We start from the raw sequence: 47,694 nt of genomic DNA, 5'->3' as shown, positions 1-47,694 counted from the left end.
TGATCAGCGCCCGGGTCTGGGTCTCGTCGGCGGCCAGGTGCAGGTAGGTAAAGACGATCTGGCCGTCCCGGATCAGGTCGTACTCCGGCGGCAAGGGCTCTTTGACATGCATGACCATGTCGGCCGCATCGAAGATCTCCTTGGGCGTGCCGATCATCTTGGCCCCGGCCTTGACGTAGGCCTCGTCGGCAAAGCCGCTGCCGGCGCCGGCGCTTTTTTCCACCAGCACCGTGTGGCCGTTGTGGATCATCACCTCCACGCCCGCCGGGGTCATGCACACGCGGTTCTCTTCCGTCTTGATCTCTTTTAAAATGCCGACAATCATGGCTCCTCCCGATCGATTCAGTTTAAGGTCAGTTTAAGGAAAAAGTGGGATGCAAAAACCTTCCACCAAGAGCGACCAGTTGTATTTTGACCCTCCCTGCCGCAAGCGACAGGGAAGTTACTCGCCATCACGGTTCAAAACAATATCAAACCAACAATCCGATAAATGGTGGTTAACGGTTCAGTCTCCGGTGATGTATCGCCACACGTCATCGAACATTTTCTGGGAAGCCCGGTAGGCGGCTTCGGAATCTTTGCGGGAAATACCATCGACAATGGCCACATGAAAAGGCAACGATTCCTTTTGGATATCGATATCATTGATGTCATGTTCACGGGCCTGGTGAACTGCCTCACGCATGGTACTGCTGATTTGGTACAGCAGGTCGTTGTGACACGCCTTAAGTATGGAATTGTGAAAAGCAATATCGATATCCAGATACTTCTCGTAGACATAGTTGGCGTCATCGCTTAGAATGTTTACCATCTGTTCCATCAACCGCTTCATGCTTGATATTTCCGCCTGGCTGGCACGGGATGCCGCCAATCGTGCCGCTTCCGATTCGATGATCCGACGCACTTCGGTAACCGTTTTCAAAAAAGCGAACTTATCTTCCACCTGCAGGCGCCAGAGGAGTACATCCGCGTCAAACAGATTCCAGGAGTCACGTGGCAGCACCTGGGTACCCACCCGGGGGCGGGTCTGAATAAGGCCTTTTTGGGTCAATACCTTGGTGGCTTCGCGCAGCACCCCTCGGCTGACGCTCAATTCCTCGCACAACTGGTCTTCTGTAGGCAGCACGTCCGGGGCTCGGTATCGCCCCTGGACGATGCGTTGGCCAAGTTCCTCGACGATATATTGGTAGAGTTTGCGATGGTAGGGCTTGCTTTTCACAAAGGCCTTTCATGGATGGTAAATGTACAAACATCAAATTATTGAATCATATTATGTGAAACCACACCATCAAGTCAATCAGAAGATTGACCCCTTTCTGCCGCAGACCACTGAAAATGTGCCGCCATGCCAGTTCAGTACAGGTGGCGAGGCGGGTCAAAAAATATCGTTGACAAAAAAATATCTAATCAATATATCATCATATGATTGTATGTTAAATGATTTTCCTTTCATCTTTTCGATCCAGCAACCGGTCTCATAGGTAATTTTCTGCTCACCGTCCAACGGATACAGGCATGCGCGAACCGTTAAGCAACCGATCTTTCCAGCTGGCAGGATCGGACGAACGCCATCAAGGAGACCACCCACTTTCAGGAGGTATCAGGAATGAACGATCGAATCGAAAATGTCATCATCATGGGCGCTGCCGGTCGCGATTTTCATAACTTCAATGTCTACTTCAGGGACAACCGCCGATATCTGGTGGTGGCATTCACCGCGACCCAGATTCCCGACATCGATGGTCGTCGATATCCGGCAGAACTGGCCGGCAGTCTTTATCCGGAGGGGATTCCGATTCATTCAGACAAAAAATTGCGCGAGCTGATCGACGCTCACCGGGTGGACCTGGTGGCCTTTTCCTACAGCGATGTAACCCATGCGGAAGTGATGCACAAAGCCTCCATTGTCACGGCCGCCGGTGCCGATTTTATCATCGTCGGCGCCCCCTACACCATGCTCGAATCCACCAAACCGGTCGTGTCGGTCTGCGCGGTTCGCACCGGTTGCGGAAAATCCCAGACCAGTCGCAAGGTGATCGAAATCCTAAAAAAAATGGGCAAAACCGTCGTGGCGGTCCGTCACCCCATGCCATATGGCGACTTGACCCAACAGGTGGTGCAACGATTCTCTTCATACGACGACCTGGACACCCACCATTGCACGATCGAAGAGCGCGAGGAGTATGAACCCCACATCCGCATGGGCGTCGTGGCCTATGCCGGTGTCGACTACGAAAAAATACTGAGACAGGCGGAAACCGAAGCCGAGGTGATCGTCTGGGATGGCGGAAACAACGATACGCCCTTTTTCAGGCCCGACCTTCACATCGTCCTGCTGGACCCACACCGTCCGGGTCATGAGACCGCTTACCATCCGGGGGAAACCAATCTGTTGATGGCCGATGTGGCCATCATCAACAAGGTAGACAGCGCCACTGCCGAAAATATCGAAGCCGTTCGCAAGGCCATTGAATCCCATAACCCGTCGGCCCAAATCGTTCTGGCCGATTCTGAACTGATTCCCGACGATGCCGACATGATCCGGGGCAAACGAGTGCTTGTGGTCGAAGATGGCCCGACCCTCACCCATGGCAACATGGCCTATGGCGCCGGCGTGATCGCCGCCAAGCGTTTTGGTGCAGCAGAACTGGTGGACCCGCGGCCATTTCTCAAGGGTCGCCTGAAAGAGACCTTCGAGAACTATCCTGAAATTGGCCACCTGCTACCCGCCATGGGTTATGGCGAACAGCAGATGAAAGACCTGGAAGCCACCATCAACGCCACCGAATGCGATCTGGTGGTCGTGGCCACCCCCGTGGATCTCTCCCGGCTGCTGAAAATAAACCGCCCACATACCCGCATCCGGTATGAATACAGGGATCATGGCGAGCCCACCCTGGAAGCCATCATCACAGCACGCCTGGGTTGATCGAACCCGCTCGCTGATATCGGACGCCGTACCCTTACACCCAACGGCACACGGAGGATTCTACAAAGAAAGGAGTCATTCATGATCGATTTCCAAAAGATCCTATTTCCCGTATCCCTGACCGACATCTCCCCGGTCGTCGTACCCTATGTGGTCACCATGGCCAATCGGTTCGGCGCAAAGATCCACCTGCTGCATGTACTCAGACGCTTCGACTGGTTTGTCGACACCTACGTGTCTCAGCCGTCGGAGACGGATTTCAAGAGCATCGCCTCCGATTTCGAAGATCAACTCCTCTCCCGCGCACAACAAACGCTGGAGGTTTTCAAGGGCAAATATTTAAAGGACCTTGACATCGTCAAGTCGACGGTGGTGGCCGGCACCCACTACAAGGAAATCCTGGGTTATGTCGAGTCCGAAAAGATCGATCTGATCATCATGGGCAGCGGGAGCCCGCTTCAGAAAGCGGTCTTTGGATCGGTGGCGGATAAAGTGGCCAAGCTGTCATCGGTACCGGTCATGCTCGTTAAAAGCAATTAGAACGATTGGAAAAGGAGAACAACCATGGCAGGACCAAGAGAGAAAAGAGATCCCTACCTGTGGGAAGCATTGGTATCCATCCTGGCCTTAGTCACAATGATCAGCCTGGCCATCGTTCGCTACGAGTCGGACGCCCACGTGCCTATTCTATTGGGCGTCCTGGTGGCTGCCCTGGTGGGTCTGCGCGCCGGATATAGCTGGAAAGATATCGAAACCGGCATGCTCAACGGCATCACCAACTCGCTGCAAGCCATCGTCATCCTGGGCATTATCGGCATCCTTATCGGTGTTTGGATTATGAGCGGCGTGGTACCGACGCTGCTCTACTACGGTTTGAAGATCCTGCACCCCAAGATCTTTTTACCGGCGACCTTGATCATCTGTTCAATCACCTCACTGGCCACAGGCACCTCTTGGGGTACATCGGGAACCATCGGCATCGCGCTGATCGGCATTGGATCGGGACTGGGCTTTCCGCTGCCCATTGTGGCCGGTGCGGTGCTCTCGGGGGCCTATTTCGGAGACAAGATGTCACCCCTGTCCGACACGACCAACCTGGCCCCGGCCATGGTCGGCACCGATCTGTACACCCATATCAAGCACATGACCTACACCACCGGCCTCAGTTACGCCATCACCCTTGCTGTTGAGATCATCCTGGGATTTTTCTATGGCGGCGGAGAAGCCAACCTGGAGAGCGTCAATCAGATTCTTTCCGGCATCGAGGCCCAGTTTGCCGTCAACCCCCTGCTCCTGTTGCCGCCCCTTGTTGTCATGGTCCTGGCGTTTCGTAAAATCCCGGCGGTTCCGGGAATCACTATCGGCATCATCGTCGCCGCCGTCCTGGGCATGATTTTCCAAAAAAACGCCTTCGGTGATCTCCTCTCTGCAGCCTACGGCGGCTATACCAGCAATTCCGGCGTGGAAGCGGTGGACAACCTGCTCACCAAAGGCGGTTTCGAATCCATGATGTACACCGTGAGCCTGGTGATTTGCGCCATGATGTTCGGCGGTATCATGGAAAAAACCAACCAACTGCGGGTGGTGGTCATGGTCATTCTCAAAAAAGCCCAGTCCACCGGTTCCCTGATTACGGCCACGGTGTTGACCGCCATCGGGGCCAACCTGATCCTGTGCGATCAGTACATGTCCATCGTCATGACCGGCAAGATGTACGCCCAGGCCTTTAACGACAAGGGACTCCATCCAAAAAACCTGTCGCGTGCCATCGAAGACAGCGCCACCGTTACCGCCAACCTGGTTCCCTGGAACTCGGGCGGCGCCTACCAGGCAGCCACCCTGGGCGTACCGACCATCGCCTATCTGCCCTTCAACTTCTTTTGCTGGATATCGCCGATTGTGTCCATGCTCTATGGCTGGTTCAACATCACCATCGATCCCATAGCGGCAGATGACGCCGAGGCAGATACCGAGGAGGCCGGCGCAACCAGCCCTGCCTGACAGCAACGCATCCCTGCCGGCGGGTAGCCGGCAGGGATGCCATGGAGGGAGCTATGCAAATGCTAAAACAATTCAATTTACGACTGATCATAATTTTGCTTGTGGCGGGGTTGTGGGGCATACCGGCCTTGGCTGCCGATGTTGCGTACTCCAAGGATTCCACCTTGGCGGGCATCATCCAACGCGGCGAACTGCGGATCGGCCTGGAAGTGGGCTATATGCCTTTTGAGATGATCGACACACGCAGCGGTCTGCGCCAAAAAGAGATTCGGCACGGCGGGTTGCGGCAAAAAGGGGGGCGTCAGTTGAGCCTAATGGGTTTTGACATTGACGTGGGCATTGAAATGGCCAAGGCGTTGGGGGTCAAGCCGGTCTTCGTCGACACCCTGTGGCCCAGCATCATTCCGGCGCTGAAGCTGGGCCGCTTCGACATCATCTTCGGCGGCATGTCGGTTACCGAAGCCCGCCAAACCCAAGTCGATTTCGCCGATCCGTTCATGACCGTGGGACAAACGGTGCTGCTCAATGCCAAGCACACGAAAACCGTTCAATCTTACAAGGACCTGAATGATTCCAAGTTTATTGTGGTATCCAAACCCGGCACGACCGGTGAAGAAGCCGTGCAGCGTCTGATTCCCAAAGCCACCTATGAAACTGCGGATACGGAAATCGAGGGTGCCACGCGGGTACTCGAAGGCACGGCGGACGCCTTTGTCTATGACTTTCCTTTTAACGCTGTATTTCGTGCCTTGAACCCGTCGAACGAGCTGGTCTTTCTGGATGAACCCTTTACCGAAGAGCCCATTGCCTGGGCGATACGCAAGAACGACCCGGATTTCATGAAGTTTTTAAATGAGTTTTTAGCCCGGTTGAAAGCTGATGGCCGCTTCGATAAGATTTATTTCAAGTGGTTTCTCAGCTCGGATTGGCATCGATTTGTGCGCTAGCGACCGCATCGCGATGATTATCAAGGCAAACAAAAAGCCCGGCGTCTGTGTGGTAGAGACGCCGGGCTTTTGTGTTTGTTTAATTGTCTATCGTTATGCCGTGGCCAACTCGTAACCGGCCTCTAGTGATCCCATCAGCTCTTCGACGGAAACAATCCGGTCCACGCGGAAGGCATTGGCGCCGGCAAAGGCAAACCCGTTTTTCAGTTTGCCGCGCCGGGCAGAGGCCAAGGCCATGCCTATGCAATAGGGGCTCTTTTCCGGATCACAGGTTTTGATGCAGTGATACGGGCAGCGGAAGGGACGCCGAACCCCGTCGGCCACATCCAATAAAAACTGGTTTTTCAGCGCTCTGCCGGGAAGCCCCACCGGGCTTTTGATCACCATCAGGTCCTCCTCCGTTGCATCCACATAGGATTGTTTGAAGGCCTGGTCCGCATCGCATTCATGGGTGGCCACAAACCGGGTGCCCATCTGGACCCCGCTGGCGCCCAATTCCAGAAAACGCCGGATATCATCGCCGTCATACACGCCGCCGGCGGCAATCACGGGGATGCGGACACCATGTTCCGCCTCCACCTTTTTCATTTCGGCAACGACGTCTGCGATCAGGTTTTCGAGGGTAAAATGGGGATCGTCCAACTGGTCGGCCTTGAATCCCAGGTGCCCGCCGGCTTTGGGGCCCTCCACCACGAATGCATCCGGAAGGTAGCCGTAGCGCTGATGCCACCGCTTGCAAATCAGGGCCGCGGCGCGGCCCGAGGAAACGATGGGGACCAGGCGCGTCTGGTCGCCTTTTTTCAGAAAACCGGGCAAGTCAAGCGGCAGACCGGCCCCGGCAAAAATGATGTCAATTTTTTCAGCGATGGCGGTTTTAACCAATTCCGCAAAATGGGTCAGGGCCACCATGATGTTGACCCCGATGATTCCTCGGGTCTTCTCCCGGGCCTTACGAATTTCCCGGGAAAGGGCGCGGCAGTTGGCCTCGATGCCGTTGGTGGAGATATCTTTCTCGGTGATACCGGCCATGGCACCGGCAATCACGCCGATCCCCCCGGCATTGGCAACGGCCGAAGCCAATCCGGACATGGAAATCCCCACGCCCATTCCGCCCTGGATGATGGGAAGCCGACTGATAAGATGGCCAATTTTCAACTCAGGCATTTTCATGAATAGCACCGTCCTGGAACTTGTTGATTCGATACACGCAAATCGTTATAAGCGCTGTATCCATATCCGGGACCGGGACGGTCTACAAGCAAGAAAAGCGATATGACAAAAGTTTTACATGTATTTGTTGCGCAAGGCGGTCAGCCGGGTGAGGTAGCGTTCCCTATAGGTCAGTCCTTTTTGGTTGGAGATGTCATAGAACAGGTAGTCGATATAGGGGCGGACATCGATTCCGTAACGGTTAAATTTCTCATCGTTCGCCCGATCGACAATCAAAATGGCGTAATAACTCACCAGCATGCGCATCTTGGATTCCCGCCGCAGCAGATAGCTTCGCCCCCCCAGGGTATTCAGAAAATAACCGGCATAATCGTAAATCCGATCGACGGACAAGGGCTTGTCGTCCCCGGCCAGCGGCTTGCCGCATTCCGCGATGGCGGCATAGAAAACCGCCATGGCCGGTTCGAGTACGCGTTCTTCAGAGACCAGGATCTCCTTGGCCTGCATCAGGCGTGCTTTTCCCAGCACGCGGTAGAAATGGGTCACATTTTTCACCAGTCGAAACAGCTCCTGCATCTCCCCGATGTTAACCGGCGGATCGGCCAGGAGCAGCGCCGCACATTCGCGGAAGAAACCGGCACTGCCGCCGTCGGCCTCCCGGACCGACAGGTTGGGCCGGCTGTCCAGGTAATTGAAAAAGGAGAGCATCTGCGCGTCCGCCTTATCGCAGTCGGCGGGCATGGCATCGGTGCTCCGATCGGGCGCCGGCGTGCCGAACACCGTCGGAAAAACCTCATCTCCCGGACGCGCCTGGCGCTCGGTTTCCAACTGAGCGCGCATCTCTTCCATGTCCGCCTCCATTTTTTGGATCACTTCCAGGCACTCCTTCTGAGCTTGCTGACGGTCGGCGGCCATGCGGTTCTGGTGCCATTTATTGACCATAAAGTAGGTCACCAGGCCGACGACAATCAGGGCAAAAACAACGGCTACGGTCGCGAGGGTCCTGTTCATGGAATTCACATCACTCTCCTTATCTCCTGGTCATCATTCCGGGGTGGCGTTGCGATTCGAGACAGTGCCTGGATGCCGGTGCCCGGCGGCTGGCCATCCAGGATATCGGCCACGATACGAAACGCTTTTTCGGCTTCGTCAAGACGGGCGGTGAGACGCTCCGGGTTAAGCCGATCCAGGTCGGCCGCACGGGTTGCTTCCACCAAATGCCGGCCGCCGATGGCACGCTTGCCCACGTGGGTGACCAGCATGCTCGACACATGCATGGCATAGCGGTGTTGCGGATCGCCTAAAACCGCACCGGTAATAGGGCGGCAAAGAAACTCATAACAGACCGGCGGGCGTCCCGCAACCAGCGTGCAACCCGTTGAGGACAGCCAACCGTTGGACGGGCTGAACACTGAGTGACTGGAAAAACGCCGAACCACCCGCGTCAAAAAGCTGCTTTCCCGGGTTTCTGCACAAAACCCGGCTTGGCAGCAGACGCGTCGGCAGGCCGAACAAAATGGCCGGCACCATCGTTCCGTGTGTTGCCGGACACGCTGCTCAAATTGTCCGTATCGGTCTACCAGCAGGGCAATGGCCGACTTCATACTGGTGATCAAATCCATATGTGGGATCGAAAAAAAGGAACCGGGGCAGCAGTTGCCCTCAACAGGGGGCCTTTACCTTCAGGCTACCTTTTAGTAGTCCACATCGCCCCGCTTTTCAACACCTAAGGTGCAGGATGACTCAAACCGGCGTCGACCCCGCAGCCACAATCGACCACGCCAGCAAAAGGGCGAAGGCCGTCTGCAGCAGCCGCATACCGCGCCGCCGCAGCCGCCAGGGAGGCAGGGCGAACGCAACGACGAAGCAGTTGGCCGCATACAAAGGGCTGAGAGCAGCAAGGCTGCCGGGATGCCAGGCCACCACCAGGGCCGCCAGGTAGAGGTATCCGGTCCATGCCACGCTGACCGCCTTGAGGCGCCGCGGCCCCCGAAACAGGGCGTAAATCATCGACGGCGCCACCAGCAGCAGGGCAAAGGGGCCGAAGCCCACATCTCCGCTGCCGGAAAACATCAGGGTGAACGGCCCTGTCTCCCCGGCATGGCCAAACACCGGCACCACCAGGCTTGTATATATCCCCGTCACCAGCCCGCTGATGTCCAGTCCAACCAGCCACATCAACCCCTGCTGCACCGGTTCGGTAGGATCGAAGCTGACGAACAGGTAGCGGACCAGGTTGGCGGCGGCACCGAGGATCCCGTCGTTGTCGAATGCGATGGCCGTCCCGAGAATCGGTTGGCCATGGACCCAGTTCATCACGAAGACGGGAATCTGGGCCAACCCCAAGGCCGGCAACAGGATCAGCAGGGTCAAAAGCGGTTTGTCCGCAAGCAGTTCGCGCCACAGGAGCCATCCGTGCCGGCGAATCATGATGACCACCAGCAGGAGTCCCATGACCGGAACCAGGGCAATGCTCATCGGGTTCGCATAGATGGAAAACAGGATGCAGAGGAAGAAAAAGCGAAGGTCCCCGGACTGGTGTTGCTCCAAGAGTCGATAGATCAGCACCATGGAAAAGGCAATGGCTGCAGTGGAAACCAATTCCGCCGAAGGCCGTAACCCCATGAATACCATTCGCGGCATGCTCAAGACCATCAGGGTGACGGTTAACGCCATGGGCGGCCAGGTATACCGGCGGGCCAGGGCGTAAGTGGAAAAGCCAACGACCAGGTAAGCCAACAAACCGAATCCGCAGGCGTTTGGCCCCAGGCCAAACCGGGCCGTGTGGTAGAACAGGGCCACGGCATTGAGCGGAGGAATCGCATCCATATCCGCCATTCCATGGGGGCCGCCCAGGAAGGAACCGGACGTCAGGCCGTCCCATGGATGGGTGATCGACGAGGAATCCGTTGAGAACCAACCCTGCACCATAAGGCCCGCCATCACCGTCCATGCGACAGCGAGGATCCACCCTGAAAAAATCTCCTGGCGAAACAGGCGAACCGGCAGCGCCAGCTTCCGGAACAGGTGCGGCGACCGGCGTGAACCGACGATCAAGAGTACTGCCAAGGCGGTTGATTCCAGGAAGAAACCGGGCAACGGCGATCCAACGAAAAAGAAGAGCTGGTGGATCAACGAAAGCGCCATGAATATCAAGACGACGGCGCCGGCGCCGGCTTCGGCAAAGGTATATCCCCGGGACAGGAACCATGCGATGCCCGACAGCAGAAATACCGCCGTCTCAGCCGTCAGACCCAGGGCCACCCAGAACATCACCGGAAGCCGCCCGTGTCGAGAAACGGCAATGCCTGTCGCGGGGCAGTCATGATGGTTCCCCGCTTTCAGCAGCCGCCTGCTGGGCCTTCAGGTGATCGACGATCTCGACCATGAAGTCGCGCATGTTGCGGGCCAGCCGTTCGCATTCCGGGCAGTAGACTTTTCGAAACATCTTGCCGTGGACATCGTTCTGGTGCCAATACCATTCGATGTACGGTGATCCTTTGCAGAACTTTTTTCCGGTATACCGGGCAATGGGGCACCCGACACAGACAAGCACGTAAAAGATACGGCAGGGGGGGCAATCGAGGACGCCGCCGTCTGAGCCTTTGCCGGCAATGATGCGATTCCATTTACGGACAGATGCTTCCATAATGCTGATCCTGTTCATGTGCCCCCCTGCCTGATGAAATCGGGTGGTAACCGGTTCTGCATGGGTTTACGGAGTGCTCCTGCAGTTATGCGATCGTCAATGTCAGGACAACTGCCCGTCCAGTTCCTTCAAGAACCACCGGTGGGAATGGATGCATCGATCCGCGATGGTGTTCAGCCGGCCCGTATCGGCGGTTGCCGCCATGGCATCCACGTCTGTGGACGTCCGGCCGGTGAGTTCATCGATCACGGCCATGGCCGAATCGGCCAGGGCGTCAGCGTGGTATCCCCCCTCCAGACAGAAAACCACCCGGCCGGCGCAGGTCTGCCGGGCGATGTCAAGGATCAGCCGGGTCAGGCCGGCAAACCCTGCCGGAGTGACCTTCATTTGTCCCAGCGGGTCGTCGGCGTGGATATCGAACCCGGCGGAAACCAGGATCAATTGCGGTTCGAACACGCGCGCCACGGGTATGAGCAGCCGTCGGTAGATGGCGGCAAATTCACCGTCCCCGCAGCCGCGACTCAAGGGAACGTTCATGGTGGTGCCCTCCCCCGGCCCCTGGCCGGTTTCGGTGAAGTGGCCGGTGCCGGGATAGTGGGGAAACTGGTGAGAAGAAAAGAAAAATACCGAGGGATCCCGCTCGAAGATGTGCTGGGTGCCGTTGCCGTGATGAAGGTCCCAGTCCACCACCATCACGCGATTCAGCCCCATGGCGGTTCGCGCCGCCATGCATCCGATGGCCACATTGTTGAAAAGACAATAGCCCATGGCCCGGGTCCGCTCGGCATGGTGGCCGGGCGGGCGGGCCAGCACCAGGGCGTGGGCCAGTGTCCCGGCAACGACTCGCCGGATCGCCTCGATGGTGCCGCCCGCGGCCATGGCCGCCACCGTAAAGGAACGGTCACAGGTCAGGGTATCGGCGCTGAGCGCCGACGCTGGCGAGGCCGCGGTTGCCTTGACCTGGTTCAGATAGGACGGGCTGTGCACCAGCATGATCTCTCCGTCCGTGGCCGCCCGCGGCACAATGGTGGTGAACCGGCAGTTCACCAGCGGGTCCCTCAGGCGCCGATAAAGGGGTTCGAGCCGGCGGGGATGATCCGGGTGGCCGTCATCGGTCACATGATCGAGATAGACAGGGTCCCAAACCACGCCTGTGCCCGTCATCGACGTCGGTCTCCGGCCGTTACAGGTTCCAGCGGCTCGGGCACCGTCAACACACTGCAGGGGGAGCGACGCAGCAAGGCTTCGGTCGTGGAACCGGATATCCAGCGGCTGACCCTGCCGGAACAGCGCACACCGACGACGATGATATCCGACGCCTGGTCACTGGCGATCTGAAGCACCATCTCCTGGGGAACACCGGGAGCGATCGTTACGGCAAGCTGATCGGCATGGGAAAACATCTGCCGCCCCTGTTCGTTCAACTGACGGTTCAGGCGATCCTGAAGGGCCTGCTGAACCTGGCCATAAGATGCGGCATCGGAATCCCTGATTCCTTTTTCCATGGGCCCTTCCAGGGCGTGAACCATGTGGATTCGTGAAGCGGTATCAAACTGAAGCAAAGGCAGCAGCGGGGCCGTCCGCTGCCAGTAGCCGTGACTATCACAGCTGACCACCGCTGAACGAAAACCGTCGAACCGGTCAGGGTCTTCACCACCACCCGGCTTGACCACCAGCATGGGACGTTTCAGTGCGCGCGTCAGGCGTTCCACGACCGTGCCGATGAAAAGACGCCGAAAGCCGGATACCCCGTGACTGGCGGAGACCACGAGACACGGTGGAAGGTGGTTGACGAAGGCGGCGGTCTGCTCCACCGGATCTCCGAAGCGCACCACGGCCTCCCACTCCACTTCGGCATCGGTCATCAGTGCCTGAATTCGCTGCCTGGCATCTTCGGTACGATGGGCCAGATCACCTCCTCGCTCGAATACTGCTGTGGGGTGTGCGCCGTCCTGGGGATCGTGCACGGCATGGATCAGGTAAAGTCGCACACCCGCCCGCCGGGCAAGGGTCGCTCCGTGACGGACCACCAGCGGGCTGAAGGGTGAGAAATCAACCGCACAGACGATGGCTTGGATGGTCATCGGCATGATGGGATTCCTTTTTGTGCAGCGCGGGCGCCGGATGGTGGGACGGAAGGCAAAATGGCCCGCTTCGCGCTTTTCAGTTAGCAGTGTAGGAAAAAGCGGGTATTCATGTCAATCTGAATATGGGCAGCCCGATGCCCCGCGGATATTTGATTTGTACTGGCGGTCGAATGGGTTTAGAATAGGTTTACCACCGTAAGGCACCCCCCGACTGGCTCACTTTCTTCAGAAAGGAGAGATGCCGTGATCAAAGCCATTGCCGACCTGCTGAAGGTACTCAATTCGGAAACCGAGCCGGGTCAGATCTCCCTGGCCCTGTGCCTGTCCATGATTGCCGGCTTCACACCGGCGTTCTCCTTCCACAATCTCCTGGTACTCCTTCTGGTGCTGGTGCTGCGGGTCAACCTTTCCGCCTTCGGGTTGGGATGGGCCTTCTTCTCAGCTGCGGCCTACCTTCTTGACCCGCTGTTCCACCGGATCGGTCTGGCAGTCCTCACCGCACCGGCCCTCACGGGAGCCTGGACCGGTTTGTACAACACCACCTGGTTTCGCCTGGACCGGTTGAACAACACCATCGTCATGGGCAGCCTGCTCTTCGCATTGGCATGCTTCATCCCCGGGTTGATTCTTTTCAACCTGCTCATTCGACGTTACCGCGAGCATATCCTGGCCTGGGTGAGAAAAACGCGCCTCATGCAGGCATTCAAGGCCACCCGGCTCTTCGAGGTGTATCAATCCGTGTCGGGCTGGAGAGGGGGTGCCGCATGAAACGCTGGATTCGATGGAAGGGCCTTGTCGCCTTCGCTGCAACGGTGGCGGCTATCCTTCTGGTATGGGTGCTCGTGGTGGACACCCTGGTGCGGCGAACCGTCGAATCGGTCGGCACCCGGGCAGTCGGTGCCCGGGTGAATCTGGCCACGGCCGACCTCTCTCTTTTTCCAGCCGGCCTGACTCTTGGCGGCCTGGCCGTCACCAACCCGGATTCACCGATGCAAAACGCCGTCGAAATCGATCATATGAAAATGGACCTGGACACCAGTTACCTGATCAAGCGCAAGGTGATCGTCAACAACATGGTGGTCGAGGGGCTCCGGTTCAATACGCCCCGCAAAACATCAGGTGAAGTACCCGAACTTGCCGACATGCGCGAAACGCGCAAGCAATCCGATCTGGCAGGTGCTTCCAAGGCAGTCGCAGAGAAAGTGTGCGGCACATTCAGCATGCCGTCTCTGTCGCAACCGGACGTCAAGGCCATTTTGGCCAACGAGCATCTGGCGTCCATCGAGCTTGCCACCGGCCTGGAGAAAACCCTCAAGGCCGAACAGGCGCGCTGGGAAAAGGAACTGGGTCGTCTGCCGGACGAAAAAGCACTCAATGCGTATCGGGAGCGGGTGGACAAGCTTAAGGGCAGCGGCGGCTCGTTCGGCGCCATTTTGGCGGCTAGCGAAGATGCCAAGCAGCTCCAGGCCGATATCCGGAAAGACCTGGCCCTGTTGAAACAGGCCCGAACCGCCTTCACGACGGACTTCAAGGCGTATCAACAACAGGTGAACGATCTGTCCAAAGCGCCGCTCAAGGACATCGACCGGCTCATGGACAAGTACAGTCTCTCGCCCAAAGGGCTGGCCAACCTGAGCCAGCTGATTTTCGGCGAACGGTTGTGTGGCTGGGTTCAGACGGCATCGGACTGGTATCGCAAAATCGCGCCCTATATCGGCCAGGTGTCCGGGGGTGCAGGGAGTGCAGGGGGTGCACCGGAGCTGCACAAGCCGCTGCGGGGCAAAGGCAAAAACATCCGTTTTGCCGAAACGCCCCCCATGCCTGATTTCCTTATCCGCAACCTGAAAGTCAACGCGGCGGTGGACGTGGGGAATCTCACCGGCAAGGCTGAAAACATCACCCTCGATCAGCACATCCTGGGCAGGCCGATGACCTTCGCCTTCCTGGGCAAAGAGATGAAGCAATTTAACGCGTTGAGCCTGATCGGCAGCGCCGACCATGTAACGCCCGGGGATCCCAAGAACAGCGCCCGGCTGACCGTAAAAGGCCTTGCCGTGGCGAACCTTTCCCTGCTCCGGGAAGCGTCCTTTCCCCTGACCCTGAAACAGGCCACCAGCGATCTGAACCTGAACCTGGAATCGGCGCGAAAGGGCCTGGACGTTGTCCTTGAAGCGGATTTCCGTTCGGTCCGGTTTCTTGCCGACTCCGGCAAGCCGCAGACCGCCATCGCCAGGACGATCGGTTCGGCTGTTGCCGGGGTCGACCGGTTTTCCCTGAAGGCCGACATCGCCGGTACGCCGGCGGCTTATACGGTGGATGTCTCCTCGGACCTGGACAAGGTGCTGGGGTCCGCGGTTGGCGGCTTGGTGAGAGCTGAATCCGCCAAGTTGCGGTCCGCCCTGAGCGATCAGATCACCAATCGGCTGCAAGGTCCCATGGCTGAGACCCAGGGCAGTCTGGCCGGCCTGGGCGCTATCGGGGCCGAGCTTTCCAAACGGCTGGACCTGGGCGACGACTTGCTCAAAGGGTTGAAGCTACCGTTTTAAACAAACCTTCCGGGTCGATCCACTTTCTGGCGTGGTATGAAAACCCGCTTGCTTATAGCTGGGGTGTCCGCTCAAACGCGTGCCAAATCCTTCAACCGGGTGAGCACCTCCCAGGAAAACCGTTCGCTGCGGCAGGGAAAGATGGCGTTGTTGGTGAAGATGGGATCGGCCTCCAGATCGTAGCGCGAGGCGGCCACGGCCTGCGGCCACATGGGTGTACCGGGAATCGGGGTGTAGTGGGCGATGACAGGGGTGACGCCGGCCTGTTTCACCAGGGCAATGGACGCCTCCACGCCCGTAAAATCCTGACCGGGAAGCCCGGCCAGCAGGTAGGCGCCCACCTGGCGGGCATTGAACCCGGCTGCCTTGAGATGCCCTACCGTGCGAACGAACTGTGCTCCAGTCACTTTGCGATCCATGCTCTGCCGCCCTTCGAATGCCGTGGTTTCCAAACCCAGTCGAACGGTGTGGAATCCGGCGCGGAACATCAGCCTTGCAAGGGGGCGGGTAATCTCCCGAATATGAAGGGCATTGGGGGTGTGAAAGCGCACGTCAACGCCCGCTGCGACGATCCCCTCCAGCAGGGGCATGATGTGCCGCTGGGCATCGACCAGCAGGGCGTCATCATAAAAGGCGAAATCGTCGACCCCGTGGTTTTCATGCCAGTGGACGATTTCATCTACGACAGATACAGGGCTGCGGCGCATCCTGCTGGGCTGAAGCCGGTGGGAGGCGCAATAGGCGCATTGGAACGGGCAGCCGCGCGAGGTCAGCACCGGCGCATGCGCCAGGCGGTGTTCGAGGTCCAGGACCGGGCGCGGCAACGCATCCAGGTCCTGCGGGTCGAACCGCGGGGCGGGGGACCACCCGGTCAGTTCGGCCACCAGCGGAAGGATGGCGCTTTCTCCCGGGCCGCTGACCACCCGGTCCGCACCGCAGGTAAGTCTCGCGTGATCTTCACACAGGCTGGCATAAACACCGCCCAGCACCACCGGCACATCCGCAAAAACCGATTTGACGACGCCTATCGTTTCACGAACGCCCGGGTACCAGTAGGTCATCAGGGAGGTGACCATCACCAGATCCGGCGGATCCAGCAACTCCAGGTCATTTCGGAACCAATCGACGGGAATGCCGTAGCGGCAGTAATTGCGCGGGATGTCATCGAGTCCCTTGGGTTTGGCGATAACCGTCTTCAGGTACGGACCGCGCCCGCATCGCGCAGGCGGCAACGGCCCTGCGGCCGCCAGGGGGTGAAACCGGTCCAGGCAATCCAGGTAGGAAATCCGGGCCCCGCAGTCGCGCAACATTCCCCCCAGGGTCAGCAGTCCCAATGGTTTGGCCCAGAAATCGTAGGCGGCGAAATCGTGAATCCAGGGATTGACCAGCAGGATGTGGGGTGCGTGGGAGGGTTTCATTTAGCCACTACGTGAAAACGCGGAGCCGGAGTTCAAGATGCCGTTTCTGAATAGTTACGCTATTTGGCATCCGGGAAATACGTCATCGAAATCTTTTTCAGCTCCTGGCGGCTGAACAGCAGCTGGTAGGTTTGCACCCCTGATTTTTCGGACATTTTCCGCGCCGTGTTCCGGCAGTCCGCCTCGCTCTTGCCGTGGATCATGGTGTACAGATTGTAAGGCCAGCCGTCGGCCGGATCGCGGCGATAGCAGTGGGAAACGGCCCGAAACGAGGCCATGATTTTACCCACGGCCTCGATACGATCCTCCTCCACCTGCCAGGCAGTCATGGCATTGGCCTGGAACCCGGACTTCTGATGACGCAAGGTGGCCCCGAAACGGCGGATCACGCCCCGGTCGGTGAGATCTTCAAGCGTCTGGATGAGGGTCTCCTCGGAGACACCGATCTCCTCGGCCAGCACCTGGTAGGGGCGCGATACGATGGGGATGTCCCCCTGAATGGATGCGATGACTTTTTTCTCAAGGTCGGTAAGCATGGGCGGTTTTATGATTGGTTATCAGCGGGTTGTCAAGGACTTAGTGGGCCGGTCAGACGGCATCGCTCGCGCCGGCAATCGTGGCAGCGGCTAGTGCTCGGGAAACAAACCATGGACCTCCGCTTGGCTGGCGCCGCAAATGCCTCTTTCGGTAATAAAGCCGGTGACCAGCCGCGCCGGGGTGACGTCAAAGGCGAAGTCCGCTGCCGGGCTGAAATCGGGGGGCACCAGCACCCGGGTGATCCGGCCGTCGGCCAGTCCCTGGATGTAACGGACCTCGTCGGGGTTGCGCTCTTCGATGGGGATCTCTTTGACCCCGTCGCGCATGGTCCAGTCGAACGTGGAAGACGGCAGGGCCACGTAAAAAGGGATGTTGTTGTCCCGGGCCGCCAGCGCCTTGAGGTAGGTGCCGATCTTGTTGGCCACGTCACCGGTGTGGGTAGAGCGGTCGGTGCCCACGATCACCATGTCCACGCGGCCGTGCTGCATCAGATGACCGCCGGCGTTGTCCGTAATCACCGTGTGGGGCACCCCGTGTTTGCCCAGTTCCCAGGCGGTCAGCCGGGCGCCCTGGTTCAGCGGACGGGTTTCATCCACCCATACGTGCAGATCCACCCCGCGGTTGAATGCCTCGTAAATCGGGGCGGTGGCTGTGCCGTATTCGATGCATGCCAGCCAGCCGGCATTGCAATGGGTCAGCAGGTTGACCGTCGATCCGTTTTTGCTGCGGCTGAGGGCCTCGATGAGCCCGGCACCATGGACACCGATACGGCGGCAGTTCTCCGCCTCCTCCTCGGCAATCACGGCCGCCTCGGCGCGGGCGGCGTCGATGCGATCGGCCGGTGACCCGGCGGCAAGCACCTTTGCAAGCACCCGATCGACTCCCCAGGCCAGGTTTACGGCCGTGGGCCGGGCAGCCTTGATCCGTGCGCATTGCTCACCGATGAATTCCACATGGTCGGACGCCGACGTTCCGTTTATGGCCGCAATCATCACCCCGTAGGCGCCGGTCACGCCGATCAGCGGTGCACCCCGGACGAACATCTCACGGATAGCGTGGATCAACCGGTCCACCGTAGTCAGATCGGCCACGACAAACCGGTGCGGCAGCTGGCGCTGGTCGATCACCTTCACGGTGATCCGGTCTTCGTCCAGCCATATGGGCCGGATCTGTTTTCCGTCGACGATCATATCGCTGTCCTCTGAGTCCGCTTTTTTAACAATCGTAAACCTGGCCGCGATGGTCAAGGCACGTGTTTAGCACAAATCGCCGCCATTGGAAAGACAAGGGGCCGGTAAACGTGCCGAAAGAGCTGCCGATGCCGAAGGCCACCGGATTGCCCGGCCGAGAATATATCTTGACATCAAGATATATTCCCTTATCTTGGTCATATGGAAACCGGTTCGGAGTAAAACCACTACTGAGCAGCGGTTCCATGACAACCGCCGTCACTCGGCTGGAAAAAGCCGGTCACATACAGCAAAAGACCATGGGCGGCTGATTGTTCTAATCTTTTATATTGATATCAAGGCAAATGAGGAGGTGTCGGGATGAAACCATCCGATGACAATCTATCCATCAGCGGCATTCACCATATCACCGCCGTGGCCGCCTCGGCCGCAGACAATTACCGTTTCTACACCCGCGTGCTGGGGTTGAGGCTAGTAAAAAAGACCGTCAACTTCGACGATCCGTACACCTATCATCTCTATTACGGGGACGAAACGGGACGCCCCGGTACCCTTCTCACCTTCTTCCCATGGACGGGCCTTCCCCAGGGGAAACCCGGGACCGGCATGGTCTCTGCCATCGCCTTTTCCGTACCCCGCTTCTCAGTCGATTATTGGACGCAGCGCCTGGAAGCATTCGGCGTCGCCCTGGCGACAGAAAGTCGTTTCGGAGAACCGGTGGTCCGGTTTACCGATCCCCACGGCCTCGCCCTCGAACTCGTCGGGACACCTCCTAGTGACGACCCGCGTGAGCGAGCAGCCGTTTCCCATACGGCCATCCTCGGGTTTCATTCAGCGACACTGCAGCTGGAGCGGATCGATAACACGCAAAAAATCATCGCTGACGGCATGGGCATGACACCCGTCCAGCAGGAGGGCCGCCGCTACCGGTTCGCCATGCAGGACGAGGGTTCACCCGGCCACCTGCTGGATGTGATCGTCGATCCGTCTGCCGGCAGGGGTCGGCCCGGCGGCGGCACGGTCCATCACATTGCCTTTCGTACCCGTAACAGCCGGGAACAGCAGGCCTGGCAGCAGCGGCTGCGGCATTTCGGCCTCTCCGTCACCGGGGTACGCGACCGCACCTACTTTAAGTCGATCTATTTCAATGAACCGGGCGGCATTCTCTTCGAAATCGCCACTGATCCGCCTGGATTTACCGTGGACGAAGATCCCGGCGATCTGGGCACGGGTCTGATGCTGCCGGATCGATACGAACCCCTGCGCGGGCAAATCGAGGGGCAGTTGCCGCCTTTGGAGCCACCCGATTTCCGGCATGTCTACGTGCCCCCCGAACCCGGTGCGGCCGACGGAAAAACCATCGTAGCTCTTCACGGCACCGGCGGCAACGAACACGACCTGATTTCCGTGGTTCGACAAATCAGCCCGGCGGCGATCATCAGCCCCCGGGGCAAGGTGCTCGAAAACGGGATGCCCCGCTTTTTCAAGCGACTGGCGGAGGGCGTATTCGATGAGAACGACGTGCGCCGCAACGCCCACGATCTCGGCGATTTCCTGACCGCTGCCGCGCGTCGTTACGCACTCCAGGGAAACCATCTTATCGCCCTGGGGTATTCCAACGGAGCCAACATGGCCGCCGCCATCATGTTGCTGCGAGCGGAGATCTTCTCCGGTGCCATCCTCTTTCGCCCGATGATGCCGCTGGACATGACGCAGTTGCCGGATTTGAGGTGTCGATCGATCCTGATCACCAGGGGCCGATTCGACCGGGTGATCCCATCGGCCGAGACGCAGCGGCTGGTCCGGACGTTGAAAAAGGCAGGCGCCTCGGTGAAGGTGGTCGACATGAATGCCGGCCATGAACTGACGGCGGCAGACATCGAAGCGGCGCGAGCATGGCTGGCCGACGATCTTAGGAGGGCGTGCCCGGCGGCCCCCGTGCGCGAAAAAGATGCGGCTTGACAACGGTTTGGCCGCCTGTCCCGAATCCGTTTTAAAGCAAGGGTGATAAAAAAACGACGAACACGGCACCGCTGCATTGCCTATTCACAGGAACAATGCCGCCGGCGGCCGCCCAACGATACATAGGAGAATGAATATGGCAACGACCCACACTGAAAGCATTTCACCGCAAACGGTTAAGCGCTGGGTTGATGAAGAGAAGCCCTTGATCCTGGTCCACACCCTTACCCATGACCATTTCAAGGCGATCCATCTGCCCGGCGCAAGCCCAGCCTGCGTATTTGAAGTGACGTTCCTGGATCAGATCGCGGCCGTCACCACCGACAAACATGCCCGCCTCGTCCTTTATGGGTCCAGTGGGGAAAGCATGGATGCGGCAGTCGCCGCGGAAAAGCTGGCGCGGGAAGGATTCGATAACCTGTTCATTCTCGACGGCGGCATCAGGGGGTGGCTGGCGGCGGGATATCCGGCCGAAGGGGAATCCGTCGGCACCCCTCCCCGGCCTGACCGGATGTTGGCATTACAGGACGGCACCTACCGGGTGGATACCAGTCGGAGCGTGATTGAATGGGCCGGTCACAATCCCCATACCAAACATGACGGCACGGTGCGCATCAAAATGGGAGAGATCGGGGTGAAAGACGGCAAGCCCGTCGGCACCTTCGAGATCGACATGAATGCCATCGAAAACAAAAGCCTGGCGGGCGACGAATTGCAGCCTGTGTTGATCGCCCACCTCAAGTCGGACGACTTCTTTTTTACCCGGCTGTTCCCCACGGCGACCTTCACGATCAAATCGGGCACGCCCATCAACGAGGCGTATGTCAGTGCTCCCAACATCGATGTGCAAGGTGATCTGACCCTGAGAGGGGTCAAGGCGGGGCTGTCATTCCCCGCCACGGCCTACCAGGGCCCGGACGGCACGATCACCGCCAAGGCCCGGTTCGATCTGGATCGGACGCGCTGGCGCATCATCTATGGATCCACCCGTTTTTTCGAACATCTGGGCATGCACCTGGTGTTCGATATCATCCATGTCGAGGTGAAGATCGTGGCGCAGAAAATCGCCTGACGTGCGGCAGCACCGATTACCCCTTCTTCATGGCCGCCGCGGCAACCGTCGTGTCCAGCATCCGGTTGGCAAATCCCCACTCGTTGTCGCACCAGGTTAGCAGCCTGGCCAGACGACCACCGCTCACGCGTGTCTGGGTGCCGTCGACAATGCTCGAATGGGGATCGTGATTGAAATCGACCGACGCCAGGGGGATGTCGCAATAGTCCATAACTCCGTGAAACCGGCCCTGCGCGGCTTGCCTTATCGCATGGTTGATCTCAACCATCGACGCCTCCCTTTTCAGGTACACGTTCACATCCATGGCCGTCACGTTCTGGGTGGGCACCCGCACGGCCGTCGTCTGGAAGCAGCCTTCAAATCGAGGCAGAATCCGCTCTATCCCCCTGGCCAGCTGGGTGTCGACCGGAACGATGGACGGCCCCGCCGCCCGGCACAGGCGCAGGTCGCGATCGCAGGTGTCGATCACGGGTTGGTCATTCATCGCCGAATGAATGGTGGTAATGTTGCCGCAGACAATACCGAAGGCCTGGTCCAGGGCCGCGATAACCGGGATGATACAGTTGGATGTACAGGATGCATTGGAGATGATCTTTTCCTTGCCGGTCAATTCAAGGTGATTGACGCCGTACACGACGGTGGCATCCACCAGGGAATCGGCGGGGTTGGAAATCAGGACCTTTTCGGCGCCAGCATCGATGTGAATCTGGGCGTCGGCCCGGCTTATTATCCGGCCGGTGCACTCCAACACCACTTCCACGGCCAATTCGGCCCAAAGCAGGCGCGACGGTTCCGTCTGCCGCAGCAACGGTATCGCGTCGGCCGCCACGTGCAGTCGGTTTTCTACCAGTTCGACCGGAACCTGAAACCGGCCGTGAGTGGAATCGAAACGGGTCAGATGTGCAATTGCTTCGGGTCCGGCCAGGTCATTGATGGCAACGATCTCTATGGGCCAGCGACGGTACTCGTACAGCGCCCGCAGGATACTCCGGCCGATGCGGCCATAACCATTGATTGCACAGCGAACAGGTGGAGCGGGTATGGACATGGAAAGGGGTTCCCGTAAAGTTGAAATTTGAATTGGACCGAATGTATCTACAGGCCGCACCGTTTCGACGTTCAGCCGCAGTGCCGGTCTTGTATAGGACAAAAGCGCGATCGACGCATATGCCCTGTTGCGCGGATCGTGATACCGCTTCGTTTGCATGCATGGGAGAACCGATGGCAGGCGCGCTGAATATCGGTGGCAAGGTCACTAACGACACAAGGTAAGCCGACCGCAGGGAAGGCCGCACCGTATCAGTCGGGTGAGTCCAGAATGGAACGAATCTTATTGGAAAGCTCCTGGAGGGTAAAAGGCTTCTGGATAAAGCCGCTGCAGCCTTTTTTCAGCACCGCTTCCGCCTGTCCGTCCAGCGCATAACCACTGGACAACAGGACCCGCAGCGTCGGGTCGATGGTGCGGATCCGGTCGAAGGTCTTGCCGCCGTCCAATCCGGGCATGATCAGGTCGAGAATCACCAGATCCACCTTCGCCCTCATGCCGGATAGAATGCTGATGGCGTCTTCGCCGTTGCCGGCCGGAATCACTCGATAACCCAGCTTTTCCAGCATGGATCTGCCCACGTCGAGAATCAACGCCTCGTCATCCACGACAAGAATGGTCTCCGATCCCTTTTGCAGCGTCTGCACAATGGGTGCACCGCGACTCACTTTTTTGGTGGAAGCCCGCAAGTAGAAAGTGAATGTCGCCCCGCAGCCTTTCCGGCTGTCGGCGGTAATGATGCCGCCGTGATTCTTGATAATCCCGAACGCCGAGGCCAACCCCAGGCCGGTCCCCCGGCTTTTCTCCTTGGTGGTAAAAAACGGGTCGAAAATCCGGTTCCGCACGGTCTCGTCCATACCTACGCCGGTGTCGGTAATCGAGACACTCACGTAAGCCCCCGGTGCAACCTGGTGGGACATGCAGAAGGCCTCATCCAGGACAATGCGTCGGGTTTCGATATGCAACTCACCGCCATCGGGCATGGCCTGCCAGGCATTGACAAAAATGTTCAGCAGGACCTGTTCAATCTGTCGTTGATCGGCTTCGACAGAAGGCAGCTTCTCTTCGAGGACGGTGTGGATGCGGATCTCTTTTTTCGTGCGGCCGAACATCTCGGCGCTGGACAGAACCAGTTCGTTCAGATTCAAGGGCCTGACTTCGTATTTTCCTCCCCGCGCGAACCCCAGCAGTTGCTTGGTTAAATCACCGGCGCTTTTCACGTGCTGCTCGATTCCGCGGACATGTTCATATAAGGGGTGGCCGGGTTCCAGGTCCACGGCCATCAGCGAGGCCCGGCCCTGAATACCCATGAGCAAATTATTGAAGTCATGGGCGATTCCTCCGGCAAGCGTACCCAGCGATTCCATTCTCTGGGCCTGCTCGTATTGGGCCTGAAGCGATTTGCGTTCACTGATGTCGGTCAGGTTGACGGTCATTCCCTGCGCCCCACCATCCGACCCTCTGATCACCGCCGCACTGACGATGACATCCAGCGTACGGCCGTCTTTGGTATAGCGTCGGGTCTCAAATCGGGTGGTGGTCCCGGACGCATATATTTTCTCGATTTCTGCGGCGGTCTTGTCCACTTGGTCTTCGGGTACGAAGGGGATGCGTTTGCCCTTCAATTCGTCAAGCGACCAGCCGAACACATCCGTAAAGGCCGGGTTCACGTACTGCGGGATCCCGCCGCTATCGTACATCACCATGGGGTCCGGGCTGGCCAGGAGAATGGTCCGAAGTTTCTCCTCACGCTCGCGCAGGTCCGCTTCCGCCTGATTCCGGGCAGTGATGTCCGTATGGGTGCCCACCAGGCCGATCACATGGCCGTGTTTATCCTTGATGGCAAAGGCGCGCAACAGAATATCCAGGATGCGGCCCGACTTACCGACCATCTTTACTTCGCCGGTCCACTTGCCCCCGGCCATGATCGTATCGAAAACCTGCCTGCCGATCTTTTCGTCCACATACAAGCTTGCCGGCGGATCCTGGCCGATCTCGCCGAAAAGCCGGTCGAAGGCCTCATTCTGGTACCAGTGCCGGCCTTCCGGGGTGGACATGCCGATGGCGTCGGAGGAGTGCTCCACGGCCGTTCTGAACTGGTCCTCGCGTGCCTCAATTCGCCTGTATCCTTCGATCACTTTTTCCAGCTCTGCGAGGCGCTGTACCAATTGTTCATATGTGGGTTCGGCGGACATGGTCACCTGCAATAAAGAGTGCTCGGCACTAGCGAGAGACGACGAACAGTATCGATCGCAGTGTCGCCGTCTTCAATCCGATGGGGATAGGTCAATCGTAGCCGCAAAACAGGAAAAATGCAAATATCGCTTACGGTTGAAGCCTCATGCACCTGCCATGAGCCCGAATCGACGATCTTATGGTGGACAACGCAGGGATGAAGCGCGCCTGTGGCCTTGCCCGGAGAGTTGAAATTTTGGCAGGTAAAAAAAATGGCGGGGAGGCCCCCCGCCATTTCGGATGCGTTCGATGTCGGCCGTGCGATCAGCCGTGAACCTCTTCCTTCACACCCACGGCCATCTTGTAGAGAACGGTCAGCACAAGGGCACCGATGGCATAGACACCTAATGTGATCCCGATCTCCGGCATGGTGGGAACGTATTCGTTGACTTCGTGCATGGGGTTCGGCACGAAACCGCCGGAGATCATTCCCAACCCCTTGTCGATCCAGGTGCCCATGATGATCACGATGCAGGCAATGGCCAGGGAGGTTTCGTTCTTGCGGGTGGCCGGGGTAACGGTCAGCACGATACCTGCAGCCATGAGGATCATGGAGGCCCACATCCAGGGAACCAGGGCGCCGTGGCCGTGCAACCCCACGAACAGGTACTTGATGTGGGTCATGTGGCCGGGAATCTGGCTGTAAAAGGCCACGAAGACTTCACACAGGAAGAAAAAGACGTTGATGCAGATGGCGTAGGCCACGGTCTTGGCCAGGGCCTGAATCTGCTGCTTACCCGGGTCGAAATTGGTGAAGCGCCGGATGAACAGGCACAGCAGGATCAGAAGGGCCGGGCCGGCGGCGAAGGCCGACGCCAGGAACCGCGGCGCCAGAACGGCCGTGAGCCAGAAGTGACGTCCCGGCAGGCCGCAGTACAGGTAGGCGGTCACCGTGTGAATGCTCACCGCCCAGGGGATGGAGATGTAGATCAGCGGTTTGAGCCAGTTCTGGTAATGCACGCCGTTGCGCTCGGCCTCGAGCACATTCCACCCGATCACCAGGTTCAGGAACAGGTAGCCGTTGAGCACGATGGCATCGTAGAACAGCACGCTGTTGGGGGTCGGGTACAACAGGACGTTGAGCGCCCGCATGGGCTGCCCCAGGTCGACCAGGATGAAAAGCAGGCACATGACGATGGAAGCGATAGCCAGGAATTCACCCAGGATGGTGATCTTGCCATAGGCCTTGTAGTCATGCAGATAGTAGGGCAGCACCACCATCACCCCACCGGCGGCCACGCCGACCAGGTAGGTGAAATTGGCGATGTAAAAGCCCCAGGAGACATCCCGGCTCATGCCGGTGATACCCAGGCCGAACTTGAGCTGCATCAAATAGAGCCCGAAGCCGGCACCGATCACACCCAGCAGGACGACCATCCATCCCCAGTACCATTTATTTCCTTTTACGGCTAATTCAAGCATGCTCACCTCACACGATGTAGTAGACGGACGGCTCTGTTCCCAGGGTCTGTTTCCGCCTGATGGTGTAGTTTTCCTTCAACAGTTCCCGGACATCCGAATGCTCGTCGTAAAGATCGCCGAAGGCGATGGCGCCGTTGGAGGCTTCCACGCAGGCGGGCATCTGTCCGACCGCCAAGCGTTCCGCGCAGAAGTTGCATTTCTCGACCACGCCCTTCATGCGCCGGGGGAATTTCTTGTTGATCTCTTTGATGAACGGCTGCGGATCCCTGAAGTTGAAACTGCGGGCGCCGAAGGGGCAGGCCGCCATGCAGAACCGGCAGCCGATGCAGCGGTGAAAGTCCATCAGGACGATGCCGTCGCTCTCGCGCTTGAAGGTCGCTTGGGTGGGACAGGCCCGCACGCAGGGCGGATTTTCGCAGTGGTTGCAAAGCAGCAGAAACGGCCTGTGCTCCACCTCTTCATTGAGGAAATTGTTGGTTTTATCGGTAAACGCGTTGTGGTAGTGCGCCTCCCAGATCCATTTGATCTCATGGTTCTTGTTCACGATGGTCGTGGGGACGTTGTGAACCTTGTGGCAGGCCTCGATAATCGGCTCCAGATCGGCGGAAGAATGCAACTTGCGCGTGTCGATGACCATGGCCCATTGTTTGGCCGCCAGGGCATCTTCTCCCTTGGCCACATGATAGCCGGGCCCCTCGCCTCCGCCGGCAGCGAAGGCATCGAGCACGGGTGTTGCCCCAAGACCCAGCGCGGAAACGCCAGCTATCTGAAGAAAGCGTCTTCTGCTGTTATTCATACCTTATTCTCCTTTTGGATTATCGATGTGGCAATCCCAGCAATAGGGCCTTACGGACGCGTAGTTGTGGCAGCGGTCACAGAACTCCACCTTGTTGGAATGGCAGTCCAGACAGGTGTTGGATAGGCTCATGTCAAAGAGCTTGCCTTCGGCGTTGACGAACGCACGCTCACCGTTTCTGACCACGTTGTGACGCCATACGTCCAGCAGCTGCATATGCTCCGCTTTCATGTACGCGGTAGGCATGACGCAGACCTTGGCGGCTTTGGCTTTGGCGGTCAGCTCCAGTTCCGGTGCGGGGGCGGCCTTTCCCATATTGAACCAGAACGGAAAGGTAATGGCGGCGATAAAAACAGCCAGTCCCGCGAGAATCTTATTTTTGTCCTTCATCGGCTACTCCTCCATTCCCGGCAGCGGTTCGCCGCGCAGATCGGTTTCTCGTTCCTTTTCACCGGGCATAATCAGGGCATTGGCCACCAGTTCGTGAAGCCCCGTCACCTCGACCTCCGGCACCCAGTATCCCATGGATGCGGGCAACGCCGCGCGGTCAATGGCGCAGACGCAGGCGAGCATGTTCACCCCGAAGGTTTCGTGGACATGCTTGACCGCGTTGGCCCGCGGGAACCCGCCGGCCATTCTCAGTTCCATGTTCTCCCCGGCATTGAGACCGGCACCGCTGCCGCAGCAGAAGGTTTGCTCGCGGATGGTGTTGGCCGGCATCTCGTAAAAGTGGTTGGCCACATTCTGGATCACATAGCGGGGTTCGTCAAACATGCCCATACCCCGTGAGGGGTTGCAGGAATCGTGGAAGGTGATGATCTTGTTGTCGTTGCGGCTCGGATCCAGTTCCAGCTTGCCGTGCTTGATCAGGTCGGCGGTGAACTCGGCGATATGAACCATCTTGGTTGACTTGGCATTTTCAAACCGGGTGCCGGTGATGGGGTTCACCGGTTCTTCCAGAAAATCCGCCGGGCCGTTCATGGTATCCATGTACTGGGAGATGACCCGCCACATGTGCCCGCACTCGCCGCCCAGGATCCATTTGACCCCCAGGCGCTTGGCCTCGGCGTACATCTTGGAGTTGAGCCGCTTCATGGTTTCGTGGGAGGTGAAAAAGCCGAAATTGCCTCCCTCCGAGGCGTAGGTGCTCCAGGTGATCTTCAGGCCGTATTTCTCTCTCAGGTAGTGAAACAGGAGCATGTACCCCATGCAGGTGTAGGTGCCCGGATCGGCGAACACGTCGCCCGACGGGGTGATGAAGAGGATGTCGGCGCCCTTTTCCATGTAGGCGGGTTTAACCTGCACGCCGGTGATCTCCTCGATGTCTTCGACGAAGAAGTCGAGCATGTCCTTGAAGGCGTGAGGCTGGATGCCCAGATGGTTGCCGGTGCGATAGCAGTTGGCCACCGGCGTGGCGACCCAGTCGATGTTCAGGCCCAGCAGGTTCAGTATCTCCCGGCCCATGATGGTGATTTCGGCCGTATCGATGCCGTAGGGGCAGTAAACCGAGCAGCGCCGGCACTCCGTGCACTGGAACAGGTAGTACCACCACTCTTTGAGCACATCCAGGGTCATGGGCCGGGCACCGCCCAGGCGGCCTAGAATTTTGCCGGCCTTGGTGAAATCGTTGCGGTAAACGCTGCGCAGCAACTCCGCACGCAGCACCGGCATGTTCTTGGGGTCGCCGGTGCCGATGAAAAAGTGGCACTTGTCGGCGCATGCGCCGCAGCGCACACAGATGTCCATGAACACCTTGAAGGAGCGAAATTTGTCCAGGCGCTCCCGGAAGCCCTCGTAGACGATCTGCTGCCAGTTGTCCGGCAGTTTCCAGTCGTCTTCCAGCGGGTTCCAGGGTCGTGCATTGGGCAGCCCCAGGGTTTCGACGCTCTTGGGGTTGGAGGCGTAGCAATACATCCCCTTGCGGATATCTACCGGCGTGTCCATCCAGCCGGCGCCGGAGGGACGATGATCTATCTGTGACAATAGTTCATCGGGTTTGATCAACTCATCTGCCATTATCTGCTCCTTTTTGCTTAAGCCTGTTCTTCTGGCATTTTAACGACCGGCAGGCCGGCTTCGATCATTTTCTCTCTGAAATCGTCTTCGTACTCTTCATACGTGTGAACCTTGACCGGGTGGTTCCAGGGGTTCACATGCCGGACCTGCCGGGTGTTGCCGGTCATGTTCCGGGTGGGACTCAAAAATACGCCTCCCAGGTGCATCAGCTTGCTGAACGGGAAGTATGCCAGAAGGACGCTCACCAGGAACATGTGGGCATAGAACAAGGCGCTGACGCCTTCGGGAATGCTGGGCCGGAAGGTCACCAGCCCCATGGTCAGTGCTTTAATGGCAACGATGTCCACTTTGGCCACATAGCGCATGAAAATGCCCGAAAGGGCGATCCCCATGATCAGGAACAGGGGGAAGTAATCGGCAGCCAGGGAGATGTAACGGACGTTGGGGATGACCACCCGCCGTACGAAGAGATACAGGGCCGCCGCAAAGAGAACCAGACCTGACATGTACACCCCGGGCAGACCGGCCTGAATGGCGTCGTAGAGCACTTCGATGCGCATGAAGCCGTCCACCTGCTCTAAAAGCGTGACGAAAAAGGGAACCGGTTCAGTGAAAAACCGCAGGTGCCGGACAACCACCGTGAAGAAGGCATAGTGGAAAGCCAGGGCGCCGATCCACAGGAAGAGTTCCAGCTGGTAGGTCAGCCGGGTGCCGCCGTTCAACTTCATGCGCGTGTTGCGAAACAGCGACCGAAAGCAGACGATTTCCAGGACCATCCGCACGATGACGCCGAACGTGGACGAGGGGTTGTCGATTTTGGCCTGTTTGATCCAGGGCATGGATGGCTGCTGGCCACAGGTGGTGGTGATCCGAAAGGGAACCGCCGACCGTGCCCAGCCCATCACGCGGCGGGCAAAGCCGACAACGAACAGGATCACCGCCAGATAGGGAACGATGATGCCGAAAACCAGCTGCAGGCCTGCCCCCTGCTGCGTGCCCGCATAGGCGATCAGAAACAGCACGATTACCGCTATGAGGCTAACCATGTAATTTTTATTCATCGAACCGCACCTCACTCCTTGGCGCCTGGCAGATTTGAATGTTCCACGACCGCCTTCCCGCTGACGGGTCGATGCCGGGATGGCATCGAGAGCCTCCCGCAAAAGGGAATCGCAGTCAATTCAGAGCCGCTGCCGGATGCCTGAATCGAAAGATTATAAGGGAAGTTTTAGAAACCGGGCCCGTCTGCCTCGGTTTCATCGATCAATCCAGCTCGCTTCAACGAACCGAAAAACTGCTTTCGGGATTCCGTTGCCTTGAGTTCGTATATTTTTTCCCGGCAGGCCACGTAAATATCGAAGGCCGCCATGGCCATCTCGTCGATCTGCCGGTCCAGGTCATTCATATCCACACCCGCGTCACGGCCGTCTCCCGGCAAATGCTGCCGAAGGATCCGCTTCAGGGAAAAGACAAAGCTGGTGGCCTTGGAGGGGGTAAAGGTCTGAACGGCCCGTATTCTCAGGATGGGATCGAGGGCCTTGGCCATCACCTCGCGCCCAGCATCGGTGGCCAGGGCATCCACCAGCGTATCGAGACTCCGGTAGGTGGTCTGCCCTACCGGATTGGCGAAGGGATCATTCTGGTTTTTGATAAACCGCGCCGTTTCGGCCGGGTAGGAGTCGACAGTGGTTTGAAACCAGCTGTTGAGGATTTCCTGTTTTTTGGCCGCCAGTGATTGTGCAGAACTCATCTACGGTGTCACCCCGGTGGTTCCCCCGCAAAAGCATCGGGAACTGCCATGCCAGCTTGAGTTTTAAGTTCGGATTTCTACGGTGGAAACGCTGCGCAACAGCCGGAAAACGGCTGATTTCAAAGTCGGATCTATAGTCAACTTACCCTTTTCTGTCAAGGACAAATAAGGCGTAGCGCCGCTGGGTCACGGACGGTCAACCGTACATTTTTTTCCACGGGGAACGCCGGTTCTCCCGGGCGTTTGACAGCGTCAGGTACAACGTTCCCACCACCAGTTCGGCACAGTGGAAATGATCCGCAGGCAGGCTCTCGAGCAGTCCGCTCACCTGCTCAGGGGTGACTTCCCAGGCGCTGTCCATCGTTTTACCGTCTACCAGTTCGATCACGGCATTGCAGCAGGCGTTGGTATTCAGGCAGCCGTTGATGTCATAGGACACACTGCGGATTCTGTCCCCGTCGAGGTTGATGAAAAATTCCACCGTATCACCGCAGTCACCGGCCTTCTTGCCATATCCGTCCGGTTTGTCCAGCCGTTCACGCCGATCGGTGCGAAAGGCCATCTCCAGGAAGGCAAGGGAGTGATCCTGCCAGAAGTCCGATGTTTCCTTTTCCGCATCCATGATATGATGTCTCCTTTAACAAAGCCTTTCGGGTTTCGCTCGATAGATGGTGGCGGATCATAAAAGCCGTCGCCGGCTTTGTCAATACGGGTGATGAAGGACCGCTTAACCATATGCGATATTTACCTATTTATGTTAGGTATCTGAGAGATATCCGGCCGGTCAGCGGCGCCGGGCTCCGGTTCAACGCCACTGCCATGCGAAGAGACGACGGCGAGGCGGTTTTCCGGTTCGCCGATCCCGTCGGCACTGCCCTGCTCCTGGAAGAGGAAAGAGCGATAGCCGCCGTCAATGACAGGCCATCGACCTGACGGATGTCGACCTTCCTGCCCGCTTTGCGGGTTCGATCATCCCCGCCGGGAAAGAATCCCTTGCCCGCAATCGGCTTCGGTGGTATCCGTCAAGATCCTGCGGCATGCAGGGCGATGTCCATCGGCCATCCGACAATCGCCTCAGGCAAAGCGCACCGGGTCGCGTGAAACAGCCATTCGATACGATACAGGACAACCATCCATGAACGAAAAAAGTATCCCCTGCAGCCCCGATCGCCCCTTGAAGATCCTCGTCTTCCAGCAGGGCGGCCGCGGCGAAAGCAAGGTCAAAGGAATCCGGCTACACGGCCAGAACCAATTCGACATCACCCTGGTCACCATCGACCAGACCCTGCCGCCCGTGGTGGACGACGCCTCCGAATTCCTGCCGGATACCATCTCGGCTGACTTGGTGCTGGATTTTCTCAAACACCCCGACCTGTCCCACGACCTGGCCCTGATCTGCAAGCGGATGGGCATTCCCATTGTGGCCTCGGGAAAAAAAACGACGGTGGACGGCACCCATACGCCGCCGGTCTGTTGCGCCCTGGCCCGACACCGTGAGCTCGGGGCTTACAGCCGGTGCTTCGGCGCACCGGAGTTCGATGTCACCGTCAAGGATGGAAAAATCAGCGAGGTCATCGTACGCCGCGGGGCCCCCTGCGGTGCCACCTGGGAGGCCGCCCGTCGCATGAAGGGCGCCAGCGTTGAAGAAGCACCCGTGCGCATGGGGCTGGACACCCAGTTTTTCTGCACGGCCGATCCGTCCAACTGGGACCCGATATGGGGCAAGAGCCCGGTCCATTTGGCTGCCGACCTGCATCGTGCGGCATTGGCGGCCGCACTGAAAAAAGCGCAGAGCGACAATGACCGTTAATCGCCCCGAGGCCATTTAACCCGGCTATTGCTACCTGCGACCAGCCAGGTCACATCGTCTAACTGTTCGTTTGTTTATTTTTTACGACGGGAAAGCCCGGTTGCAGCCGGTGCTACACGGCCAAGCGGAGGGATCAGGACATTCTCCTCCGAAAGGATGGGTTTAGGGGGCTGGCTGATCACCGCAGCGGTGAATGGCGATCAGGCCACTCTGGGTTTGCGTCGGCGATCCATCCCCGATCGGCGATCCTCGCCGGACCGGCGCTCGGGCAGGCAACCGTTGTATGCGTACAGGCGGCGATCGTCCTCAAAACGCCGTCCGCCATTGTCCATGAGAATCATTTTTTTGGTAGCGATTGCATGCGCTGCGTGCATTAGTTTTCCTATCTATTCCTGCCGATGCCGGAAAAATCCGTACCGGCTGGTTTCGTTTCAATTTCCGCCTGGCCATCATGGCTGCATTGCGTATCGATTTTCCTGAAAAAACCCTGCAAGTAGCATACCGGTAAATACCAACGGAGGCTATTTCAACAGATTCAAAATGTTAGGGATTGGATTCGTTCAAGTCCGGCGGGCGGGAGGAAAAACAAGCCACAATTCGTGGGGCAATTTTGCCACAAGAGAAAAATTATTCCCATCGGCTATATAGTGGGGGCGCTGGGATGCTCAGGCTTGTAAAACTCCCTGTCCGACAAACTGTTCCAGCGCCGCCACTGCCGCCGGCATGCCCCGTCGACCAAATCCGATGCGGAAATGGTTGCCCTTGTCCCCGTAAAGATTGCCGGGCAGCAGGAGAACCCCCTTTTTGCGGACCAACTCATGGCAGAAACGTTCCACCTCGCTGCCGGTCAGGCGCACAAAGGCGATGGGTCCCGCTTTGGGCCGCACCCAGGAAAAAATGGACGAATGCCGCTGGAAGAAATCGTCCAGGCGCTTCAGGTTGCCGGCCATGATATCCAGGTTGCGCCGGATCAGCGTGTCACGGTGGCGCAGGGCGATCTCTGCCAGAAACTCACTGGGCCCGCTGTTGCAGATGGTCGTGTAGTCCTTCAGGGCAGCCATTCTCTCGGCGATGGCGGCATGGCGCGTGGCCACCCAGCCGATGCGCAGACCCGGCAGGCCGTATGTTTTGGACATGACCCCCAGGGAGACCGCGCGCCGGCTGAGATCGCAGGCGGCCGGCAGGCGATCGTCGACCGAATACTCCGATTCCCGGTACACCTCGTCCGAAAAGAGCACAATGCCCCGCTGGTCGAGCATCCGGTTCAGCCGGTGGAATTCGTCCCGTGGCATCAGCCAGCCGGTGGGGTTGTGGGGGGTGTTGACGATGACGGCCCGCGTGGAGGGCCGGATGTGGCCCGCCAGGTCATCCAGGTCCAGGGCCCAGTCCCGGTCTTCGCTGGCCTGCCAGAAGGTCACCTCGCAGCCGATGCTGCGTGCCACCTCGTGAAGGGATTGGTAGCAGGGCCAGTGAACGATCAAATGATCCCCGGGGGACAGGGCCGCATGCATGAACAGGAATATGGCCTCTTCGGCGCCGCTGTGCACCAGCACCTGGTCAGGTCCGATCGTATCGTAGAGGCCGGCGATCGCCTGTCTGAGCGCCGGCGCCCCCTGTGACTCGGTGTAGCCCAGCCAAAGGTGCTCAAGGGCTTCTCCGGCACCCGCTTCGAGAGAAAGCAGATCCTGGACGGTCACCGATTCACAGTCCGAACTACACAGCAGATGGCGCACCGCGAACTCGTACCGGGCAAAGTAGCGTTCCAGCTTGAAGGGGGGCAGTTGCATGGACGTCTCCTGGAGGCGGACATGACTATCGGCGGCGTTTGGTCCGAGCCGCCGTTGCGGTTTTGCCGCCGCGCCGTGCGGCCGATTTGACTGCGGGCGCTGGCTGTACACCTGCACGATTCGCTTTGCGGTCTCCGTCCCGACCGGATCGTCGGGTCGCTTTTCCTCCGGCGGCGTTAACGAACAACGGCACCAGGTGTTCCGCCGCCAGTGTCTTCAAGGCATCGCGGATCAGCCCACGGTTGGACGGGTTGCGGTACTGAACCAGGGCCCGCTGCATCTTCCGCTCGCGAAAGGTCTTGGCCACGTGCATGCGCTTGCCGGTAAGCGGGTTTTTTTCCGTGTGGTACATGGCGCCGGAGAGGGTCAGGGGCAAGGGGATGAAATCCTGGACCTGTTCGGGGTGGATCCCCCGTTGGATCAGATAAAGTGCCATTTCCAGGGCATCCTTCAGCGTTGAACCGGGGTGGGCGCTGATGAAGTAGTTGACCAGGTACCGCCGCGAGGGCAGGCGCGGGTTGATCCGGTTGAATTGATTGACGAAGGTGTCATAGGTATCGATGCGCGGTTTGCCCATGGCATCCAGCACCGGGTTGGACACGTGCTCGGGAGCCACCTTCATCTGCCCGCTGACATGAAACCGGCACAACTCCTCCAGACAGGCATCGGCCCCGCTGCCGCCGAACAGGTCGTGGCGGAACCCGCTGCCGATAAAGGCATGCTTGACCCCCGGGATCTCGCGGATACGCCGGTACAGGGGCAGGCTCCGGTCGTAACCGGGATCGAGGCTGGGGCATGTCCGGGGAGCCATACAGCGTTTGTTGCCGCAGAAGCCTTTTTCGGCCCAGCGCGGGCAATCGGCCCCGTACAGGTTGGCCGTGGGGCCGCCCATATCCGTGATGGTGCCGCGAAAGGCCGGGTCCCGGGCCAGCCGCCGCGCTTCTCCGACAATGGAATCGGCGCTGCGGCTCTGGACCATGCGCCCCTGATGGAAATAGAGCGAGCAGAAGTTACACTCGCCGCTGCAGCCGCGATGGGTGACCAGGGAGTGCCGTACCGTTTCCACCCCCTGGACACCGCCCGCGGCAGCGTAGATCGGGTGCCAGTCCCGCCGGTAGTCCAGTTCGTAGATGGCGTCAAGCTCAACCGGGGAAAGGGGCATGGGCGGCGGGTAGACCACCGCAAACCGGTCGCCATGGGCCTGGACCACCGGCCGGGCGGTGACCGGATTCTGCTCCCCGTAAAAAAGCGTAAAGGCCCGATTGAACGCCTCAGGGTCGTCGGCAACCGCCTCGCAGGCGGGGATGGTGACGGCTTCGCTCAAGAACGCCGGGTCCTTGCGGATGACCGCCGTGCCGGGAATGTGATCGAGCCGGTCTGCCGCCTCACCCCGGGCAAGGCGGCGGGCGATCTCCACGGTCTGGCTTTCCCCCATGCCGTAGACCAGTATGTGTGCCCGTGCGTCGAACAGAATGGATCGGCGCACACGGTTGTCCCAATAATCGTAGTGGGCCAGCCGGCGCATGCTGGCCTCGATCCCGCCGATCACCACGGGCACGTCCTTGAAGGCCTGGCGAACACGGTTGGCGTAAACGATCAGCGCCCGGTCAGGCCGCAGGCCGGTCCTGCCGCCCGGGGCGTAATCGTCCTTTTGCCGGGGTCGCTTGTTGGCCGTGTAGTTGGCCACCATGGAATCCACGTTGCCCGACGTGATGCCGAAAAAAAGGGTGGGCCGCCCCAGGCGCTCGAAGTCCGCAGTCGACCGCCAGTCGGGCTGGGCGATGACGCCCACGCGGTACCCACGGGATTCGAGCACGCGGCCGATCAGCGCCACCCCGTAGGCCGGGTGGTCCACGTAGGCATCTCCGGTGATCAGGATGACATCGAGGTCGTCCCATCCGCGTTTGCGCATGTCCGATCGCGATATGGGTAGGAAGTCAGGCATGGCCGTTCATTTTCCCCGGGTTACAGCTTCTTCGCAAAAAACAAGGCCCCGCCGGCTTCCACCGTATAGCTCGCCCTGGCGAAACCCGCCGCCGCGTAGACCTTCAGCGCGCGGCGGTTGTTCTCCAGCACTTCCAGGGTCACCTTGCAGCAGCCCATCTCCCGAGCCTTGCGCGCCACGGCGTCCAGAAGCCGCCGGCCGACGCCGCTGCCCCGATGGGCGGGCAGGACGGCCAGGTCGTGCACATTGATCAGCGGGCGGGCCGCAAAGGTCGAAAAACCGATGAAGCACACGGCAATGCCGACGGCCTCGCGGCCAATCATCGCCAGAAGGATCAAGGTCGTCGGGTGCTTCTTCAGCCCGGGAACCAACGCTTCTTTGACGTGGCCCGGCAAGGGTCCGCCGTTTCCCATGGGATCCATGGCGTAGGCATCGATCAGGTCGACCACCGCTTTCTGGTGATCCTTGCGGTCCAGGTCCGCTTCTACAATTTCAACCGTTTCCATCAACGCGTCGCCTTCTTTATTCTGGGAGACCAGGTTGCACGCTTTCGCCATCAGCGGATTGCCATAACGCGATTCGCACGCCGTGTCAAAATAAGCACGGGTTTCAATGAAACCACCCTCCCCGCCTTTTTTCCCTTCGTTCGTGGCGCAGGCCCCCGAATCGAACGCACCCGGGTTTTGATGTTATCCCTTGAGACCCTGAATCCGATGGTGTAACAGGAGAAAGGTTCAGCCATTTTTTACAAACAGCCATGGGGAGGTGGTGGTGGCAATCTATTATATCGACGGCAAGTTCGTCCCGGCGGAAAAGGCGGTCATCCCGGTGGACGATCTGGCCATCCTGCGCGGAATCGGCGTATTCGACCTTCTCAGGACCTACGACGGCAGGCCCTATTTCCTGGATGCCCATATCGACCGGCTGGAGACGTCCGCCCAGAAAATCGGCCTCACCCTGCCCTGGTCCCACGCGGACATCGTCAGGGTGGTGGAACAGACCCTGGCTAAAAATGATATCCCGGAAGCCAACATCCGCATCGTGGTCACCGGTGGTTCCAGCACGGATTTCATGACCCCGTCGGGCAACCCGCGCCTGCTGGTGCTGGTGTCACCGGTACCCCGGCTGCCCGACCACTGGTACACCAAGGGGGTCAAGATCATCTCCTGGGAAGTGGAGCGCCCGATTCCCGGTGCCAAGAGCATCGATTATATCTCGGCCAGCCTGGCCCTGAAAAAGGCCGCCGCCGAAGGTGCCATCGAAGCCCTGTACATCGACCGCAACGGCCTGGCGCTGGAGTGCACCACCTCCAACATCTTCGCCTTTGTCGGTGACCGGCTGGTGACGCCCGGAAGGGGCATCCTCTCCGGGGTAACCCGCAAGGTGGTGCTGGAACTGGCCCAGGGGCTTTTCGCGATCGACCTGCGCGACATTTCACGCACCGAACTGCTGGCCGCCGACGAGGTATTCATCACCGGGACCAGCAAGGGGCTCGTGCCGGTGGTCCAGGTGGATGACGGCGTCATTGCCGACGGGCGCCCGGGCCAGCGCACACGGCAGCTCATGGCGGAGATGAAGCGTCACACGGAGAAACGATAGCATCCGGGCCGGATGGCCCGGATGCCGACATTCCGAATTGGGGAGTTAAGGGATTTAGGAATTAGCATATCCCCCAATCCCTTAATTCCCCAATCTGACAATCGTATTCGCCTGCCGCCACACCGGATGCTCGGACAGGTCGCGCTGCTGGTCCACCGTTTCACGGATCCGGGAGAAGATGCGCTCCAGCAGCCGCTCTTTTCCGGCCGCCAGGCGAATCACCGCCTGGAGCAGGAAAAAGCTGAGGAAGAGGACGAGAACGATCGTCCAGAAGGCGTGCAGGAAAAAGTTGCTCGAGAGAATGCTGCCCGAGAAAAAATTGACCGCCGTCAGCCACCCCGCATAACCCAGAACGCCCAGCACCGGCAAGTTGAAGACCAGCTGCAGCAGCCCGCCGCTCAACCGGCGGCCGGCCCTGGCCAACTCATCCTCCAAGGCATCGTTCCAGACAAGGGAGAGGCGCTGCCCGATCTCCTCACCGTACCCCGGCGCATGGCGGGGTTCGCGCACCGAGGGGGAAAACCGGGCACTGACCAGCATCTCGGCAATATCGGGCCACGCGCGGCCGATGGCGCTGTCGTAGCGGTGCAGGGCCATGCCGGCCCCGGCCCCGCGGTCGGCCGCATCCACGGCCTTTTTGGAATCCGCATAATGCCTGACTGCGGAAACCGCCCCGACAATCTGTCGCACCGGATTGCCGAATCGCAGCAGGGAGGCGATGCCGGTGCCGAAAACCAGGATCCGGGTCCAGAGCGCCACCAACCATCCCACCGGCCCCAGCCAACGCTGGGCCAACTGCTGGTAAAGGCGGACATTGAGGCCCGGCATCAATGCATTGCCATCGCCGCGAAAAGCGGTTACCGCCTGCCGCATGGCTTCGGCCTCGGACGCGGCCATCTGGCCGATGGCTGCGTCCAGCTCTTTTCTCTCCTTCTGGGCTTCGCTGCGGACGGTCTGGCGAAGGTATTCGCGCAGGCTCCGGGCGTTCTCCAGACGCCGGTCCACGGCAAAGCCGGATCGGTTGAAGGTGCCGACAATCAGCTGCCGCAGCTGATCGAACTGGTTCCGGTCGTGTTTGGGCGTGGTCTCGCGATCCCAGCCGGGATCCTTAAGATGGCTTCTGGCGGAAACGCACAGAACGGCCGCCGGTTCTGCGGACCAGGCGTCGCGGATGTACCGTAAAAAGTCGGGCATGATGGTGCCGGTGAGCTCGGATTCGGCCAGCCGGTCGCACTTGTTCACCGCCACCACCAGGCTCTCGCCGCTGAACAACCTGACGTAGGGGGCCAGAAAGTCCGTATGGTCCCGCCGTTTGGGGTTCTCCCCGTCAAACACGCAGACGAGGACATCGGACAGGCGGATGGCCTTGTGAATAATGGGAACGTGCCGGTCCTGGTGGGTACTGTCCGTGTCCGGTGTGTCGATGAGGATGACGTTTTCAAGGGCTTCGGCCGCCTGGCTGGCGTGGATCCTGATGTTTTGAGGGCCCAGCTGGTCCATCAGCTGGCCGGCATCGGCGGACTGCCGGCAGAAGGCCACCACCTGCTCGGTGGTGGGACGGCGGTGGCCGGACGGCGAGAGGTTGTCTTCTCCGGCCAGGGCGTTGAGCAGGGTGGATTTCCCCGAACCGCTGGGCCCCACCAGCGTCACCACCAGCTTGCGATCGAAGCGCTCGGCCAGGCGGTCCAGGAGGATCAGGGACTCGTCGCAGGCTTTCCGCATGCCGGCGGCGGGCCGCCACAAGGAAAGGCCTTCCAGGGTCTCGGCCAGCGCCTGAATGTCCGTGCGCACGGTTTCCAGTTCACCCATGGCCCGGAGTCTGGCCATCTGCGCTTCCATCATGGTATATTCTCCAGTGCACGGCCGCAGCGGGCCAGGTTTTCAGACATCGATTCGATCCGTTCGGCGGTATGTTCGGCCACGTCCCGGCCCCGTCGCAGCATCGGCCCGGTGATCTTCTCTTCAAACAAGGCTTCGATGGCCGTCAATTTGTGCGTGAGCCAGGCCTGGGCCACCGGGCCCAGCAGGGCCTGCAGCTGCTTCAGGTCGGCCTTTTTCATGCCGGCGGTGGCCGGAATGGCCACCAGCGCATACAGGTCGTTGAGGCCGAAAAGCCCGGCCAGCTTGACCTTGATGCCCACTGCCCCCACGGGATCCCCGGTATGAAGCACATAGGTCACCGCGGCGGTGGCGGGGATGATATTGAGCATGGCCGAAAAGGTTTGCCGGATCTGGTCGACGGTTGTCATGCGCGAGCGCTGCTCGCGGGCCAGCCGTTGAAGGTCGGCTTCCAACTGGCTGGTGAGGCCCAAGAGGCGCTCCTGCCGCGCCAGCATGTCGTCGACGACGGTCGACCAATGCTGGCTGCGAAGGTCTGCCTGAATTGCCGCCAGGGCCGGGTGAAGGGGAATCCGAAGGGAAATCGTGCCCGAGTCGGCGCGCTGGCCCGTGGCCCCGGTGCTTTCCGCCAGGCGGCGAACCGATTCATACAGCGGCCCGGCTGCCGGATCCGTTTCTGGCAGGTTGAGCACCACCGCCGGATCGACCGTCGCCTGGCGCAGGCGATTGGCCGCCCGGATGAGATCAGCCTCCACGGCCGCCGCCACGTCGCCGCCGCCCGGCAGCCCGGTTTCCCTCTTTCTTCTCCCGCCCAACCACCTGGCTGCGCCCATCAACAACCGGACCGGGGTTTCCACGATCCGACCGGTTTTGCGCATAATCTTGACATGGGACGGGTCGGTGTCCTGCCAGATCTCCGAGAACCGGCGAACCACGGCGTCCATGGGAAGATGCCCCAGCGCATCCTGGACACTGCGCCGCTGGACCGTTCGCAGACTATCCAGGTAAACGGCCAGGTGTCCGCTCGATTCCCGGGCCTCCTCGAGAAACCGATTCCCCTGCCGGGTCACGTCGCTGAATATGGACCGGTGGAGTTCTCTTCTTACCTGCCGGGGATCCATCCGTGCCAATGCGTCCATGAGACCGGGCTGGCCGTCTTCCACCGGAAGGATGGTCATGGCCCGCTGCCCGGCGGCGACCTGGTTGTCTTCGCCGGCCCGGTAAACGCCCAGCACGTGCTGCCGCGCCCGGTCGCCGTATATATTTTGGGCCACCGTTCCGGCATGCTCGCGGATTTCGTCGCCGGTAAAGCCGGGATAGGCGCGGTAAACCAGAAAACAGTTGCGGGTACCCACGGCGGTGAGCATGCGCGCGACGAAATCGGTGTTGTCGCGGTTGTTGTAGTTGGCGTTGGTGAAGATGTAGACGAGCACGTCGGCGGCCCGCAGGGACTGTTCGGCCATCTCCCGGTTGCGGTAGCTGCCGCCCGCGCCGGTGTCGAAATCCGGCGTATCCATCAGCGCCAGGCCTGCCGGCAGGTCCGGCGCGTAATGCAGCAGGGGATCGCCGGGGGTGGTGAGTGCGTCCCTGTCCGTCATCTCACGCGGCGGACACCCGAAGGGCTCGAAGAGGGCTCCGGCGACACCGGCGGTGCGGCGCTGGGAGGCACTGAGCGAAATGAGAATGCGGCGGTTGATGCCTGCCCGGCCGCCGGTGGGGGAAACCGCAGCGCCGGCAAGGGTGTTGAACAAGGTGGACTTGCCCGAGGAGCCGCCGCCGCAGATGGCCGCCACCAAGGGAAATTCAGGCATCAGGCGAGGGAGCAGGCGGCTGTCCACGGCCTGTTTCCATGCATCGATGGCCGCCCGTGAATCCGGGGCCATCAGGTCGGTCAGGGCCGCGGCGTCCTCCTTGAGCCGGCGCACGGCGGCGATGGTGCCTTCTTCGTATAGTGGGTCCACCTTAAAAACGGTCTCCTTTCCCCATGTACCCCTATCACATTTCAGGATGGCGATGAAACGGTTGACAAGTCGCCGCCGGTTCCCATCTTTATCGAAGACCGATGGTTGCAAAGGGAGGGCAATGATGGCCTGGGTCAACGTCCCCGGCTTGGCCGGAAAAGTCTACGTGCCGGAAGATGCCGGCCAGGAGCAGAAAAAACATCCGTGCAAGGCGTGCTTCGCCTGTCAGTGGTGCGACGAGAACCGCTGTCGGGTGTGCCGCAGCGGCGGTGCCGTGGACGCTGAATCCGCATCGTCCGGCGGCTGCACCGCCGGTTGCGCCAAAACATCGAAAACGGGCCCTCCCCGAACCGGAGAAACTGAACCCAAAAAACCCAGTCACCCTTAAACATGAATTGAAACCGGATTTCAAATCGTTTCCACGTTCGGAATCAAGCGACCGTGCCCTTTTCAGCCTAATCTCCTTTTAAATTATCCCAGAAGGCTTTGCCGGCATCCTGCCTGCGGTCAACTCCCCCCGGCGGGCGTGGCGATGCCGGCCGGTCGCCGCCGGTCCGCACGCCCCGCAGCCGGCTGATCCGTTCCTCCACCGGCGGGTGTGTGGAGAACAGGCTCTGCAGGCTTTTGCCGGACAGCGGATTGACGATGAACATATGGGCCGTCGACGGGTTGGCGTCCATGGGAATGCGCCGGGAGTAGGCCCCCAGCTTTTCCAGGGCCCGGGCCAGGCCCTCGGGGCTGCCGGCGATGGCGGCGCCGGTGGCGTCGGCCAGGTATTCGCGGGAGCGCGACACAGCCATCTGAATGATCATGGCTGCCATGGGGGCGATGATCGACATGGCGATCATGCCGATGGCCCCCATGCCGCCGCCGTGGTTGTCGTCCCGGTGCCCACCGCCGAATATGGCGGACCAGCGCGCCATGGATGCCAGCATCATGATGGCTCCGGCCATGGTGGCGGCGATGGTGCCGATAAGGATGTCCCGGTTCTTCACGTGGGCCAGTTCATGGGCCAGCACCCCCATGATCTCCCGACGGTCCATGAGTTCAAGCAGTCCCTGGGTGACCGCCACCACGGCATTGTCGGGATTGCGCCCCGTGGCGAATGCATTGGGCGCTTCCTTGGGAATGATGTAGACTTTGGGCATGGGCAGGCCGGCCTGACGGGACAGGGTCTGCACCATCTGATACAGTTCGGGGGCCTGCTGGGGCGTCGCCTCACGGGCCTGGTACATTTTCAGGACGATCTTGTCCGAAAACCAGTAGCTGAAAAAATTCATCCCGGCAGCCAGCACCAGGGCGATGACCATCCCCTGGCGTCCCCCCAGAAGGTTGCCCACGATCATGATGAAGGCCGTCATTACGGCCAGCAGAAGAGTGGTTTTCAACTGATTGCCCATTTTACGTCTTTTCCTCTTGATAAGGGTGTCCACCGTTAAAAAAACGACTGATTGCTCGTTCTCATTCTTGTGCTCAATAATAACACCGATTCGCGTAAAGGCAACAGGGGCGTGACAATCCGCCCATGTCGCTTTACAAGCACCCGTTTCGGTGCTACGTTTACCCAGTCGTCGAAACCGTGCAAACCGCAGTATACCCACTAACAGGAAACAGTTTCGGGGAAATACCTATGGACTACATCAAAATTAAATTCGGAGGCAATTTTGATCCCAGCGGCCAGGGCCTGGGGAAAACCATCCAGGAGATGTTCAGGCCGCGGCCCGTCAACCCCATGTTCTCTTCCCGGGAATGCCTCTGGACGCCGCAGATGGACATTTTCGAAACCCCGGAAGAGATCATGATCTGGGCCGAAATATCCGGCGTGGAAAAGGACGACCTGGACCTGGAGATCAACTCCCGGGCGGTGAAGGTGTCCGGCGTCCGCAGGGAGATGTCCCGGGTGTCCAACGGCACCTACCGACTCGCCGAAATCCAGTACGGGCGGTTCGAACGTATCCTTTACCTGCCATCCCCGGTGGATACGGAGGTGGTTTCCTCAACCTACACCAATGGGCTGCTGAAAGTCAGGATTGCCAAACTCAGGCTGGACAAGGTGCACAAGATACCCATCAGCGAAGAGTAATGGGATTTCCCGGCAGGCCGGCCCGTGCATCAGCCGCATCCGCGTAGACGCGAGGCGGAAAGGCTCCGCCCCTTCACACCCTTTTAAGGAGGGCGACATGCAAGACAAGAAACCATCCATGGACTACAACACTGAAAATATTCCGACTGTGCTTCCCATACTGCCGCTGTTCGATGCGACCCTGTTCCCCAAAATGGTGCTGCCCCTGGTGGTGTTGAGAGGTGAGTCGGTTCATCTGATCGACGAGGCCATGGCCAACGACCGCATGATCGGCCTGCTGGTGGCCAAAAAGCAGGAGAATGTCAGACCGGACCCCGAAAGCGGAGACCTGGCCACGGTAGGCACCGCCGCCATGATCCTGAAGATGGCCAAGACCGAGGACAATCACGTACAATTGCTGGTTCAGGGGCTGGGACGCTTCCGTGTCAAATCCTTCAAAAAAGGCAAACCCTACCTCGTGGCAGAGGTGGAGCACTTCAGCGACATCAACCACAAGGACAACGAGACCGAAGCCCTGATGGCCAACGCCATCAAGCAGTTCGGCCGCGTCGTGCAGCTGTCGCCGGGCCTGCCTCATGAAATGGGCTCCATGGCCTCCTCCATCAAAGAACCCGGCACCCTGGCGGACATGATCGCCTCCACGATCAACTCCTCACCCGAGGAAAAGCAGCAGATCCTGGAGATCCAGGACTCCACCAAACGCCTCAAGGCCGTCACCAAGCTGCTTCACCACCAGTTGGAGATTCTGGAGCTGGGCGACAAGATCCAGTCCCAGGTCAAGGGAGACATGGACAAGCGCCAGCGGGAGTACTACCTGCGCCAGCAGCTCAAGGCCATCAAGGAGGAACTGGGGGAGACCGATGAGGCCACCGTCGAGTTGGACGAATACCGGGCCAAGATCGCGGAAAAGAAACTGCCCGAGGAGGCGGTGAAGGAGGCGGAGCGTGAACTGGACCGGCTCGCGCGCATGCACCCGTCGTCGGCCGAGTACACGGTTGCCATGACCTACCTGGACTGGCTCACCGAGCTGCCCTGGAACGAAGCGACGGAAGACAACCTGGATATCAAGAAAGCGCGCAAGGTGCTGGACGATGACCATTTCGGCCTGGAAAAGGCCAAGCGGCGAATCATCGAGTACCTGGCCGTGAGAAAACTCAAGCCCGATTCCAAAGGCCCCATCCTGTGCTTTGCCGGCCCTCCGGGCACCGGCAAGACCTCTTTGGGCAACTCCATCGCCCGGGCGCTGGGCCGCAAGTTTCACCGGATCTCATTGGGCGGCGTGCGCGACGAGGCGGAAATCCGGGGGCACCGGCGAACCTACGTGGGCGCCCTGCCCGGACGCATCATCCAGGGGCTGCGACGCGCTGGCTCCAACAACCCCATTTTCATGCTCGACGAAATCGACAAGGTGGGTTCCGATTTCCGGGGCGACCCCTCTTCGGCCCTGCTGGAGGTGCTGGACCCGGAGCAGAATTTCTCCTTTTCCGACCACTACCTGGACGTGCCCTTCGACCTGTCCAAGGTCATGTTCATCACCACGGCCAACGTGCTGGACACCATCCCCTCCGCCCTGCTGGATCGCATGGAGGTAATCCAGCTGCTGGGCTACACGGAAGATGAAAAGGTCAAGATTGCCTCGCGCTACCTCATTCCGCGCCAGCGGGAGGCCCATGGCCTCAAGGCCAAACAGATCACCATCGCCGCTGGCGCGGTGCGCCGCATCATTTCCGGATACACCCGCGAAGCCGGCCTGCGCAACCTGGAGCGGGAGATCGCCACCATCTGCCGGGGCGTGGCCGCCGGCATCGCGGAAGGCAAGATCAAGAAGGCCGCCGTCAAGGTCGCCGACGTGGCCGAATACCTGGGGCCGGTCAAGCTTCAGCCCGAGGCCAAGGCGCGCCTGTCCACCCCCGGCGTGGCCATGGGCCTGGCCTGGACACCCACCGGCGGCGACCTGCTGTTCATCGAGGCCACGGCCATGAAGGGCAAGAAAGGGCTCACCCTCACCGGCCAGCTGGGGGACGTGATGAAAGAGTCGGCCACGGCGGCCCTGAGCTTCATCCGGTCCAACGCGAAAAAGCTCGGCGTGGACGAGAATTTCTTCGATGAGCACGACATCCACATCCACGTGCCTGCGGGCGCCATCCCCAAGGACGGCCCGTCGGCCGGCGTCACCATGCTCACGGCCCTTGTCTCGCTGCTGAAAAACAAGGCCATCCAAAAGAACCTGGCCATGACCGGCGAGATCACCCTGCGGGGCCAGGTGCTTCCCGTGGGCGGCATCAAGGAAAAGATGCTGGCTGCTCACCGGGCCGGCATCAAGACCATCCTGCTGCCCAAGTGGAACGAAAAGGACCTGGTCGACCTACCCAAGAAAGTGCGCGACGACATCCAGTTCCACTTCATGGACAAAATGATCGACGTGCTGAAAATAGCCATCCAGGAATAAGGGACGACGCCGTTGCGTGAAAGAACTGATAAGGTCGACAATCTCCGGTCGGGCAAGGGCGCGCAACGCCTGGTGCTCACCTTGTGTGCGGCGGCGCTGTTTATTATCCAGGCCTGCGCCACCGCTCCCCCGCCTGCACCACCCACACCCGAGGGCCACCCCAAGCCCTACCGGGTGGGCGGCACCTGGTACAAGCCCATGCCCCATGCCAGGGATTTCTCCCAGCAAGGCATCGCATCCTGGTATGGCGAAAAATTTCACGGGCGCAAGACCTCCAGCGGTGAAGTTTACAACATGTACGCCATGACCGCCGCCCACAAGACCCTGCCGCTGGGGACCTGGGTCCGGGTCAGGCGCCTGGACAACGGCAAACAGATCGTGGTCCGGGTCAATGACCGGGGGCCCTTTGTTCACGGTCGGATCATCGATCTCTCCTACACTGCGGCCAGGGAAATGGACATGGTGGGGCCCGGCACCGCCCGGGTGGAGATCGTGGCGCTGGGAGAGCGGCGCCAGACGGCCTCGGGCGACGCCTTCGTGCCCATGGATTATTATAACGGCGCGTTCACCTTCCAAGTGGGGGCGTTCTCCAGCCGGGACAATGCGGAGCGGCTGCGGGCCAAGCTGGATCTGGCCTTCACCAACGCCCATGTCACGCGCTATGACCGCGGCGACGCCGTCTTCTACCGGGTTCGCGTGGGCCGCTGCACCGACCTCGAAAGCGCCGAAAAGTATGAACGCCATCTGGCCGTCAGCGGGTATCCGGATGCCTTTATTGTGGCCGAATGAAAATAAGGATCCGAGGGGTCAAGGATTCGGGGGGTCAAGGGAGAGGGTCGCTGCAGACTGAAAATCCGTAGCGGATGACAACAAGCACTTACCGATATATGTGAGTCTGTCATCTTGCTAAAAAACAAGTCTACCATTAGCCCGGCCGCAGCCATGGTTTTGACATCTTGATAGAAATTGATCGTCTACATTCACTTGACCCCTTGAACCCTCGACGCCTTGAACCCCTTTAAAAATTACCACCATTCGCAACATATGTGCGCCAAAGGATAATCCCCTATTGTGGACCATAGTAAAACCGTTTTCCTCGACCGCGACGGCGTCATCAATGAGGACTCACCCGATTACATCAAGTGCTGGGCTGAGTTTTCCTTCATTCAGGGCAGCCTGGATGCCATCGCCCGCCTCACCCGCAGCGGCTGGTCCATCATCGTCATCACCAACCAGTCGGCGATCAACCGCGGCATGATTCCCCTCGCGGAACTGGAAAGCATGCACCGCCGGTTGAGGCGGGCCGTCCTCGACAGCGGCGGCCGCATCACGGACATCTTCTACTGCCCCCACCGGCCGGATGAAGGCTGCGGCTGCCGCAAACCCAAACCGGGCCTGATCGTCGCCGCCCGGGACCGCTACGGCATCGACCTCTCCCGCACCGTGATG

General features: G+C 59.6%; 43 protein-coding genes and 1 pseudogene (1 of these 44 cut by a window edge). 16 read left to right on the top strand and 28 right to left on the bottom strand.

Annotated features, from left to right (window positions below):
- Positions 1-325 (bottom strand): annotated as a pseudogene (locus ACZCED_RS08925) (alanine dehydrogenase); the annotation flags it as partial.
- A 180-nt stretch (positions 326-505) separates the two neighbouring features.
- Positions 506-1,219, bottom strand: coding sequence for a FadR/GntR family transcriptional regulator (locus ACZCED_RS08920; protein WP_464860654.1), 714 nt, complete (start codon positions 1,217-1,219; stop codon positions 506-508).
- Positions 1,220-1,606: 387 nt separating this feature from the next.
- On the opposite strand from ACZCED_RS08920, the gene ACZCED_RS08915 reads away from it, so the two are divergent.
- The 4 genes from ACZCED_RS08915 to ACZCED_RS08900 all read left to right on the top strand — a co-directional run bounded on the left by ACZCED_RS08915 (position 1,607) and on the right by ACZCED_RS08900 (position 5,877).
- A complete protein-coding gene (locus ACZCED_RS08915; protein WP_464860653.1) occupies positions 1,607-2,929 on the top strand; it encodes a cyclic 2,3-diphosphoglycerate synthase in 1,323 nt (440 codons plus the stop codon).
- Between the two features lie 81 nt (positions 2,930-3,010).
- Positions 3,011-3,469 carry a universal stress protein gene (locus tag ACZCED_RS08910; RefSeq protein ID WP_464860652.1) on the top strand — a complete coding sequence of 153 codons (459 nt, stop codon included), beginning with the start codon at positions 3,011-3,013 and terminating at the stop codon, positions 3,467-3,469.
- A gap of 24 nt (positions 3,470-3,493) precedes the next feature.
- Positions 3,494-4,930 (top strand): Na+/H+ antiporter NhaC, encoded by a 1,437-nt coding sequence (gene nhaC, locus ACZCED_RS08905; protein WP_464860651.1) that lies wholly within the window; start codon positions 3,494-3,496, stop codon positions 4,928-4,930.
- A gap of 53 nt (positions 4,931-4,983) precedes the next feature.
- On the top strand, positions 4,984-5,877 hold the full coding sequence (locus ACZCED_RS08900; protein WP_462969356.1) for a transporter substrate-binding domain-containing protein: 894 nt from the start codon (positions 4,984-4,986) through the stop codon (positions 5,875-5,877).
- Positions 5,878-5,970: 93 nt separating this feature from the next.
- On the opposite strand, the gene ACZCED_RS08895 is transcribed toward ACZCED_RS08900, so the two are convergent.
- The 7 genes from ACZCED_RS08895 to ACZCED_RS08865 all read right to left on the bottom strand — a co-directional run bounded on the left by ACZCED_RS08895 (position 5,971) and on the right by ACZCED_RS08865 (position 12,786).
- Positions 5,971-7,047, bottom strand: a complete 1,077-nt coding sequence (locus tag ACZCED_RS08895) for an NAD(P)H-dependent flavin oxidoreductase (RefSeq protein WP_462969357.1) — start codon at positions 7,045-7,047, stop codon at positions 5,971-5,973.
- 114 nt (positions 7,048-7,161) lie between these two features.
- Positions 7,162-8,058, bottom strand: a complete 897-nt coding sequence (locus tag ACZCED_RS08890) for a hypothetical protein (RefSeq protein WP_462969358.1) — start codon at positions 8,056-8,058, stop codon at positions 7,162-7,164.
- Positions 8,059-8,063: 5 nt separating this feature from the next.
- A complete protein-coding gene (locus ACZCED_RS08885) occupies positions 8,064-8,669 on the bottom strand; it encodes a hypothetical protein (RefSeq protein ID WP_464860650.1) in 606 nt (201 codons plus the stop codon).
- 121 nt (positions 8,670-8,790) lie between these two features.
- Positions 8,791-10,320, bottom strand: a complete 1,530-nt coding sequence (locus tag ACZCED_RS08880) for a hypothetical protein (RefSeq protein WP_464860649.1) — start codon at positions 10,318-10,320, stop codon at positions 8,791-8,793.
- Between the two features lie 49 nt (positions 10,321-10,369).
- On the bottom strand, positions 10,370-10,714 hold the full coding sequence (locus ACZCED_RS08875; protein WP_464860648.1) for a hypothetical protein: 345 nt from the start codon (positions 10,712-10,714) through the stop codon (positions 10,370-10,372).
- Positions 10,715-10,798: 84 nt separating this feature from the next.
- Positions 10,799-11,860, bottom strand: a complete 1,062-nt coding sequence (locus ACZCED_RS08870) for a histone deacetylase family protein (protein ID WP_462969362.1) — start codon at positions 11,858-11,860, stop codon at positions 10,799-10,801.
- Entirely contained in the window at positions 11,857-12,786 is a 930-nt protein-coding gene (locus ACZCED_RS08865) for a universal stress protein (protein ID WP_464860647.1), read from the bottom strand. The genes ACZCED_RS08870 and ACZCED_RS08865 overlap by 4 nt, the downstream gene beginning before the upstream one ends.
- Before the next feature lie 240 nt (positions 12,787-13,026).
- Here ACZCED_RS08865 and ACZCED_RS08860 point away from each other — a divergent pair, with 240 nt between their 5' ends.
- Positions 13,027-13,551 carry a TIGR03546 family protein gene (locus ACZCED_RS08860; RefSeq protein ID WP_464860646.1) on the top strand — a complete coding sequence of 175 codons (525 nt, stop codon included), beginning with the start codon at positions 13,027-13,029 and terminating at the stop codon, positions 13,549-13,551.
- Positions 13,548-15,329, top strand: coding sequence for a TIGR03545 family protein (locus tag ACZCED_RS08855; protein WP_464860645.1), 1,782 nt, complete (start codon positions 13,548-13,550; stop codon positions 15,327-15,329). Before ACZCED_RS08860 ends, ACZCED_RS08855 begins: the two co-directional genes overlap by 4 nt.
- A gap of 71 nt (positions 15,330-15,400) precedes the next feature.
- Here the strand turns inward: ACZCED_RS08855 and ACZCED_RS08850 are convergent, their stop codons facing one another.
- From ACZCED_RS08850 to mtnA, 3 genes are all read right to left on the bottom strand, one after another.
- A complete protein-coding gene (locus ACZCED_RS08850) occupies positions 15,401-16,747 on the bottom strand; it encodes a B12-binding domain-containing radical SAM protein (protein ID WP_462969366.1) in 1,347 nt (448 codons plus the stop codon).
- A 59-nt stretch (positions 16,748-16,806) separates the two neighbouring features.
- Complete coding sequence (ahbB, locus tag ACZCED_RS08845) at positions 16,807-17,283, bottom strand: siroheme decarboxylase subunit beta (RefSeq protein WP_462969367.1); 477 nt, start codon at positions 17,281-17,283, stop codon at positions 16,807-16,809.
- Positions 17,284-17,373: 90 nt separating this feature from the next.
- Positions 17,374-18,474, bottom strand: a complete 1,101-nt coding sequence (gene mtnA / locus ACZCED_RS08840) for an S-methyl-5-thioribose-1-phosphate isomerase (protein ID WP_462969368.1) — start codon at positions 18,472-18,474, stop codon at positions 17,374-17,376.
- A gap of 360 nt (positions 18,475-18,834) precedes the next feature.
- Here mtnA and ACZCED_RS08835 point away from each other — a divergent pair, with 360 nt between their 5' ends.
- Both ACZCED_RS08835 and ACZCED_RS08830 read left to right on the top strand, forming a co-directional pair.
- Positions 18,835-20,436, top strand: a complete 1,602-nt coding sequence (locus tag ACZCED_RS08835; RefSeq protein WP_464860644.1) for a VOC family protein — start codon at positions 18,835-18,837, stop codon at positions 20,434-20,436.
- A 136-nt stretch (positions 20,437-20,572) separates the two neighbouring features.
- Positions 20,573-21,508 carry a YceI family protein gene (locus ACZCED_RS08830; protein ID WP_464860643.1) on the top strand — a complete coding sequence of 312 codons (936 nt, stop codon included), beginning with the start codon at positions 20,573-20,575 and terminating at the stop codon, positions 21,506-21,508.
- 16 nt (positions 21,509-21,524) lie between these two features.
- Here ACZCED_RS08830 and ACZCED_RS08825 read toward each other — a convergent pair whose 3' ends face one another.
- The 9 genes from ACZCED_RS08825 to ACZCED_RS08785 form a co-directional block, all read right to left on the bottom strand.
- Entirely contained in the window at positions 21,525-22,556 is a 1,032-nt protein-coding gene (locus ACZCED_RS08825; protein WP_462969371.1) for a glyceraldehyde 3-phosphate dehydrogenase NAD-binding domain-containing protein, read from the bottom strand.
- A 251-nt stretch (positions 22,557-22,807) separates the two neighbouring features.
- Positions 22,808-24,748, bottom strand: coding sequence for a hybrid sensor histidine kinase/response regulator (locus tag ACZCED_RS08820; protein WP_462969372.1), 1,941 nt, complete (start codon positions 24,746-24,748; stop codon positions 22,808-22,810).
- A gap of 304 nt (positions 24,749-25,052) precedes the next feature.
- Positions 25,053-26,210 carry a sulfate reduction electron transfer complex DsrMKJOP subunit DsrP gene (gene dsrP, locus ACZCED_RS08815; protein WP_462969373.1) on the bottom strand — a complete coding sequence of 386 codons (1,158 nt, stop codon included), beginning with the start codon at positions 26,208-26,210 and terminating at the stop codon, positions 25,053-25,055.
- A 7-nt stretch (positions 26,211-26,217) separates the two neighbouring features.
- Entirely contained in the window at positions 26,218-27,006 is a 789-nt protein-coding gene (gene dsrO / locus ACZCED_RS08810) for a sulfate reduction electron transfer complex DsrMKJOP subunit DsrO (RefSeq protein ID WP_462969374.1), read from the bottom strand.
- A gap of 3 nt (positions 27,007-27,009) precedes the next feature.
- A complete protein-coding gene (gene dsrJ / locus ACZCED_RS08805) occupies positions 27,010-27,396 on the bottom strand; it encodes a sulfate reduction electron transfer complex DsrMKJOP subunit DsrJ (RefSeq protein WP_462969375.1) in 387 nt (128 codons plus the stop codon).
- 3 nt (positions 27,397-27,399) lie between these two features.
- The gene (gene dsrK / locus ACZCED_RS08800; protein WP_462969376.1) at positions 27,400-29,022 is read right to left on the bottom strand and encodes a sulfate reduction electron transfer complex DsrMKJOP subunit DsrK; all 1,623 of its coding nucleotides are present in this window, start codon (positions 29,020-29,022) and stop codon (positions 27,400-27,402) included.
- Positions 29,023-29,039: 17 nt separating this feature from the next.
- Positions 29,040-30,083 carry a sulfate reduction electron transfer complex DsrMKJOP subunit DsrM gene (gene dsrM / locus ACZCED_RS08795; protein ID WP_462969377.1) on the bottom strand — a complete coding sequence of 348 codons (1,044 nt, stop codon included), beginning with the start codon at positions 30,081-30,083 and terminating at the stop codon, positions 29,040-29,042.
- 167 nt (positions 30,084-30,250) lie between these two features.
- Positions 30,251-30,772, bottom strand: a complete 522-nt coding sequence (locus tag ACZCED_RS08790; protein WP_462969378.1) for an RsbRD N-terminal domain-containing protein — start codon at positions 30,770-30,772, stop codon at positions 30,251-30,253.
- A gap of 196 nt (positions 30,773-30,968) precedes the next feature.
- On the bottom strand, positions 30,969-31,394 hold the full coding sequence (locus ACZCED_RS08785) for an iron-sulfur cluster assembly scaffold protein (protein WP_462969379.1): 426 nt from the start codon (positions 31,392-31,394) through the stop codon (positions 30,969-30,971).
- 113 nt (positions 31,395-31,507) lie between these two features.
- Between ACZCED_RS08785 and ACZCED_RS08780 the strand changes: the two genes are divergently transcribed.
- Positions 31,508-31,705: a hypothetical protein gene (locus tag ACZCED_RS08780; RefSeq protein ID WP_462969380.1), complete on the top strand. Its 198-nt coding sequence runs from the start codon at positions 31,508-31,510 to the stop codon at positions 31,703-31,705.
- A 202-nt stretch (positions 31,706-31,907) separates the two neighbouring features.
- The gene (dfsP, locus tag ACZCED_RS08775; protein ID WP_464860642.1) at positions 31,908-32,582 is read left to right on the top strand and encodes a DUF166 family (seleno)protein DfsP; all 675 of its coding nucleotides are present in this window, start codon (positions 31,908-31,910) and stop codon (positions 32,580-32,582) included.
- A 200-nt stretch (positions 32,583-32,782) separates the two neighbouring features.
- Here dfsP and ACZCED_RS08770 read toward each other — a convergent pair whose 3' ends face one another.
- The 4 genes from ACZCED_RS08770 to ACZCED_RS08755 form a co-directional block, all read right to left on the bottom strand.
- A complete protein-coding gene (locus ACZCED_RS08770) occupies positions 32,783-32,956 on the bottom strand; it encodes a hypothetical protein (RefSeq protein WP_464860641.1) in 174 nt (57 codons plus the stop codon).
- Between the two features lie 291 nt (positions 32,957-33,247).
- A complete protein-coding gene (locus ACZCED_RS08765) occupies positions 33,248-34,369 on the bottom strand; it encodes an aminotransferase class I/II-fold pyridoxal phosphate-dependent enzyme (RefSeq protein ID WP_464860640.1) in 1,122 nt (373 codons plus the stop codon).
- Between the two features lie 25 nt (positions 34,370-34,394).
- Positions 34,395-36,314 (bottom strand): YgiQ family radical SAM protein, encoded by a 1,920-nt coding sequence (locus tag ACZCED_RS08760; protein WP_464860639.1) that lies wholly within the window; start codon positions 36,312-36,314, stop codon positions 34,395-34,397.
- Between the two features lie 20 nt (positions 36,315-36,334).
- Positions 36,335-36,871, bottom strand: coding sequence for a GNAT family N-acetyltransferase (locus tag ACZCED_RS08755; RefSeq protein ID WP_464860638.1), 537 nt, complete (start codon positions 36,869-36,871; stop codon positions 36,335-36,337).
- 214 nt (positions 36,872-37,085) lie between these two features.
- On the opposite strand from ACZCED_RS08755, the gene ACZCED_RS08750 reads away from it, so the two are divergent.
- Entirely contained in the window at positions 37,086-37,913 is an 828-nt protein-coding gene (locus tag ACZCED_RS08750; protein WP_464860637.1) for an aminotransferase class IV, read from the top strand.
- 81 nt (positions 37,914-37,994) lie between these two features.
- Here the strand turns inward: ACZCED_RS08750 and ACZCED_RS08745 are convergent, their stop codons facing one another.
- Both ACZCED_RS08745 and ACZCED_RS08740 read right to left on the bottom strand, forming a co-directional pair.
- Complete coding sequence (locus ACZCED_RS08745; RefSeq protein WP_464860636.1) at positions 37,995-39,755, bottom strand: GTPase domain-containing protein; 1,761 nt, start codon at positions 39,753-39,755, stop codon at positions 37,995-37,997.
- On the bottom strand, positions 39,752-41,713 hold the full coding sequence (locus ACZCED_RS08740) for a hypothetical protein (protein ID WP_464860635.1): 1,962 nt from the start codon (positions 41,711-41,713) through the stop codon (positions 39,752-39,754). The genes ACZCED_RS08745 and ACZCED_RS08740 overlap by 4 nt, the downstream gene beginning before the upstream one ends.
- 121 nt (positions 41,714-41,834) lie before the next feature.
- Between ACZCED_RS08740 and ACZCED_RS08735 the strand changes: the two genes are divergently transcribed.
- Positions 41,835-42,101 carry a hypothetical protein gene (locus ACZCED_RS08735; protein ID WP_464860634.1) on the top strand — a complete coding sequence of 89 codons (267 nt, stop codon included), beginning with the start codon at positions 41,835-41,837 and terminating at the stop codon, positions 42,099-42,101.
- Positions 42,102-42,168: 67 nt separating this feature from the next.
- On the opposite strand, the gene htpX is transcribed toward ACZCED_RS08735, so the two are convergent.
- Positions 42,169-43,113: a zinc metalloprotease HtpX gene (htpX, locus tag ACZCED_RS08730; protein ID WP_462969212.1), complete on the bottom strand. Its 945-nt coding sequence runs from the start codon at positions 43,111-43,113 to the stop codon at positions 42,169-42,171.
- Between the two features lie 230 nt (positions 43,114-43,343).
- Here htpX and ACZCED_RS08725 point away from each other — a divergent pair, with 230 nt between their 5' ends.
- From ACZCED_RS08725 to gmhB, 4 genes are all read left to right on the top strand, one after another.
- Entirely contained in the window at positions 43,344-43,796 is a 453-nt protein-coding gene (locus ACZCED_RS08725) for an Hsp20/alpha crystallin family protein (protein ID WP_462969213.1), read from the top strand.
- Positions 43,797-43,893: 97 nt separating this feature from the next.
- Positions 43,894-46,245 carry an endopeptidase La gene (gene lon, locus ACZCED_RS08720; protein ID WP_464860633.1) on the top strand — a complete coding sequence of 784 codons (2,352 nt, stop codon included), beginning with the start codon at positions 43,894-43,896 and terminating at the stop codon, positions 46,243-46,245.
- A 12-nt stretch (positions 46,246-46,257) separates the two neighbouring features.
- Positions 46,258-47,034: a septal ring lytic transglycosylase RlpA family protein gene (locus tag ACZCED_RS08715; protein ID WP_462969215.1), complete on the top strand. Its 777-nt coding sequence runs from the start codon at positions 46,258-46,260 to the stop codon at positions 47,032-47,034.
- 282 nt (positions 47,035-47,316) lie between these two features.
- A protein-coding gene (gmhB, locus tag ACZCED_RS08710; protein WP_464860632.1) for a D-glycero-beta-D-manno-heptose 1,7-bisphosphate 7-phosphatase crosses the window boundary here: on the top strand, positions 47,317-47,694 show its 5' portion. It continues 192 nt past the right edge of the window; the window shows 378 of its 570 coding nt (coding positions 1-378); its start codon is at positions 47,317-47,319; the stop codon falls past the right edge of the window.

The sequence above is a fragment of the Desulfosarcina sp. genome (assembly GCF_055467485.1).
Note: the sequence above shows the minus strand (reverse complement) of the source record. Positions and strands in the feature narration are given on the sequence as shown.

Bases quoted from the DNA above. Each gene is read 5' to 3' on its own strand.
- ACZCED_RS08915 (WP_464860653.1), top strand. From the start codon at position 1,607: ATGAACGATCGAATCGAAAATGTCATCATCATGGGCGCTGCCGGTCGC.
- ACZCED_RS08910 (WP_464860652.1), top strand. From the start codon at position 3,011: ATGATCGATTTCCAAAAGATCCTATTTCCCGTATCCCTGACCGACATC.
- nhaC (WP_464860651.1), top strand. From the start codon at position 3,494: ATGGCAGGACCAAGAGAGAAAAGAGATCCCTACCTGTGGGAAGCATTG.
- ACZCED_RS08900 (WP_462969356.1), top strand. From the start codon at position 4,984: ATGCAAATGCTAAAACAATTCAATTTACGACTGATCATAATTTTGCTT.
- ACZCED_RS08895 (WP_462969357.1), bottom strand. From the start codon at position 7,047: ATGAAAATGCCTGAGTTGAAAATTGGCCATCTTATCAGTCGGCTTCCC.
- ACZCED_RS08890 (WP_462969358.1), bottom strand. From the start codon at position 8,058: ATGAACAGGACCCTCGCGACCGTAGCCGTTGTTTTTGCCCTGATTGTC.
- ACZCED_RS08885 (WP_464860650.1), bottom strand. From the start codon at position 8,669: ATGGATTTGATCACCAGTATGAAGTCGGCCATTGCCCTGCTGGTAGAC.
- ACZCED_RS08880 (WP_464860649.1), bottom strand. From the start codon at position 10,320: ATGTTCTGGGTGGCCCTGGGTCTGACGGCTGAGACGGCGGTATTTCTG.
- ACZCED_RS08875 (WP_464860648.1), bottom strand. From the start codon at position 10,714: ATGAACAGGATCAGCATTATGGAAGCATCTGTCCGTAAATGGAATCGC.
- ACZCED_RS08870 (WP_462969362.1), bottom strand. From the start codon at position 11,860: ATGACGGGCACAGGCGTGGTTTGGGACCCTGTCTATCTCGATCATGTG.
- ACZCED_RS08865 (WP_464860647.1), bottom strand. From the start codon at position 12,786: ATGCCGATGACCATCCAAGCCATCGTCTGTGCGGTTGATTTCTCACCC.
- ACZCED_RS08855 (WP_464860645.1), top strand. From the start codon at position 13,548: ATGAAACGCTGGATTCGATGGAAGGGCCTTGTCGCCTTCGCTGCAACG.
- ACZCED_RS08850 (WP_462969366.1), bottom strand. From the start codon at position 16,747: ATGAAACCCTCCCACGCACCCCACATCCTGCTGGTCAATCCCTGGATT.
- ahbB (WP_462969367.1), bottom strand. From the start codon at position 17,283: ATGCTTACCGACCTTGAGAAAAAAGTCATCGCATCCATTCAGGGGGAC.
- mtnA (WP_462969368.1), bottom strand. From the start codon at position 18,474: ATGATCGTCGACGGAAAACAGATCCGGCCCATATGGCTGGACGAAGAC.
- ACZCED_RS08835 (WP_464860644.1), top strand. From the start codon at position 18,835: ATGAAACCATCCGATGACAATCTATCCATCAGCGGCATTCACCATATC.
- ACZCED_RS08830 (WP_464860643.1), top strand. From the start codon at position 20,573: ATGGCAACGACCCACACTGAAAGCATTTCACCGCAAACGGTTAAGCGC.
- ACZCED_RS08825 (WP_462969371.1), bottom strand. From the start codon at position 22,556: ATGTCCATACCCGCTCCACCTGTTCGCTGTGCAATCAATGGTTATGGC.
- ACZCED_RS08820 (WP_462969372.1), bottom strand. From the start codon at position 24,748: ATGTCCGCCGAACCCACATATGAACAATTGGTACAGCGCCTCGCAGAG.
- dsrP (WP_462969373.1), bottom strand. From the start codon at position 26,210: ATGCTTGAATTAGCCGTAAAAGGAAATAAATGGTACTGGGGATGGATG.
- dsrO (WP_462969374.1), bottom strand. From the start codon at position 27,006: ATGAATAACAGCAGAAGACGCTTTCTTCAGATAGCTGGCGTTTCCGCG.
- dsrJ (WP_462969375.1), bottom strand. From the start codon at position 27,396: ATGAAGGACAAAAATAAGATTCTCGCGGGACTGGCTGTTTTTATCGCC.
- dsrK (WP_462969376.1), bottom strand. From the start codon at position 29,022: ATGGCAGATGAGTTGATCAAACCCGATGAACTATTGTCACAGATAGAT.
- dsrM (WP_462969377.1), bottom strand. From the start codon at position 30,083: ATGAATAAAAATTACATGGTTAGCCTCATAGCGGTAATCGTGCTGTTT.
- ACZCED_RS08790 (WP_462969378.1), bottom strand. From the start codon at position 30,772: ATGAGTTCTGCACAATCACTGGCGGCCAAAAAACAGGAAATCCTCAAC.
- ACZCED_RS08785 (WP_462969379.1), bottom strand. From the start codon at position 31,394: ATGGATGCGGAAAAGGAAACATCGGACTTCTGGCAGGATCACTCCCTT.
- ACZCED_RS08780 (WP_462969380.1), top strand. From the start codon at position 31,508: ATGCGATATTTACCTATTTATGTTAGGTATCTGAGAGATATCCGGCCG.
- dfsP (WP_464860642.1), top strand. From the start codon at position 31,908: ATGAACGAAAAAAGTATCCCCTGCAGCCCCGATCGCCCCTTGAAGATC.
- ACZCED_RS08770 (WP_464860641.1), bottom strand. From the start codon at position 32,956: ATGCACGCAGCGCATGCAATCGCTACCAAAAAAATGATTCTCATGGAC.
- ACZCED_RS08765 (WP_464860640.1), bottom strand. From the start codon at position 34,369: ATGCAACTGCCCCCCTTCAAGCTGGAACGCTACTTTGCCCGGTACGAG.
- ACZCED_RS08760 (WP_464860639.1), bottom strand. From the start codon at position 36,314: ATGCCTGACTTCCTACCCATATCGCGATCGGACATGCGCAAACGCGGA.
- ACZCED_RS08755 (WP_464860638.1), bottom strand. From the start codon at position 36,871: ATGGCGAAAGCGTGCAACCTGGTCTCCCAGAATAAAGAAGGCGACGCG.
- ACZCED_RS08745 (WP_464860636.1), bottom strand. From the start codon at position 39,755: ATGATGGAAGCGCAGATGGCCAGACTCCGGGCCATGGGTGAACTGGAA.
- ACZCED_RS08735 (WP_464860634.1), top strand. From the start codon at position 41,835: ATGATGGCCTGGGTCAACGTCCCCGGCTTGGCCGGAAAAGTCTACGTG.
- htpX (WP_462969212.1), bottom strand. From the start codon at position 43,113: ATGGGCAATCAGTTGAAAACCACTCTTCTGCTGGCCGTAATGACGGCC.
- ACZCED_RS08725 (WP_462969213.1), top strand. From the start codon at position 43,344: ATGGACTACATCAAAATTAAATTCGGAGGCAATTTTGATCCCAGCGGC.
- lon (WP_464860633.1), top strand. From the start codon at position 43,894: ATGCAAGACAAGAAACCATCCATGGACTACAACACTGAAAATATTCCG.